The 57671-nt window shown below is 71.5% G+C and carries 35 protein-coding genes (2 of these 35 cut by a window edge); 17 read left to right on the top strand and 18 right to left on the bottom strand.

Features of this window, described 5'->3' with window-relative positions; all coding sequences use genetic code 11:
• From WMF39_RS42395 to WMF39_RS42370, 6 genes are all read right to left on the bottom strand, one after another.
• A protein-coding gene (locus WMF39_RS42395; RefSeq protein WP_437742132.1) for a hypothetical protein crosses the window boundary here: on the bottom strand, positions 1 to 85 show its beginning. It extends 1529 nt beyond the left edge of the window; 85 of the gene's 1614 nt are visible here — the first part of the coding sequence; the start codon lies at positions 83 to 85; its stop codon lies off the left edge, out of view.
• A complete protein-coding gene (locus WMF39_RS42390; protein ID WP_437742131.1) occupies positions 75 to 3509 on the bottom strand; it encodes a hypothetical protein in 3435 nt (1144 codons plus the stop codon). The genes WMF39_RS42395 and WMF39_RS42390 overlap by 11 nt, the downstream gene beginning before the upstream one ends.
• Entirely contained in the window at positions 3506 to 5173 is a 1668-nt protein-coding gene (locus WMF39_RS42385; protein WP_437742130.1) for a VPA1262 family N-terminal domain-containing protein, read from the bottom strand. The genes WMF39_RS42390 and WMF39_RS42385 overlap by 4 nt, the downstream gene beginning before the upstream one ends.
• 79 nt (positions 5174 to 5252) lie before the next feature.
• Entirely contained in the window at positions 5253 to 7751 is a 2499-nt protein-coding gene (locus tag WMF39_RS42380; RefSeq protein ID WP_437742129.1) for a DUF5682 family protein, read from the bottom strand.
• Between the two features lie 9 nt (positions 7752 to 7760).
• Positions 7761 to 8846 carry an ATP-binding protein gene (locus WMF39_RS42375; RefSeq protein ID WP_437742128.1) on the bottom strand — a complete coding sequence of 362 codons (1086 nt, stop codon included), beginning with the start codon at positions 8844 to 8846 and terminating at the stop codon, positions 7761 to 7763.
• Between the two features lie 14 nt (positions 8847 to 8860).
• Positions 8861 to 9271, bottom strand: coding sequence for a hypothetical protein (locus WMF39_RS42370; protein ID WP_437742127.1), 411 nt, complete (start codon positions 9269 to 9271; stop codon positions 8861 to 8863).
• Between the two features lie 792 nt (positions 9272 to 10063).
• Here WMF39_RS42370 and WMF39_RS42365 point away from each other — a divergent pair.
• The 3 genes from WMF39_RS42365 (at position 10064) to WMF39_RS42355 (ending at position 16915) form a co-directional block, all read left to right on the top strand.
• The gene (locus tag WMF39_RS42365) at positions 10064 to 16129 is read left to right on the top strand and encodes an AAA family ATPase (RefSeq protein ID WP_437742126.1); all 6066 of its coding nucleotides are present in this window, start codon (positions 10064 to 10066) and stop codon (positions 16127 to 16129) included.
• A gap of 54 nt (positions 16130 to 16183) precedes the next feature.
• Positions 16184 to 16315, top strand: a complete 132-nt coding sequence (locus tag WMF39_RS42360) for a hypothetical protein (RefSeq protein ID WP_437742125.1) — start codon at positions 16184 to 16186, stop codon at positions 16313 to 16315.
• 174 nt (positions 16316 to 16489) lie between these two features.
• Positions 16490 to 16915 (top strand): ester cyclase, encoded by a 426-nt coding sequence (locus WMF39_RS42355; protein ID WP_437742124.1) that lies wholly within the window; start codon positions 16490 to 16492, stop codon positions 16913 to 16915.
• 99 nt (positions 16916 to 17014) lie between these two features.
• Here WMF39_RS42355 and WMF39_RS42350 read toward each other — a convergent pair whose 3' ends face one another.
• The 5 genes from WMF39_RS42350 to WMF39_RS42330 all read right to left on the bottom strand — a co-directional run bounded on the left by WMF39_RS42350 (position 17015) and on the right by WMF39_RS42330 (position 23783).
• Positions 17015 to 18562 (bottom strand): Eco57I restriction-modification methylase domain-containing protein, encoded by a 1548-nt coding sequence (locus tag WMF39_RS42350; protein ID WP_437742123.1) that lies wholly within the window; start codon positions 18560 to 18562, stop codon positions 17015 to 17017.
• A gap of 167 nt (positions 18563 to 18729) precedes the next feature.
• Complete coding sequence (locus WMF39_RS42345) at positions 18730 to 19713, bottom strand: hypothetical protein (RefSeq protein ID WP_437742122.1); 984 nt, start codon at positions 19711 to 19713, stop codon at positions 18730 to 18732.
• 66 nt (positions 19714 to 19779) lie between these two features.
• Entirely contained in the window at positions 19780 to 20235 is a 456-nt protein-coding gene (locus WMF39_RS42340; RefSeq protein ID WP_437742121.1) for a MarR family winged helix-turn-helix transcriptional regulator, read from the bottom strand.
• Between the two features lie 162 nt (positions 20236 to 20397).
• A complete protein-coding gene (locus WMF39_RS42335) occupies positions 20398 to 22710 on the bottom strand; it encodes a sulfatase-like hydrolase/transferase (RefSeq protein WP_437742120.1) in 2313 nt (770 codons plus the stop codon).
• Positions 22707 to 23783 carry a tyrosine recombinase XerC gene (locus WMF39_RS42330; protein ID WP_437748106.1) on the bottom strand — a complete coding sequence of 359 codons (1077 nt, stop codon included), beginning with the start codon at positions 23781 to 23783 and terminating at the stop codon, positions 22707 to 22709. The genes WMF39_RS42335 and WMF39_RS42330 overlap by 4 nt, the downstream gene beginning before the upstream one ends.
• A 513-nt stretch (positions 23784 to 24296) precedes the next feature.
• Here WMF39_RS42330 and WMF39_RS42325 point away from each other — a divergent pair.
• Complete coding sequence (locus tag WMF39_RS42325) at positions 24297 to 25820, top strand: MFS transporter (RefSeq protein WP_437742119.1); 1524 nt, start codon at positions 24297 to 24299, stop codon at positions 25818 to 25820.
• A 75-nt stretch (positions 25821 to 25895) separates the two neighbouring features.
• On the opposite strand, the gene WMF39_RS42320 is transcribed toward WMF39_RS42325, so the two are convergent.
• The 4 genes from WMF39_RS42320 to WMF39_RS42305 form a co-directional block, all read right to left on the bottom strand.
• Positions 25896 to 26510 carry a hypothetical protein gene (locus tag WMF39_RS42320; RefSeq protein ID WP_437742118.1) on the bottom strand — a complete coding sequence of 205 codons (615 nt, stop codon included), beginning with the start codon at positions 26508 to 26510 and terminating at the stop codon, positions 25896 to 25898.
• Positions 26510 to 29791, bottom strand: coding sequence for a hypothetical protein (locus WMF39_RS42315; RefSeq protein ID WP_437742117.1), 3282 nt, complete (start codon positions 29789 to 29791; stop codon positions 26510 to 26512). The genes WMF39_RS42320 and WMF39_RS42315 overlap by 1 nt, the downstream gene beginning before the upstream one ends.
• The gene (locus tag WMF39_RS42310) at positions 29788 to 33522 is read right to left on the bottom strand and encodes a protein kinase domain-containing protein (protein ID WP_437742116.1); all 3735 of its coding nucleotides are present in this window, start codon (positions 33520 to 33522) and stop codon (positions 29788 to 29790) included. Before WMF39_RS42310 ends, WMF39_RS42315 begins: the two co-directional genes overlap by 4 nt.
• A gap of 308 nt (positions 33523 to 33830) precedes the next feature.
• Positions 33831 to 37391 carry an AAA-like domain-containing protein gene (locus tag WMF39_RS42305; RefSeq protein ID WP_437742115.1) on the bottom strand — a complete coding sequence of 1187 codons (3561 nt, stop codon included), beginning with the start codon at positions 37389 to 37391 and terminating at the stop codon, positions 33831 to 33833.
• Positions 37392 to 37961: 570 nt separating this feature from the next.
• On the opposite strand from WMF39_RS42305, the gene WMF39_RS42300 reads away from it, so the two are divergent.
• From WMF39_RS42300 to WMF39_RS42275, 6 genes are all read left to right on the top strand, one after another.
• A complete protein-coding gene (locus tag WMF39_RS42300) occupies positions 37962 to 39923 on the top strand; it encodes an alpha-amylase family glycosyl hydrolase (protein ID WP_437742114.1) in 1962 nt (653 codons plus the stop codon).
• A gap of 39 nt (positions 39924 to 39962) precedes the next feature.
• Positions 39963 to 41042: an ABC transporter ATP-binding protein gene (locus WMF39_RS42295; RefSeq protein WP_437742113.1), complete on the top strand. Its 1080-nt coding sequence runs from the start codon at positions 39963 to 39965 to the stop codon at positions 41040 to 41042.
• A gap of 7 nt (positions 41043 to 41049) precedes the next feature.
• The gene (locus WMF39_RS42290) at positions 41050 to 43341 is read left to right on the top strand and encodes an extracellular solute-binding protein (protein WP_437742112.1); all 2292 of its coding nucleotides are present in this window, start codon (positions 41050 to 41052) and stop codon (positions 43339 to 43341) included.
• Complete coding sequence (locus tag WMF39_RS42285) at positions 43338 to 44198, top strand: sugar ABC transporter permease (RefSeq protein ID WP_437742111.1); 861 nt, start codon at positions 43338 to 43340, stop codon at positions 44196 to 44198. Before WMF39_RS42290 ends, WMF39_RS42285 begins: the two co-directional genes overlap by 4 nt.
• Before the next feature lie 238 nt (positions 44199 to 44436).
• Entirely contained in the window at positions 44437 to 47412 is a 2976-nt protein-coding gene (locus WMF39_RS42280) for a response regulator (protein ID WP_437742110.1), read from the top strand.
• Positions 47406 to 48329 (top strand): response regulator, encoded by a 924-nt coding sequence (locus WMF39_RS42275; RefSeq protein ID WP_437742109.1) that lies wholly within the window; start codon positions 47406 to 47408, stop codon positions 48327 to 48329. The genes WMF39_RS42280 and WMF39_RS42275 overlap by 7 nt, the downstream gene beginning before the upstream one ends.
• A 28-nt stretch (positions 48330 to 48357) precedes the next feature.
• Here WMF39_RS42275 and WMF39_RS42270 read toward each other — a convergent pair whose 3' ends face one another.
• A complete protein-coding gene (locus WMF39_RS42270; protein ID WP_437742108.1) occupies positions 48358 to 49098 on the bottom strand; it encodes a 3-oxoacyl-ACP reductase family protein in 741 nt (246 codons plus the stop codon).
• 93 nt (positions 49099 to 49191) lie between these two features.
• Here WMF39_RS42270 and WMF39_RS42265 point away from each other — a divergent pair, with 93 nt between their 5' ends.
• Complete coding sequence (locus WMF39_RS42265; protein ID WP_437742107.1) at positions 49192 to 49830, top strand: TetR/AcrR family transcriptional regulator; 639 nt, start codon at positions 49192 to 49194, stop codon at positions 49828 to 49830.
• A 530-nt stretch (positions 49831 to 50360) separates the two neighbouring features.
• Positions 50361 to 52460 carry a substrate-binding domain-containing protein gene (locus WMF39_RS42260; protein WP_437748105.1) on the top strand — a complete coding sequence of 700 codons (2100 nt, stop codon included), beginning with the start codon at positions 50361 to 50363 and terminating at the stop codon, positions 52458 to 52460.
• A 158-nt stretch (positions 52461 to 52618) separates the two neighbouring features.
• On the opposite strand, the gene WMF39_RS42255 is transcribed toward WMF39_RS42260, so the two are convergent.
• Entirely contained in the window at positions 52619 to 52828 is a 210-nt protein-coding gene (locus WMF39_RS42255) for a hypothetical protein (protein ID WP_437742106.1), read from the bottom strand.
• A gap of 289 nt (positions 52829 to 53117) precedes the next feature.
• Here WMF39_RS42255 and WMF39_RS42250 point away from each other — a divergent pair, with 289 nt between their 5' ends.
• From WMF39_RS42250 to WMF39_RS42240, 3 genes are all read left to right on the top strand, one after another.
• Entirely contained in the window at positions 53118 to 53801 is a 684-nt protein-coding gene (locus WMF39_RS42250) for a hypothetical protein (RefSeq protein ID WP_437742105.1), read from the top strand.
• Between the two features lie 35 nt (positions 53802 to 53836).
• The gene (locus WMF39_RS42245) at positions 53837 to 54025 is read left to right on the top strand and encodes a hypothetical protein (RefSeq protein WP_437742104.1); all 189 of its coding nucleotides are present in this window, start codon (positions 53837 to 53839) and stop codon (positions 54023 to 54025) included.
• Between the two features lie 393 nt (positions 54026 to 54418).
• Positions 54419 to 54898, top strand: coding sequence for a DUF4382 domain-containing protein (locus WMF39_RS42240; protein WP_437742103.1), 480 nt, complete (start codon positions 54419 to 54421; stop codon positions 54896 to 54898).
• 129 nt (positions 54899 to 55027) lie between these two features.
• On the opposite strand, the gene WMF39_RS42235 is transcribed toward WMF39_RS42240, so the two are convergent.
• Positions 55028 to 56194: a serine hydrolase domain-containing protein gene (locus tag WMF39_RS42235; RefSeq protein WP_437742102.1), complete on the bottom strand. Its 1167-nt coding sequence runs from the start codon at positions 56192 to 56194 to the stop codon at positions 55028 to 55030.
• Positions 56195 to 56312: 118 nt separating this feature from the next.
• On the opposite strand from WMF39_RS42235, the gene WMF39_RS42230 reads away from it, so the two are divergent.
• Both WMF39_RS42230 and WMF39_RS42225 read left to right on the top strand, forming a co-directional pair.
• Complete coding sequence (locus WMF39_RS42230) at positions 56313 to 56858, top strand: MarR family winged helix-turn-helix transcriptional regulator (RefSeq protein ID WP_437742101.1); 546 nt, start codon at positions 56313 to 56315, stop codon at positions 56856 to 56858.
• Positions 56859 to 57149: 291 nt separating this feature from the next.
• A protein-coding gene (locus WMF39_RS42225) for a hypothetical protein (RefSeq protein WP_437742100.1) crosses the window boundary here: on the top strand, positions 57150 to 57671 show its 5' portion. The gene runs 141 nt beyond the window's last position; only the first 522 of its 663 coding nucleotides appear in the window; its start codon is at positions 57150 to 57152; its stop codon lies off the right edge, out of view.

The raw sequence follows: 57671 nt of genomic DNA, 5'->3' as shown, positions 1-57671 counted from the left end.
GCTGTACCTCGCGCAGCAGGTCGGTGCGCGGCACGACGACTTCGATGTCCTCACCCAAGCGATAGGGGTTGTGCTCATGCGCCATGGCGCGCCCTCCGCCGCTGCACCGCACGCGTGCGCACTGGCGGCGCATGTGCGCCACGCGGTCGGAGCGCTTCCGGGATCCGAGGCATCTCTGCGCTGCCGGTCAGCAGGCCATAGCGCTGGAGATGCTTCGCCGCGCTTCCCTCCCAGCCGTCGTGCGCCGCGACGACCTTACCCGGGTCCTTGGTGCTCGGTGCGGTGAGCTCCTGAAAGAGCCCCAGCGCCGGCGGCGAAGATCTCGCCAGCAAGGCGCGAACCTCGCGTCCGGCCTCGAGCACCAGAGCGCGCTGCCGGACCAACATCGCGGCTTCCGCGCAGAGAACATCCGTGTGCACGACGTGCTGGCTATCAGGCTGATCGCGCTTCACCACTTCGAGCAGGGCCGAGCCGTACTGCCGCAGTAGCACCGGGAATCCGCCGGTTGACGCCCAAGCGGCTTCCTTCGTCATCGACCCGACGGTGAGACCTACTCGGAGGCAGAGGCGCGTGAGGAGATCGTCGCTCTCGTCGCGTCGAAGCGGGCCCAGCCAGGAGATCTCGCAGTAGGAGCGCAAGGGGTTGTCTGCCGCTCCGCGGTCGGAGCGCAGGAGCGGTCCTGGGTCTCGCCCGACCAAGGCAAGCGAGACGCGCTGAGTGTGCTGCGCGATTCGACGTAGCCGCTCGAAGAACTTCTCGATGCGCCATATGCCGTGCTCGCCGAGGTGGTCCTCGAAGAGCAGATCGCATTCATCGAGAATGAAGCAGATAGGCAGAGGCTGGATGGCGAGCGCGAGTTGGAGCAGGCGCTCGAAGTCGTCCAGCAGATCGGCTTGACGCTCGGGCAAGACGGCGTGGGGGGCTGCCCGAAGGAGCCGATCGCGCAACTGTTCGACCATGACGAAGAGCAGCTTGTCGAGCCCTTGTCCTGCGGGATGCTGCACATCGGCGATGTTCTGCACGTCCAGCGCGACCACCAGCGCCTGAACCAGCGCACCCTCCTCGGGCGCGGGCGTGAAGTGAATGAGCGCCTGCGGGGCACCGACGGGATCGAAGCGCTCCGCCACGGCCTGAAGGAGCGAGGATTTGCCGACCTTGCTCAGCCCGAAGAGGCCCACGGCGTCACCGCGGAGGAGGTGGGACGAGAGGCGCGAGATCTCATCCTCACGGCCCATCAAGGCGCGTCCGTGGACGGGATCGACGCGGCTAAAAAGGTCGAAGTCGCGCGCATGTAGGCGGATCGACTCGATGAGTGGTGGAAGCACATTCTCCACGGGAACCCAGGGGATCCGCTGCCCCCAAGGACCGGGCAGAAACGGGAGGCGCTCGGTGAGGTCCCTGCGCTCGGTTGCGATGAGCAGCAGATCGGGATCGATCTCGCCGGCACCCGCAGGATACTCCGCCGCCCGGAGGATGTCTCGACCGTCGAAGCCCCCGGTGGCTGCCAGGATCCGTAGCTCGGGCGCTAGTGCGAACGTCTCGCGGAGCTGTTCCGACGCGCGTGCCTGGATGAGCCATGTGGTGCTGAGCTCGTTCAAAGGCTCAATCTTGACCGGTGTGCAGCCGTCTCTCTGCAGGCGGTTGAGCATGTCCTTGCCCCAAGGGACTCGCTGGACGAACAGTGCTTCGTGGCGGGCGAGCCGTTGCTCGGCGGTCTCGGACACCTCGTCGGGCAGTGTCAGATCGATAGCGCCCGCGAGCGTCTTGAATGCCGGGAGGAAATCGTCCTTCACCCCGGTAAGGGAGGCCCACGTGAAGACGTCCTGGAGGCCGCACGCCAAATCCGCTCCCGCAGCAGCGAGGAACTCGGCGACCCGACGTGGCTCAACGCCGTTCTGCGTGAGGTGGTGCGCTGCCAAGCAGACGAGCCACGGCTCGGTGGCGATCGGGAGAGCGGCGCGCTTCAACGCATCTTTCAAGGCATTCCCGAAGACGGTGGGCATGAATGCGAAGCACGTCGCCACGAGCTTTTTTCTTGAGTCGGAAGGATCGGCTGCCGCGGTCAACCACAGGCGTCGAACTGCATCGTAGATAGTCCAGAAGAACGCGTTGAGGCCTGCTCCTGGTTGTGCGGCGTCCTCCGCGGCCCCGAGGAACGCGCAGGCGAACAGACCGATGCGCACGAGGATGAGACTCGGCTCGTCGCTGTCATGGTCCTCGTAACGGACGAGGAACTGGCTCCGGCGTCGTTGTGGTTCGAGGCGCGCATAGGCCACGCGCCACGCAGTGGCCGGGGCGGGGAGGCGCGCGAGGAGCCGAGCAAGCGGTTGCACGGCCTCATCCCCATGCGACCAGATCGCCGCGCTCGAGAGGCCGGGGGCGCGACCGTCGAGGATCTCGACGAGCCACGCCCAGTATCCTTCCAGCTCCTCATGGGGAGCATCGGCAGCGTCGAGCACGCGGGCAGAGCCGTAGAGCAGGGGAAAGGCATTGTAGCTGAGCTGCCGACGGCCCTCGCCGACGTGCGCAGGCTTCTGGAAGGAGCGGGCATGCACGGAACGTCGGGCCGAGCCATCACGGACTTCGCGCTGCGTCAGCGCCTCGCGTTCTTTCCAGAAGCGATGAAGGAAAGCCACCCGGACGCCACTGTGTGCTAAGCTTTCCACCAGCGTCTTCAACGCGACGTTCGAGGTGGACTCATCGCCTTGGCGTTGTCTCGCGACGTTGCTCAGATGCTGCGCCGACAAATCGGCGAGCAGCCCGCACGCGATCGTCGCGCCATCTGGGCGGGTGAGGAGCAGGCCATACGCCTCGCGCAACCATTGGGTTCGCGTGCCCTGATCGTCGAGGAGATCGGCGTGCATTCGGAGGAGCTCCGCCACGAGCAGCAGGGCAACGCTGCGGGTCCATCGACCCTCCTCATCGAACACGGGCGGAGCGGCTCGGATGAGCTCTATGAGGAGCTCCCTATTTGAAGCGATGTCCGACAGCCAGACGGTGTTCCACATCAAGCTGGGCCATGGCAGCGCGTCGAGCGCCTCGAGCCACGCCGTTCGATCAAGCCGTAAGAGGACATCGAACTCGAACCCCCCCGCATCCTTGAGGGGGCCGTCGTACCTTCGAGCTTCCCACACGAGGAACGGATCACGCAAATTCTGCCAGTGCCGAGCCTCAGCTTCGAGCGCCTCTCGGTCGCGTGAATCCAGGCGTTCATCTGCGAGCGTGTGCGCGGTGGCAGTACACGTCGTGATGGCGGACCGCAGGGCGTCAATCCATGCGCGGTGTCGAGCGGGCTGGGCCAGTACGGCGTCGACGAACGCGTCCTCGAACGCCATGAGCGCATTACGGGGTAGGCCTTCGCTGCCATGGTACACGTGCATCAACGCCGTGACGTCGACGGGGCCTGACGAGAGATCCATTGCGGCGCGCCTGAGCACAGCAGTGCGTTCATCGCCTTCGGTCGGCGCTCGCTGCTTCTCTGTCGCCTTGCCGAGCCACGGCGCGCTCATGAGCCCTTCTCCTGCGGCGTCGAGCTGATCGGTGATTTTATAATTCGAGATGCGTGCCGCTCGTGGAGCCACGAAGCGAGTTCCTCTGCGTCGTTCCAGGCTTGGCGGAGCTTGTCACGCACGAGCTCCGGGTGCGAGAGCGAGATGATCATGGTGCCGCGCGATGCGAACTCATTGAAGGATGAACCCAGGAGCCAAATGCGGTCGTCCACCACTAGAAAGCGATCGTGGATGACCGGGCGTTCGCCTGGCATGACGCGGATCTTGAACGTGTTGATATCCTTTTGCGTCGCCAAGTTCTCGATTTCTGCGTGGAGTACGTCCCCCTTCTCCATGTTATTGGAGGAAGGGTCCATCGCTTTGAGCACTTCGGCGGATGTGAGGATCGAGATTGGTGCGTCGATCTGCCCTACGGCCAGGGCAAATCTGACCAGCTCTGGGCGGGCGAAGTAGGGGTCGATGATGAGGACCTCTCTCGTCGCCTCATTGAGGAGGCTCCGGAGGATGTCAGTCGCCTCCTGGACGTCATCGTCGAACAATCGCTCGCTCAGGCTCCGGACTGCATCCTGCGCCTTACGGGCGCGCTGGGCCGCCCAAATGCGGGATTCGGCTCCGGGGACATGCGGCCCCCGCGCCGAGCCGATCTTGATGGTGAAGCCTTCAGTCCTGAGTGTCGGAACCTCATACTCCTCGGCGGCTCGTCGGGGCGTCGCTGGAACCGGGACAACACGCTTGCGGTTTTCGCCTATAGAGAGGTTTCCGGTTACGCCAGCCAGGACGACGGTGTGGCGCGTGTGGAGTAGGCCGCGAAGCGGATCGCGAATCGTCTCTCGGAATCTTCCGATTCTATGTCTGAACGTCATGCGGACGAGAGGCGCTTCGAGGGCGACTCTCGCCGTGGAGCACTCACCCGAAGCCCGCTGCTCGTCGACGGCGAGCTCCAGGCCGGTAAGGTCCTTTCCCGCTCGTGGGTGTAGGCGGTAGAGCATCCGGCCGATGTGCTCCGTGCTCGCCGACAGCCGTCTTCCCTCCATCTTCCGGAAGCGTGGGTTGGGTGCCATGAGGTGTACCGAGCCCCAGAGTTCCGGGTAGTCGTCCAAATCGAAGTGAAGCCGCTCCGACAGGAACTCGACCGCGTTGCGGCACTCGTTTTCACGTGGCCAGAGCGTCTTTAAGTCGAAGTCGATCAAGGGAATCATATGGTGCATACGTGGCTGTCCGTGCCACGTGGGGACGAAAGGCGCTTCCTGTTGTTGCTCCACTGCAAGCGCAAGGCTCGGCCATGGGGGCTCTTCCCCGAGATCGAGCAGCCGCAGTCGTCGTGCTTGCTCGTCGCCTGGAGCCGGAAGCGTTCCATCGTCCGTCGGTAGCACCGCGTCCCCGCCTCGGCAGCGAAGATACCACTCCAGTGCTCGTCCGGCGGGCATCACGGTGTGGCGCACGTACACGCGGCGTTCGCTCCTTCTGAGCTCACGGACCTGCTCGCCGTCGTCGGTGGGCGGCGGCACTTCCGCAGGGAGGAGCTCGACCAGCCCGAATAGCAGCACCCGTTCCTTGGTTCGTTTATGCAGGTCCCACGCGAGGTGGACGACCGCGTGGCCGTAGTCGCTCTCGAGCGTTGCGAGCGGATGGGACGGCTGGGCGGTCACTTCCTGGATTGCCATATCCGCTTGCATCATGAGCCGGCGGCGGCCGGCCGCGCAACCAGGGCGGCGCGGGGCGCGCCGCGGTCACAGCCCCGCGTCAGAGCAGGTCGTCCAGGTCGTCCATGGCCTGCGACAGGTCCTCGCTCATCTCCTTCAGCTTCTCGCGGTCTTTCTCCAGGAGCACCGCCTGCGCCGCGCGGGCCTTGTCCCCGAGCTTCCGCGAGGCGAGCACGTTCTCGAGCAGGTACCGCCGCTCGGTCGCGCCGAGCGCCGCGAACGCGCGCCGCAGGACCGGGAGCGTGTCCTTGAAGCGCTCGGGAAGGATGCCCCCGAGGAATGCGTCGAGCGCCTCGACCACGGGGCGGCTCTTCACGAGCACGAGCGCGTTCACCTCGAGGAAGCCGGCCAGGAACGACGCCGCCGCCTCGGGCGGGGCCGCGCTCCCGAGCCGCAGGCCGACGATCCGCGCCACCGCGTCATCGTGGTTCGGGGATCCGCCTTCGCGGTCCCCTCGGTCATCGATGACCTGCGCCAGGTAGAGCAGCCCGCACGCGAGGCCCGACGCCGTGGGGTTCACCGCGTCGCTGTCCACGAGCGCCCGCGCCGCCTCGAACCACGCGGCGCGGTCGACGATCGGCTGCGACAGGGCCACGTCGTGCAGCGTGCGCAGCGCCTCCTTGGCCGGGGCGACCGCCTCGTCGCTGCCCGTGCAGCCGCCGTGGACGCGCAGGACAGCGCGCGCGAACGTCTTCTCCAGCATCGTCGCGATCACCCCGTCGCCGAGCGACGACAGCGAGCGCGACGACCCGAACGACGCGAGCCCCGCGAAGGCGCGGCACGCCCGGGCGAGCGACGGCAGATCGCTGTCGCCCGCGGCGAACCTGTCGCACGCGTCGAGCGCCGAGGCCGCCGCGCGGGCGCTCGACGCGAGCACGGCGTTCAGCAGCACGTCGGCGGCCTCGCCGGTCGTGTGGCACGCCGCGAGGTCCTCCTCGAGCAGCCGCGTCGCCACCTGCTCCAGCGTGTCGCCGAGGACGATCTTCTCGACGAGCGCCACGTCGGTCGCCGGCGTCCACTGCGCCTCCCACGTCTCGCTCAGCTGCCGGAGCAGCTCGTCCGGCGGCACCTCACTCGCCGTGGTCGACGAGGGCCCGCGCCGCTGCCCGCGAGCGCCCGCGCCGCCCCGCCCGGCCGCCCGGGTGCCGGCGTACGCCGCGTAAGGGATCTTCGCGATGCGGAGCCGGTGCAGGAGCACGCTCGTCCCGACCTCGACCTCGTTCGTGAGCGACAGCCGGAACGACTCGGGCGCGTCGGTGGCGGGGAGCCTGCGCTCGCGCACCTCGCGCCAGAACTCCTCCTGGAGCGAGTTCTTCCCGATGCCGCCCCCGACGCGGCCCACGTTGCGCCCGATGACGGCCGGCCAGAGGAAGCCGTCGACGTGCGTGGCGTCGCCGCGGCACATCGTGGCGATCGTCGCCTCGCGCACCTCGTCGAGGCCGGGCTCCGCCTTGCCGCGGAGCTCGGCGAGCGAGACCGCGAGGCGGAAGGCCTCGATGGTGTCGGCGAGCGAGGCCATGAAGCCGCGGAGGCGGAGGTGCTCGGTGAAGTCGATCAGCACCTCGAGGGTGGCGCGCCGGAAGTCGCCGCCCGCGTCGTGCGCGCGCTGGTAATACTGCGGCGCCCGGTTGCCCGCGCCGTACCCGAGCTGCTCGGAGAGCCGCGGAAAGCTGAACGGGATGAGCGTCACGGCGCACGGGATCGGCGCCGGCAGCCGCGCCTCCAGCGCCGGATCGACGTCGCGCGCCGCGAACGCCGCCGCGTGCGCTGCGCCGAGCACGGCCGCGACCTCGTTCGGGGCGAGGTCCGGCCCCATGCGCTCGAGGATGCTCCGCGCCATGTAGGCGTCGCGCGCCCGGTGGATCAGCCGGTCCCCGTCGCTGCGCACGAGGTCCGCGTACGCGAGCAGGGCCTCGCGGAACGGCCCGGGATCGTAGCGGGGCGCCTCGAACGAGGCCTCCCAGAACTCCTCGAACGAGCGGAAGCCCCGGGCGCGCGCGCACGCCGCATAGATGCTCTCCTGCTCCCCCTCCGCGCTGGCGGGCTCGCCGTCGCCGCCGTCCCTTGCGCCGCCGTCGTCCGCGTGCTCGCCGTGCTCGCCGGGCTCGCCGTGTTCACCGTGCTCGCCTCGGTCCTCGTCGATCTCGCGCTCGTGGCCGCCCGGATCGTCGGCGTCGTCGTGGCCGACCAGGGCGCCGTCGAAGGGGGCGAGCGTCGTGCCGACGGGGATGTCGATGAGCTCGACGCGCACGCCGTGCTCGAAGGCCCATTTCACCGCGACGTACTCGGGCGAGTAGGCGGCGAACGGCCACAGGGACGACGCGGGCTCCCCGTCGGTGCGGTAGCCGAGGATCGCCACGGGCGGGACGGTCTTCGGGTCGACGAGCGCCTCGAGGAGCGGGGTGGCGTCGCTCGGGCCCTCGACGAAGATCGCCTTCGGGCGCACCTCGTCGAGGTAGGCGCGCAGCGTCGCGCTGGAGCGCGGCGAGTGGTGGCGCACCGGGAAGAGGTGCACGGCGGCGAGCCGGTCGAGGTCCATCGGGTCCCTTCAGATCGCGAGGCGCTTCTTGGCGGAGGCGTAGAACTCCTTCCAGAGCCCTGCGCGCCCCTTGGCCACGGTCTCGCAATACTCGCGGACGGCCTTGAGGTCGTCGCCGCCCTCCTTGCTCACGGCGCCGAGCAGCGAGCGGGAGAGGTCGTCGGCGGTCACCTTCCCGGTGCCGAAGTGCTGCGCGAGGATGCCGCTGTTGAAGAGCACGCTGATGGCCTCCGCGGTCGACAGGACGGAGCCCGGGGTCTTCACCTTGGTCTTGCCGTCCTTGGTGACACCGGCGCGGAGCTCCTGGAAGAGCGTGACGAGCAGCTTGGCGAGCTCGGCGGGCGGCTCGACGCCGACCTGGTAGTCGCCGCGGAGCTCGGCCTCGCGCTTCTGCACGATGCGGATCTCCTGCTCGAGGTCGTCGACGACGGGGACGGTGATGAAGTTGAAGCGGCGCTTGAGCGCGGCGCTCATCTCGTTGACGCCGCGGTCGCGGGTGTTGGCGGTGGCGATGAGGTTGAAGCCGCGCTGCGCGGGGACCACCTGGTCGAGCTCGGGGACGGCGATCTGCTTCTCGGACAGGATGGAGATGAGCGCGTCCTGGATCTCCGACGAGGTGCGGGTGATCTCCTCGAAGCGCGCGAAGCGCCCGTCGCGCATGGCGCGGAGGATGGGCGAGGGCACGAGCGCCTTCTGCGAGGGCCCTTCGGCGAGGAGCAGGGCGTAGTTCCAGCCGTATTTGACGTGCTCCTCGCTGGTGCCCGCGGTGCCCTGGACGACGAGGGCGCTCGTGCCGCTGATGGCGGCGGAGAGGTGCTCGGAGAGCCAGCTCTTGGCGGTGCCCGGCTCGCCGACGAGCATGAGGGCGCGGTCGGAGGCGAGGGTCGCGAGCGCGACCTGCACGAGGGCGCGATCGCCGATGTACTTGGGGGTGATCGCGACGCCGCCGACGGGTTTGTCGCTGCCGAGGATGTAGGTCTCGACGGCCCTCGGCGAGAGGCGCCACCCGGGCGGCCTGGGCGCCGTGTCGTTGGCGGCGAGTGCCGCGAGCTCGTGTTCGTATTTGGTCTCGGCGGGCTGGCGGAGGTCGCTCATAGGGCCGGGAGAGGCTACCGCAGAACGGGGCGGGGCGTCGCCGGGGGGACGTCAGGGGTCGATCGGCTGCGCGGTCGGCGCGGGCGCGGGCGGCGGCGCGCCCGGCGGCGGGGCGGCGGGCTCTGCCTCGCCGCTCGCGGCGCCTGTTCCAGGAGCTCGTCGAACCGGAGCAGCGGGAGCGCCTCGCGGAGGCGGGCCTCGTGGGGTCTCAGCGCGTCGACGCCGCGGGTCGCGTTGAGCCGGACGATCAGCGCATCGCCGGTCCAGGGGTCGAGATCGTCCTCCGGGGTTTGCGCCACGATGGATCGGAAGTGGTGAAACGCGACCTCGGCGTCCTCGGTCAGGAAGGGTTGCCTGACGCTGGTTCCGGGCTTCTTCGCCTGAGTCTCCGGCTTCTGGTTGGGTTGTCTTCGAGTCGAGGGCATTCTGGCAACATCGCACGTGGTATTGGCGAGGCGCCAGCGCGCGCTGGGTCGGTTTCTTGCCCGAGGCGCGGCAGGCGCCTCGGGCGGCGGGAGATCGGCGGGAGGGCCGGAGATGAAGACACGATGTTTCTGCGTCGGCTGGCTGTCGACTGTCGAGGCCGATCGGGGAGGGGATGGGGTCTCCGCCGCCGGGTGAGGAGGCAACGGGCAGCACGATGGAGACTCTCGGCGGTGGGTGGAGCGGCGGTCGCAAAGACGCCTGGAACCTGCGGCGCGGGGCGGGGAGGCAACGGCGGGGAAGCCGGGAGCTCTCAGGGGCTGAGTGAGGAGGCGACCGCCGGGAGGTCGCGTGCCCTCGGGGGCTGGGTGGAGAGGCGACGGCTGGGAGGGCGGGGACTCTGGTCTCGACTTGGGCACTTATGCATCATCAAGGTCCCCACTTCGTGTTCCGAATGGGTGGATTGAGGGGGCCGCTGCCCGCGTTTTCGACCTTGTCGTCGATCCTCCGGGCGATGAAGTGGGCACCGTCCACGAAGACGACGATCGAGCGCTTCTGCGCGCTGCTGCACGAGAGATCGGTCGAGCGGCGGACGGCGACGGCGTTCGCGAGCCAGCGTGTGGCGCAGGTCCTGCCACGATGTCCTCGACAGGGTGGCGCCGGCGTGGGGCGTAGCGCGCGCTGGGGGTTCGCGGAGGAGGACGGATGATGTTCCGGCGCCTCGTCCGCTCAAAGCGATGGCGATGCACGCCGGTCGTGGCAGCATGCTTCGCATTACCCGTTGTGGGGGTCCTGTGGGCACCAATCCCGTCTGGTCCGATCACGGGGCGTCGTCCCGTTACGCCATCATTGAGGTCCTCTGCGAGGGTTCTGACACCCTTCTTTACCGGGGTGTACGCGAGGGCGACGGCCTTCCCGTGGTGCTCAAGGTCCTCCGGCGCGATCACGCGAGCCCCCGTGCCCGCGAGCGGCTGCGTCACGAGTACGAGGTCGCCCGGGCGCTAGAGACCACGGCCATCGTCAAGCCCTATGCGCTCGAGATGCTCGGCGATCAGCCGGCGCTGGTCCTGGAGGATTTCGGCGGTGTGTCGCTCGATCGGCTCCTGGAAGGGCCGATGCCGCTCGAGCGCTTCTTCCCCCTCGCCGTCCGCCTGGTGGAGGCGCTCGCCGAGGTGCACCTCCATGGCGTCGTCCACAAGGACATCAAGCCGCAGAACGTGCTCCTCAACCCCACCACCGGCGAGGTGAAGATCACCGACCTGGGGATTGCGTCCCAGATACCCCGCGAGCTCCAGCACCTCGAGCACGTCGGGCTCATCGAGGGGACCCTGGCGTACATGGCCCCGGAGCAGACGGGCCGGATGAACCGCTGGATCGACGAGCGGACCGATCTCTACTCCCTCGGCGTCGTCTTCTACGAGATGCTGACGGGCACCCTGCCGTTCCGGGCCAGCGATCCCGTCGAGTGGGTCCATTGCCACATCGCGCAGACGCCGGTCGCCCCGCACGCGCTCGTCCCGTCGATTCCCCCGCTCCTGTCGGAGGTCGTCCTCAAACTGCTCTCCAAGGCCGCCGAGGAGCGTTACCAGAGCGCGGCCGGCCTGCGGCACGATCTGGACGAGTGCTTCGCCCGGTGGCGGACGAGCGGCGCCATTCCGCCCTTCGCGCTCGGGGAGCGCGACGTCTCCGACCGGTTCCAGGTGCCGCAGCGGCTGTACGGGCGCGAGCGCGAAGTGGCGGCGTTGCTCGCCGTGTTCGAGCGGGTGGTGGCGCAAGGCCGGCCAGAGCTCGTGCTCGTGTCGGGGTACTCGGGCATCGGGAAATCGTCGCTCGTCGCCGAGCTGCACCGGCCGATCGTGAGGGAGCGGGGGTTCTTCCTCTCCGGCAAGTTCGATCAAACCGCGAGGGACGTCCCCTACCGCGCTTTCCTTCAGGCGTTCCGGACGCTGGTGCAGGAGATCCTCTGCGCGAGCGAGGAGCAGGTCGAGCGCTGGAGACAGCGTTTCCGGGAGGCCCTCGGCCCCAATGGGAGGCTGCTCGCCGACGTGCTCCCCGAGATCGAGCTGCTCCTCGGCCCGCAGCCGCCCGTGCCCGAGCTGCCGCCCGCCGAGGCCCAGGGCCGGCTGCTCGCGACGCTCCAGCGCTTCGTCGCGGCGACTGCCCAGAAGGAGCACCCGCTGGCGCTCTTCCTCGACGATCTGCAGTGGGCCGACGCGGGAAGCCTCCAGTTGCTCGAGCAGCTCGCCACCTACGCCGGGTCCGAGCATCTCTTGCTGATCGGCGCGTACCGCGACAACGAGGTTGGCCCCGCGCACCCGCTGCGGCTCACGCTGGCCGAGGCGCGGAAGCGCGGCGCCGCCGTCTCCGAGCTCGTCCTCGCGCCGCTCTCGGCCGCCCACGTCGGGGCGCTCGTCGCCGAGACGGTCCACGCGCCGCACACGCCCGCGGAGCAGGTCGAGCCGCTCTCGCAGCTGGTCTACGAGAAGACCGGCGGAAACCCGTTCTTCGTGCTGCAGTTCCTGATCGCGCTGCACCAGGAGGGGCTCATCGCCTTCGACGCGGAGGAGGCCAGGTGGCGGTGGGACATCGCCGCGATCCGCGACAAGGGGTTCACCGACAACGTCGGCGAGCTGATGGCGGGCAAGCTCAAGCGGCTCTCGGTCCCGGCGCGGGACGCGCTCAAGCTCGCTGCGTGCCTCGGCAGCAGCCTGGACCTCGACACCCTCGCGGTGGTCGCGGGCCGTCCGGCGGCGGAGCTCCGCGACGCGCTCGAGGAGGCCGTGCGGGAGGGGCTGCTCCTCCGCCAGAGCGGCGCCTATCGATTCCTCCATGACCGGGTACAGCAAGCCGCTTACTCGCTCATCCCGGCGGGACAGCTCGCCGAGATGCACCTCGGGATCGGGCGGCTGCTCCTCAGGGCGCAGCGCGCGGACGAGCGCGACGAGGCGCTCTTCGACGTCGTCGGCCACCTCAACCGCGGCGCCGCGCTCCTGCGTTCCCGGGCGGAGCGGGACGAGGTCGCGGCGCTGAACCTGCGCGCCGGCAGGAAGGCCAAGGCCGCCGCGGCCTTCCAGACCGCCGCCGCGCTCTTCGCCGCGGGCCTCGCCCTGCTCGCGTCGGACTCTTGGGAGGCGCGGCGCGAGCTGACCTACGCCCTGACCTTCGAGCGCGCGCACGTCGCGTACATCACCGGCGGCTTCGACGAGGCCGAGCGGCTCCTGGAAGAGCTCATGGAGCGCGCGAGGACCCGGCGCGAGACGTCCGCCGTCGTCGAGCTCGCCGTCGCCTTCTACCTGACCCGCGGGCAAGGCAAGCGCGCGGTGGAGATCGGGCTCGCGTGGCTCCGCGCCTGCGACATCGATCTGCCGCTGCATCCCTCAGGCGCACAGATTGACGAGGAGACCGAGAGGGTCTGGCAGGCCCTGGGCGATCGGGCCATCGAGGACCTGATCCATCTGCCCCCCATGACGGACCCGGAGATCAAGCTCACGATGGGCGTGCTGCAGGCCATGGACGCTCCTGCGTTCTTCGTGGACCCGGACCTGCTCTATCTCATCGTCCTGCGCATGGTCCAGCTCAGCCTGCGCCACGGCAACGCCGAGCCCTCCGCGCTCGCGTACGCCGCCTTCGCGAGGCTGATCGGCCCGAGGTTCGGGCGCTACAAGGAGGGGTATCTGTTCGGCAAGCTCGGCTGCGACCTGGCGGACAGGAGCGGGCTCCTCACCACGAAATCGGCGGTGTTCAGCTACCTCGGACAGACCGTCGTCTTCTGGACACGCCACTACAGAGAGGCGTCTTGGTACACGCGCGCCGGCTTCAGCGCCGGCGTCGAGTCCGGGGATCTGAACAGAGCATGCTTCAACTGCATGTGGGACGCGCTGTTCCCGCTGCTCTCTGGCGAGCCGCTGGAGGACGTGCTTCACGAGGTCGAAGAGCGCCTCGGCTTCATGCGCAGCGCCGGTTACGCGTTCGCGCACGGTGTCCTCCTCGGCGGCCACGCCATGATCCAGACGCTGCGCGGGAGGCCGGTCCGCTTCTCGATGCTGGATGGATCCGAGCTGGATCCGCCGGCCTTCGAGGCGCAGCTGGAGGAGGGGGATCTGCAGCGCGTTCACGCTTTCTATTACGGCTTGAAGGCCCAGGCGCTCTTCGTGCTCGGCTCTCCCCGAGACGCGTTCGCGGCGGCGACCCGCGCGATCACCGAGCACTCCTTTAAGAGCGAGCCGCACGCCCTCAGCGCCGAGAACCTCTATTATCTCGCGCTCGCGCTCGCGGCCCTCTGCGACGAGGCGCACGAGGCGGGGCCCTCCCCGCAGCGGGAGCTCCCCGAGCGGCTGCTCGAGTGCGAGCGGCAGCTCGGCGAGTGGGCCAGGAGCGGCCCCGACAACTTCCTGCACAAGCACACCCTGGTCCGCGCCGAGATCGCCCGGCTCCGTGGGCAGGACCTGGAGGCCATCGGGCTTTACGAGCAGGCCATCGCGGCGGCGCGCGAGGGCGGCTTCGTCCAGCACGAGGCCATCGCCTGCGAGCTCGCCGCGGCGTTCTACCGCGCGCGCGGCCTCTCCACGTCCGAAGGCGCCCACCTGCAGAAGGCACGCGCCGGCTACTTCACGTGGGGCGCCCACGCCAAGGTGGAGCAGCTCGACCAGCGCTATTCCCACCTCGCCCCGCGCAAGCCGATGGCCCCCACCGTCACCTTCGCCGTACGGGCCGAGCAGTTCGACGTCCTGCCGGTGGTCAAGGCCTCGCAGAGCATCTCCGGCGAGCTCAAGCTCCCGCGGCTGCTCGAGATGCTGCTTCGCGTCGTGGTCGAGCACGCGGGCGCCGAGGAGGGATGCGTCGTGCTGGTCCGGGAAGATCGCCTGTGGGCCGCGGCGATCGAGACGCCAGGGGGCGCGGTGCGGCTGCTCGATGCGGGCGAGGCGCAGTCGGCCGCGCTGCCGCAGTCCGTCCTCAACTACGTTCGCCGGAGCCACGAGCGCGTGCTGCTCGACGACGCCGCCGCCCGGCACCCCTTCCTGGAGGACGAGTATTTCCGGCGCAAGCGCCCGAAATCGGTGCTGTGCCTTCCGATCCTGCGCGAGGCCCGGCTCATCGGCCTGCTCTACCTGGAGAACAACCTCGTCACCGGCGCCTTCACCCCCGGCCGGCTCAGCGTCATCGAGCTGCTCGCCTCGCAGTCGGCCATCTCGCTGGAGAACGCCCTGCTCTATGCCGAGGTGGAGCAGGAGAACGCCGAGCGGCGGCGCGCGGAACAGGCGCTCAAGGCCAACCAGGAGATGCTCCAGGCCGTCGTCGACAACTCGGCGGCGGCCATCTACGTCAAGGATCGCGACGGCCGACATCTGCTCGCCAACCGGCACGTGGGCGACCTCCTGGGCGTGCCGAGCGAGAAGATCCTCGGAAGGACTGTCGCCGCTTTCTTCCCTGCTCCGATGGCCGAGGCCATCCAAGACCACGACCGGAAGGTGATCGAGGCGGGCGCGCCGATGGAGTGGGAGGAGACGGTGCCGCTGGAGGACGGGCCGCACACGTTCCTGTCGGTCAAATTCCCGCTCGGCGAGGGGCCAGCGCCCCGCGCGCTCGGCGGCATCTCCACCGACATCACCGAGCGCAAGCGGACCGAGCAGGCCGTGCGCTTCCTGGCCGAGGCGAGCTGCAAGCTGGTGACGCTGGGTTACGGCGCGACGTTCGAGAGCGTGGCGCAACTCCCGGTGCCGGAGCTCTCGGACCAGTGCGTCATCGAGGTGCTCTGCGAGGGCAGGACGCCGGGCTGGACGGTCGCGGCAGGGGTGCCCAGCGAGCAGCTCGACGCGCTGAAGGACGCGCTGCGCGTTCTGGCGGAGGCGTCGCCGGCCGGCTCCGAGGGCGAAGATGGCCGCGTCACGCCGCTGCTCCAGCAGGTGGGTTCGCTCGACCCGCGGGTCAGGCATCCCTGGGAGCAGCTCGGCGTTCATGCGTTCCTGCGGGTTCCGCTGGCCGCGCGCGACCGGTACCTCGGCGTCATGACCCTGCTGGCGACCGCGCCCGAGCGCCGTTATGGCCCCGCCGAGCTGCGGCTGGCCGAGGAGCTGGGGTGCCGCGCGGCGCTCGTGCTCGACAACGCCCGACTGTATACCGAGGCCCAGGAGGCGATCCAGCGGCGGGACGAGTTCCTCGTCGTCGCGTCTCACGAGCTCAAGACCCCGCTGACGTCGCTGCAGATGCAGGTGCAGGCGGTCGAGCGCCTGCTGCGCCGCCGCTCGCTCGCGGAGCTCCCCGCGGAGCGGATCGAGGCGATGCTCCAGATCCTCGGCCGCCAGACGTCGCGGCTCGGGCGCCTGGTCGACGAGCTGCTCGACGTCACGCGGCTGAACGCCGGGCAGCTGGCGCTCGCGCGCGCGGAGGTCGATCTGGCGGCGCTGGCGCGCGAGGTCGTCGAGCGGATGCGGCCGCAGCTCGCGGCGTCCCACTGCCGGACGCAGCTCGAGCTGGACGAGCCCGTGGTCGGGCAGTGGGATCCGGATCGCCTGGAGCAGGTCGTCATCAACCTGCTGTCGAACGCGATGAAGTACGGCGCAGGCAGACCTATTCTCGTCGGCTTGCGGCGGCAGGCCGATCGCGCGCTGCTGGTCGTCCGGGATCAGGGAATCGGGATCGCGGAGGCCGATCAGGGCAGGATCTTCGAGCGCTTCGAGCGCGCGGTGTCGGTGCGCAACTTCGGCGGCCTCGGGCTCGGGCTCTACATCGCACGCTCGATCGTGGCGTCGCACGGCGGCTCCATCCGGGTGGAGAGCAAGCCGGGCGCGGGCGCGATGTTCGTGGTGGAGCTCCCGCTGAACCCGCCGGAGGCGGGGGAGCGCGGCGCCGCGCCGGCCTAGCCCTACTTTCGCCATGGGGACGCCCTGGAGCCGCCGCGCTCGCCCGAATTCCTCGTGGCCCTGGACACCGCAGCCGCTACGAGCAAGGAGCAGGACCGCCTCTACAAGGTGCTCGACGGGCAGCTCGCCGGGTCCGAGCACCTCGCCAGCGATTACTCGATAGCGGACATCGCCACCTTCCCGTGAGTCTCGATGGCAGCGCGCATGGGGGTGTCGCTGGAGCCCAACCCCCACCTCGCGCGCTGGGAACAGGCGATCAAGGCGAGGCCGGCGGTCACCCGCGCGTTCGAGACGAAAATCAAGCCCTGAGGCTGGCCGCGCCTCGGCGCGGGCTCCAGGTACAACCCGAGGAGCGGCAGCATGAAGGGCATTCACACGTTGGTGGAGAGGTGGGCGAACGCGTGGAGCTCGGGATCCCCGGACGAGCTCCTGTCCCTCCTCTCGGACGATTGCATCTACGAGGACGTACCGACGCAGCACGTGACCCGCGGCAAGCAGGAGATCGCGGCGTTCGCCAGGGTCGCCATGAGAGCGTTTCCGGACCTTCGCATGGAGGTGACCTGCAGCTTCGCCACGGAGGAGGCGGCCGCCGCCGAGTGGATCGGCACGGGCACGCACGCCGGCGATTTCGCGGGGTTGCCCGCCACGAGCAGGCGGTTCCGGATGCGGGGCGCCTCGATCCTGGTCTTCCGGGGCGACAAGCTGCAGCGGGTCAGCGACTACTGGGATCTCGCGTCGAGCGGGCTTTTGCCCGGGGCCCCGTCCGGCCAGACCGGCTCGGGCTGACCTCCCGCGGCGCGCGCGGCGCGGAGGTGGGGCCGGAAAACGCGCTCCGTCAGTTCACCTTTTCTCTTCGGTTCACGGGCCCGTGGCTCGTGACCGCCTCTATGAGGATAGGTCGAGTACATCCTCGACAATGTGATCAAGTTCATCCTGTGGAAGGCAGGGATCAAGCACCCGTCGCCCGAGCTGTTCGATCTGCTCGACTGTCGGATACCTGAGGTTCCTCAAGTCGGTCGCGTTTACCTGGGTGTGGCCGTTGAACTGCCGAAAGTGCGTATCCACGAGGGTCGAGTTCAAGAAGGCAGCCAGGCCACGCGCCAGCAGGGCCGGCAGCCCTTTGCCATTGCGGTGGATCACGTTGAGATGGTTCTCGAACCCGATCCTGGCTCCCGGAGCGCTCTCAGGCGTGAAGAGGGCGGCGACGACCCGCCGCCGCTCCTCCTTCGACGAGAAGCGCTTGACGAGCACGTAGTTCCCGCTGGGCATCCAGAGAGCGGCCGTCTCAGGCGCGTCTACGAGGGCGTTCGGCTTCTTGCAGCGTTTGGGCCAGCGAACGACGCCCGACGCAAGGTGCGTCGGGTAGATCAGCGGACCGGTGCCCCTGTCGGGCTCCTGCCGCAAGAACTCGCGCGCTCGGAAGTCGACGACCTTGCCCGTCGAGACGTCCACATTCAAGTCCGTCACGCGTGATGGCATGCGGGCGAACGTGGCAGCGACGCTCTCCCCGGCATCGTCCGGCACCACATGGACGAACAGCTCGGGATCTCCAGGCCGGACGACGTCCTCGAAGGGCACGGAACGGACGGACAGCAGCCTGTCCTCGGGACCGCGCGACGACGAGATGGTGACGGACGTGCACCGGCCGTTCTTGACGGCATGTACAACGATGTTCTCTTGAAGGACCTCGTCCTCCGCGAACGCCGCTTTGCGCGACGCGAAGACGTGCACCCTTCGCAGCGACATCTCTCGGAAGAACAGCTCTCGGAACGGCCGAAAGTAGGGGCCGTTGCAGAAGCTCCGGGGGGTGATCGCGACGAGCTCCCCGCCCGGCTCCAGAAGAAGGATCGCAAGACCAAGAAAGGCCGTGTACAGGTTGCTGGTCTCGATGCCCACGCGCCGCAGCGCTGACCTGGCCTCGGAGTCCGAGCTGAGCTTCTTGTACGGCGGATTCAGGATCGCGTGCGTGAACGAGCGTGGCATGCTCGGGCGAGACCGGCCGCCGTCGAGCCGCTCGACGGCCGACCGGATGAAGTCGGCCTCGATGATGCGGGCAGTGAAGTCGATCCCGGCGCCGGCGCACTCGTCGCGACACTCGCGCGCAGTCCGACGCAGGTGCGCTGCGAGTCGCGGGTCGATCTCGAAGCCCGTCGCGCGGATCGCGCTCGGGCGTACCCTGCGGGCACAGGCCTCGGCCGTGAATGCCGCGAGGAGGCTGCCCACACCGGCGCCGGCGTCCAGAACGCGAATTTCCTCGCAGGACCGCTCGAACAGCGACGTCATGAAGGACGCCACCGGCGGCGGCGTGAGGAACTGACCCAGCGCGGACCGCGTGAGAGGGTCCAGCGCTCGCGCGGCTTCGATGCGGCGGAGGTTGACGCGGTCGAGGAGCGGCGGCTGGGCGACTGCCTCGAGTCTCGCGGGCCGACGCATCGGCGATGTGGCTACCGCAGTTGGGGCGTCGAGCCAACCGTGGCCGGGCGGCAAACGCCCCGGGGGCGCCTCGCCGACGAGGCCACGTTCGTCGCGGTCGAGCTCGACGCGCGCCGGGAGGCCCCCTGCTGTCGCGCGGAGGCCTCGGACGCCGCGCAGGCGCGCCTTCAGGCTGCCTGTTGCCGCGGCTCCCTCGCGGCGAGCGGCGGGATCCCGAACCGCTCGCGCACCTCGTCGAGCGGCAAGTGGACGACATCCCAGAAGTTCCAGCGATCGCTCAGGTCGACCTTGCAGGCCGCGCCGCGCGCCACCGCGCGCAGCACCCTGTGCGCGTCGAAGAAGCCCACCTCCGGCGCGGCGATGGGCGTGATCTGGATCCCGAGGTGGAACTGCAGGAGCACGAAGATCAGGTAGGAAAACCCGTCGCGCCGGATGAACCCGGCCTGGAAGGAGCCGGCCTGGATCTCGCCCGCCGGATCCGTGTCGTACGCCGCCAGCACGTGGCCGAGATCGTGAAACACCATGCGCTCGGCGATCGCGTCCCTGCTCTCGCCGGGGAACAGGAAGCCGCGCGCGGTGCAGTGCTCCCAGAACACCCGGCCGAACGTGCCCTCGGGCAGGAGCCCGAGCTGCTTGTAGCGGAAGGCCCGCGCGCGATCCTCGACGCCCGCGCCGAACAAGGGCCCGATGAGCCTGCGCACGCCGGAGAGGCCCGCTTCGTCCATGGCTTCGCGGATGAACGAGCCGAGGAGCCGGCGCCTCACGGCGGTCTGGGCGAGCCGCCTGTGGCCGCGCGCCACGAGGCGGAGCACGCCCACGCCCGGCTCGCGCACGCCGAGCGCCCGGTCGAGCGCCTCCACGGTGTCCACCTTGGCCGCCGTCACCTCGCCGTCCGCCATGGCGGTCACGAGCGCGAGCTGCACCAGGCGCTTGCGCCGGTGCCGATCCGGGATGGCGCGGGCCACCGCCTCGGGCGCGACGCGCGGCAGCGCGTCAACGTCGACGACGTCGATGCGGGCCCCGTGCAGGGCCGCGATCTCCTCGAGGACCCCGCGCTCCGCGGGCGCGAGCATGCCGTCGGCCAGGGCCACCTCCCGGAGCGCGGCGAGCGCGGCCGGGATCTCATGAGACTCAAGCACGACGATATCCATGTTGACCTCCTCTTCCCACAAGGGGTTTCACACACCACACCTCACGCGAGATTCGATGAAAGACACTCACTCTCGCCGGAACGCGCGGACCGCGACCAGCATCGCCGCCGAGATCTCCTCCGGCAGCGACCTGGCCGTTTCCATGATCACCCGCACCCGCTCCACGCTCGCCCGGTCGACAAAGCGGCGGCCGAGCGGCGTGAGCGCGAGCGTCTTCGCGCGCCGGTCCTCGGGATCCTCCTCCCGCGCCAGGAGCCCACGCTGCACCAGGCCATCGGCGAGCCGGCTCCCGGCCGAGGCCGAGAGCCCGAGCGACGTGGCGAGGGCGGTGACGCGCATCGCGCCCTCCTGATCGACGAGGTGCAGCGCGGCCACCTGCGCCACGCTGAAGTCCTCCTCGTGCAGCGTCCGCGCGAGCCCCGCGATGATGCGCGAGAACATCATCCGCGCGAACTGCTCGATCGGCGAGCCCAGGACCTTTTGCTTGCTCACAATATTATTGTCTACGCATTGGTTGCGCATGTGCAAGTAATTTTCGGCGTGATCGCGCGCGGGTCCGTCCGCCGCGGAGATCGGACGAGGCCGCCGCGCGTCAGGCCACCGACCGGCGCGGCCGGTCAGCCGCACAGGCCGGCCGCTTCACGGGGCGGTCGAATCCGGGCGGCGGTTACTTGCGGGCGGCGGTCACTTGCGGGCGCCGGTCACGTGGACCTCGCGGAGGCGCGCCCGCGCCGCCGCGTAGTACGGCTCGATCTCCTTCGCCGCCGGCGTGCCCCAGAGGTTCTTCCGCTCCTCCGGGTCGCTCGCCAGGTCGTAGAGCTCGAACCGGGCGCCGCCCGAGATCGTCAGCTTCATGTCGCCGCGGAGGAACGACCGCCGCGCGTCGTTGTACGGCCCTGCCGGCATGTCGATCAGCACGTCGCGCGCCTGGGCCTGCTCGCCCGGGGCGAGGAACACGTCGGGCAAGAGCGACGCGCCCGACAGGAAGTCGCTCGCGGCCGCGCCCTCGGCAGGCCCGGGCACCCGCATCAGATCGAGCAGCGTCGGCGCGAGATCGATCAGGCTGCGCCGCGCCGAGACCCGGGACGGCGCCGCGCCCGGCACATGGACGACCAGCGGCACCCGCACGAGCTCCTCCCAGAGCTCGAAGCCGTGGCGGAACATCTTGTGCTCGCCGAACGCCTCGCCGTGATCGCTCGTCACGACGATCGCCGTGCGCCCGCCGAAGGGCGCCGCCGCGATCGCGTCGAGCAGCCGGCCGATGTGCCGGTCCGTGAAGGCCACTTCGCCGTCGTAGAGATCCCGCTGCGAGGCCGCGCCGAAGCCCGCCGCGTCGTCGTGCCGGAGGTAGTCGGCGTGCGGGTCGAGGTAGTGGACCCACAGGAAGAAGCGCCCGCCCGTGTTGTCGGCCGACCCGAGCAGCCGCAGCGCGGCGTCGGTCAGCGCGGCGCTCGTCGCCTTGTTGTCGACGTCCCAGGGCGCGCCCTCCGGCGGCGCCGCGGACATGTCCACCACGTCGAAGCCGCGGTCGAGCCCGCCGAAGCTGCCGAAGTAGCGGTGCCCGTGCACGCTCATCGTGCGCACCCCGGCGCGCTTCAGGCGCTCGGCGACGAACGTGTCCTCCTCGCTGAACTTGTTGAAATGCCCCCAGTTCCTGTGGGTCTCGCTCCCGTACTTGCCGATGAGCATCGGGCCGACGCTCTTGCCCGTGTAGGACGCGAGCGAGTACGCGCGCTCGAACACCGTGGAGCGGGCCGCGAGGCCGTCGAGGTTCGGCGACACGGGCCGGGGGTTGCCCGCGTAGCCGAGGTCCCAGCGGAGCGTGTCGACGGTGACGAGGACGACGTTCAGGTCCGCCGGCAGGCGCGCGGCGGGCGACCCGCGCGAGTCGGCGCGCGGGTCCGCCTTCGGGGCGGGGGCGAGCGCGGCGAGCGCCGCGGCCGTCAGATCGCCGCCGGAGCAGTCGTCGTCGACGCCGTTGTCGAGGATCTCCTCGGCCAGCGGGTGGACGCGCGCGTCGCGGTCGTCGCAGTCCCCGCCGCCGAAGAGGGCGGCCGCGCGGTCGCCGTCGCGATCGGCGAGGCGGCGCAGGACCGCGAGGCTCTTGCCTCCGACGGGCGCGCCGCGCTCGATCGCCTGCGCCACCGCGGGCTCCGCGTTGAGCGCCGAGGCGGCGCGCGCGGTGAGCGCGAGCGGCAGGAGCGCGGCGAGGAGCGCGACGGGCGCGCGCGCCGTCCGGACCGCGACCGGCGCGAGGGAGGCGGCGAGCGCGACGACCAGGAGGAGCGCCGGGGCGCGCAGGTCGAGCTCGGGGCGCTTGAAGATGCCGTAGATACCGAGGAAGCCGCCCTCGCCCGAGACGCCGCCCGTGGCGACCCCGAACGCGAACAGGGCCGCGGCGATCGCGAGCGCGACGCCGCCCGTGACCGCCGGATCGACGCAGGCGGGGCGGCCGTCGCTGGCCTTGGCGAGCGCGCGCCTGAGCGGCGGCGTGAGGGCGAGGACGGCGAGGCCCGCGATGAGGCCGAGGCCGAGCGCGCCCGCGGCGACGGCGGTGCCGACCAGGAGGGGCGCGGCCTCGAGGCCGAGCAGGGCGCGGGCGAGGTGGGCGCACAGGGTCATCCAGAGGAAGGCCGCGAGCACCGCGAGCGGCACGAACGCCGCGATGTCGGCGGGCCGGCCGATCGCCCGCACCCGCAGCGCGCCCACGAGCGTGGCCGGCGACGGCGGGCTCGACGGGTCGACCACGATCGCGGAGGCGCCCGCGAGCAGGCCGACGACGAGCGCGACGGGCGCGAACACCCCGATGTCGGCGAGGTAGGTGGCGAGCTGGAAGGCGGCGTCGTCGCCGGCGCCCGCCGTGGCCCACCCGGCGTCGAGCGACGCGGCCACGACGCCGAAGACGCTGGCGCCGAGCGCGCTCCTGGCGAGCCGCCCCGCCCACGCGCGGGCCAGCGTCGGGACCGCGGGGCCCGGCGAGCTCGAGGCTCGCTTCACGCCGGGCCCCGCTTCCGCGCCATGGGGTGAGCGGCGTCGTAGACCTTGAGCAGGTGGTCGATCGAGACGTGCGTGTACCGCTGCGTTGTGGCGAGCGAGGCGTGCCCGAGCAGCTTCTGGATGGCCCGGAGGTCGGCGCCGCCGTCGAGCAGGTGGGTCGCGCAGGTGTGCCGGAGCGCGTGCGGGTGCAGGTCGGCCCGGCCGGCGCCGAGCGCGCCGTAGCGCTGCACCAGCGCCTGGACGCGGCGCACGCCGATGCGCGCGCCGCGGCGGGACAGGAAGAGGGCGCGGGGGTCGCGGGCGCCGGTCGTCGGGTCGGCGAGCTCGTCGCGCCGCTCGAGGTAGCGCTCGATGGCGGCGAGGGCGTGGGAGCCGAGCGGGACGATCCGCTCCTTGTCGCCCTTGCCGACGACGCGCACCGCGGCCCTGTCGGCCGGGCGCCGGTCGACGTGGGTGAGGTCGAGCCCGCAGAGCTCGGAGACGCGCAGGCCCGCGCCGTAGAGGGTCTCCAGCATGGCGCGGTCGCGGAGCCCCTCGGCCGTCTCGGCGCCGGGGATCTCCATGACCTCGGCGGCGGCGTCGACGTCCAGGAAGGTGGGCAGCGGGCGCCGGACCTTGGGCAGGGCGAGCTGGGCCGCCGCGTTCTTGTCGACCTCGCCGCGCCGCTCCAGGTAGCGGAGCAGGGCGCGGGCGGCGCCCACCTTGCGCGCGATCGAGGCGGGCGCGTGGGTGCGCGCGAGCGAGCCCAGCCAGCTGCGCAGGAGGAGCACGTCGAGGCCATCCACGGCCGTGGCCTCGTCCGGAGAGGGAGCCTCGCCGGTGGCCGAGGCCTTGCCGGGGGCCGGGGCCTTGCCGGGGGCCGGGGCCTTGCTGCGCGCTCGCGCAGGGCGGTGATCGGCGTTCGCGGCCGCCTTCTCGCGGGCGAAGCGCGCGAGCTGCTCGAGGTCGCGCCGGTACGCAGCCACGGTGTGGCGCGAGGCCCGCCGCTCGGCCGTAAGGTAGGTCAGGAAACGCGCGATCGCCTGCTCCAGCGTGGTCCCGCCGGATCGATCGTCGCTCCGCCGCGCGTGCATCACGGGGTTTGCCCTACCACCAGGACGGCGCCGCAGGCAAAGACTCGCCGGCGGCCGAGCTGCAGCGCCGCTCGGCCGGCGCCGCTGCGCGGCGCGGCAGGGGAGGCGGGCGCTGGCCGGACGGGACCGCGGTCGCCAGGTGCCGGGCAGGCAGGTGGCGGTCGCAGGGCGCGTCGCGCCATGCCCTGACAAGAAACGCCCCTCACGGATCACGAGCGAACCACCCGCCCGGTGGGCGACATGGCGCGAACTCCGCTCGCTCCCGGCTCTGCTGTCCAGGATGATCCATGATCCGCGCTGTCGAGGCGTGAATCGGACTGCAGAGCGCGGCGGTGGAGATCGGCTGTTTCGACGCGCATGAGACCGGCGCCCGCTCGCTCGCTGCGAAGGAGCTGCTCAATCGTAGTTGCCCCTGACGGACCGCGGCGGGACACGCTTGTGATCCAGGTGTGTACGCTCCTCTCGGTGTGGTACGAGGGCTTGCCCGGGGCCCGGGCGCACGAGGAGCATGAAATGACCAACGCCGCCGTGAGCGAGCCGGCCGTCGAGGCGCCGCAGAAGCTTTCCTTTGCTCAGACCCTGAAAAGCCTGCCGCGCTCCTTCTGGATGGGCTGCACCATGGAAATGTGGGAACGGCTGGCTTACTACGGCGTGCGCGTCGTCATGCCCATCTACATCGCCCAGGCCGACGAGCCTGGAGGGCTCCACTTCAGCCAGCAGGACAAGGGCACCATTTACATGGTCTGGGCCCTCATCCAGTCGCTGCTCCCGATGGTCACCGGCGGTTACGCCGACCGGTACGGCTACAAGCGCACGATCTTCATCACGGTGTGGCTGAAGATCATCGGTTATCTGCTGATGGCGACGCAGCGGAGCTTCACCGGCTTCCTGCTCGGCGTGGTCATCCTCGCGACGGGCACGGCCCTCTTCAAGCCCGGGATCCAGGGCACCCTGGCCCAGTCGATGGACAAGTCGAACTCGTCGGTCGGGTGGGGCCTCTTCTACTGGCTCGTGAACGTGGGCGCGGCGATCGGCCCGCCGCTCGCCGGCTACCTCCACGGCAAGAGCTGGTCGTGGGTCTTCTACGGCTGCGCCGCCATCATCTCCCTGAACTTCCTGATGCTGTTCACGTACAAGGAGGTCGACTCCGGCGCTGACAAGACCTCCGGGGCGTGGAAGGTCTTCAAGGACACGATCAAGAACATCTGGGACGCGCGGCTCATCACCGTGATCCTGCTGCTCTCGGGGTTCTGGCTGATGATGTACCAGCTCTGGGACCTGATGCCGAACTTCTACACGGACTGGATCAGCAGCACCTCCTTCGTGCAGAACAACCCCTGGCTCCCGGCGTCGTGGCTCGATATCAAGGATCCGCGCGGGGTCCAGCTCAAGCAGGAGAACGTGCTCAACGTGAATTCGGTGAGCATCGTCCTGCTCCTCGTGCCCTTCTCGTACCTGGTGGCGAGGATGAAGGTGCTCTCGGCGATGACGCTGGGCATCCTCGTCGCCATTTTCGGCATCCTCGTCTCAGGGACCACGAGGTCGCTCTACGTCCTCTTCCTGGGCATCCTGCTCTTCTCCATCGGAGAGATGCTGACCGGCCCGAAGAAGAGCGAGTATTTCTCGCTCATCGCGCCGAAGGGAAAGAAGGCGCTCTACCTCGGCTACATCAACATCCCGGCGGCGATCGGCCCCGCGATCGGCGCGCAGATGGCGGGGATCCTTTATGGGACCCGGGGCGAGAAGGCCACGCTGGCCCTGCGCTACCTCGCCGAGAAGACCGATCTCGCCAAGGGGAAGGCCTGGAACGGCGATGTGGCGTCGCTCTCGGAGCTCCTCGGGGTGTCGCGCCAGCAGGCCTTCAGGACGCTGCAGGAGACGCTGCACATCGACGCCGCCGAGGCGACGCGCCTGCTCTGGGACACCTACCGGCCTTACGAGATCTGGTATTCGTTCGCGGCGATCGGGGTCGCTTCGCTCGTGGGGATGCTGATCTTCTCCCGGCGCTCGAGGCGGTGGAAGGACCTCGACGTGTAGGGCGCGCGGCCGCGCCGGCGCGAGCGACATCGCCTCGGATCATCCACTCCGCTGCTGGACTCGCAGCGCTCCGGCCTACTTGCACGCCTCGCCGAGGACGTACCCGTGCTTGCAGATGCAGCGGCACTCGACCTCGAACTCGGGCTCGTTGCACGCCGGCCGGACCTGCCGCACCTGCTTCGCCGTCCGGCCCTCCCTGTCCTTCACCTGCACCTCGATCTCGTAGTCGTGATCGAAGATGTCGCTGCCCGACCAGTTGTTCGGGCAGACTCCCACGTTCGCGAAGGTCGAGATGTCGGCGTCGACGCTCGCTCCCCAGCCGTCGCCGGTCGGCCTGAGGTTGACCGTCCTCGACTCGGACATCACACGCCCGGACACGGGATCGCGGAGCGAGCCGGACAGCTGGACGCCGCAGGCGCTCAGGTTCGTCGCGCGGACGCCCAGGAAGAGCACCCGCCCGCCCTGCGGCGGCATGATGATGTCGATCCCGTCGCCGTCGCTCACCGGGCGCGCCGCGTCGCTCGAGTCGAGCGCGATGACCTCCATGCGGATGTCGGCGCCCTCCTCGCCCAGGTACTCGAGCTTGCAGGCGTGCTCGACCGGCGGGGGATCCCTGCCGTCGTCGGCGCACGCCGGCGCGGCGAGCAGCAGCGCAGCGAGCCCACGGCTCGCCGCAGCGGGCCAGGCCATCAGCGGTCCCGTCCCTCCGGCGCCGGAGGATCACCCCCGTCGTCCTCGGGCTCCTCCCGCGGGATGGGCGCGCGCGGGCGCCTCGTGGCGCCGAAGGAGCTGGAGCTGGTCGGCGCGATGGTGATCGGCGCCATCGCCCGCGAGTCGGGCGCCGGCCGCTGGGACAGCGCGTCGCCGCGCCACCTGCCGTCGACGTCCGCCTCGGCGCGCCCCGGCGCCTCGCTGGGCGCCGAGCTCCATTCATGAAGACCAGCCTGCGGGAACGGCGTGCGCTCGGCCAGGTACGCCGCGAGCAGCCGATCGCGCTCGAGCTCTTCCGTGCTCGGCGGCGGGGGAGGATCGAGCGTCGGCAGCTCGTCGGTCCACGTCAGGTCCGCGTCGTCCAGGCTCGCGCCGGACCCGGCGCTGGAGAACGCGCGCGGCGCGTTCCGCTCCGTCGGGACAGGCTCCGGGGCGTAGCTTGGGGCACCGCCCGGCGCATGGCTGGAGGCACGGGCCGGCGCCGGGCTGGGGATGCGGGGCGGCGCGTGGCTGGAAGCACGGGCCGGCGTCGGGCTGGGGATGCGGGGCGGCGCGTGGCCAGGGGCGCGGTCCGACGCGTGGCTGGAAGGATGGGGCGGCGGATAGCCAGGAGCGCGGTCCGACGCGTGGCTGGAAGGACGGGGCGGCGCGTAGCCAGGGGCACGGTCCGACGCGTGGCTGGAAGGACGGGGCGATGGATAGCGAGGGGCAGGGGCGCGGTCGGACGCGTGGCTGGACGGATGGGGCGATGGATAGCGAGGGGCAGGGGCACGGTCGGACGTGTGGCTGGAAGGACGGGGCGATGGATAGCGAGGGGCAGGGGCACGGTCCGACGCGTGGCTGGAAGGATGGGGCGATGGATAGCGAGGGGCAGGGGCACGGTCCGACGCGTGGCTGGAAGGATGGGGCGGCGGATAGCCCGGGGCGCGGTCCGACGCGTGGCTGGAAGGACGGGGCGATGGATGGCGAGGGGCAGGGGCGCGGTCCGACGCGTGGCTCGAAGGACGGGGCGGGGTGTACGTGGGCGCGTGATCGAGCGCGCTGGCGGGCGGAGGCTCGGACGCGAAGGAAGGGCTCCGCGAGGTCGGCGGCGGCCCCGGCGGCGGCGGATCGATGGTCGGGAGCTCGTCGTCCCAGTCCCAATCCTCCGGATCAACTCGGGAATCCGACCGGCGCGCCGACGCGCCGAGCCGGAGATCACCCGACCTCCGCGACGCCGGGAACCCCGCCGGAGGGCCGATCGTCGGCAGCTGGCCCACGCCCGGGTCCCGCGCCGGCGCGTCGTCCCGGCGCTCGAACTGCCGCGACGGGCGCGTCGGCTCGGGCGCCGGCACGGAGTACCTCGTCGACGCGACCTGCCCGAAGGGCCGCGAGTCCCGCGGCAACCGCGGCGGAGGAGGGACGGCCATCGCCGCGCGCGCCGCCGCCGTCGAGGGAGGCGGCTGCGTCGAGATGAGGTTCTCGTCGCGACCCCGCTCGGCCGGCGCCGGGCGATCCGCCGGCGCGGGCTGCCGGGGTTGCACGCTGGTCGGCGACGGCCCGGCCTGCGCGGAGCCCGCGAGCGGCCTGCCGAGCCACGCGGCCTCCTTGCGCGCCTGGGCGGAGCGCGCGCCTTCCTCCGAGCGGACCGCGCGCGGCGCGAGCGTGTCGCCCGGCTCCGTCGGCGGGACCTCGTCGCCGAAGAGCACCGGCGCGGCGGCCGTCACGCGCGACTCCACCCCCGCGGCGCCCCTCCCGGAACGGAAGCCGAACGCGGCGCGGATCGCCCGCTCGTGGTGAGGCTCGACCTCGACGGGCCGGACGATGAAGCACGGCTCCGCGCCCGGCGCCCGCTGCGAGAGGTCGACGTCGAACGGCGCGCCGAGGAGGTGGCCCTGCTCGTCGAACAGGACGCGCACCGGCGGCTGCGCGAAGTGCGCGGGCGACAGCGGCGTCGAGAGGACGACCCCGAGCTCGCCGGTGCTCAGCTGCACGAACGTCCCCGTCGGGATGATGCCGAGCGCGCCGACGAGCAGCTTGCCGATCGCCCGGTCGGTCGCGCTCTCGGCGCCCGAGATCATGCGCTGGAGCACGGCGTCGAGCGACGAGGCGCCGCCCGACGCGGTCTCGATCGTCGGGAACGGCGCCGTCCGGAGCTCCGTGAACTGGCGGGCGGCCGCCAGGATCCGCGCGAGCACCGTGGGGCTGCGCCGGCCGCCGTAGAGCGGGCCCTGCCGGCCGCCTTGCCGGAGCGCGAGCGCCTCGTAGGCGATCACCGTGCGCGTGATCGAGGGCGCGTGCAGCTTGCCGAGCGCCGTCAACATGACGGCCGCGCTCGCGGGCAGCCGCTCCTTCTCGTCGTCGCTCAGGCCGCGCTCGAGGAGAGAGCGCGCGACCGGCTCCTCGCCGTCGCCCGAGCCGGCGAGCACCCCCGTGAGCCGCAGCCGGCTCACGTCGTAGAGCAGCGCCGCGGTGACGAGGCTCCCGAGCATCCTCCTGTCGGTCGTGAGCTGCCGGGCGATGCCCAGCGCGACGATCGCCGTGGACACGCTGATGCCCCCCTCGTCCGGGTCGGCGATCTTGCCCGCGGCGACCGAGAGCAGGAGGCGCGCGTCCTCCTCGGCCGCGGCGACGAGCTTCTGCGCGACGCGCTTCACCCGCTGCGGCAAGATCGCCGGGGACGAGCGCAGGGCCGCGTAGAACGATCGCATCACGAGGATCGCCGCCGCGTAGGTGCGGCTGATCCGGCCGATGCGGGTGCCGTCGCCGTCGATGGCCCCGCCAGGGAACGGGTTCGTGAGCTTGCGGACGCGGACGCCCCGCAGGCTCGACTGGAGGAGCCGCGCGGCGATGCTGCGGTCGCGCTGGGCGTCGGCGAGGAGGCGGGCGAAGGCGGCGAGCTCGGCGCGACGGACCGCCTTGTCGAGCACGAGCTCGGAGACGTCGCAGGCCTCGAAGAAGCTGCCGAGCTCCAGGGCGACCTCGTACGTCTCGCGCGAGGCGCGGAGCATCTGGCCGTTGATGAAGAGGGTGTTGCCCGCGAACACGATCGTCGCGGCCTCGCTCCCCGACAGCTCGCAGAACTGGACGATGCTGTCGATCGCGGACGGAACGAGCGACAGCACCGCCTGGTTCGAGTCGCTGTGCAGGAGGCACGCCTTCGCGAGCCGGTAGATCATCTGCACCAGGCCGAGCGCCGCGCGGCGCCGCCCGTCGGCCTTCACGCCCGAGATCGCCGTGTCGCCGGTGCTCTCGTGGAGGTTGGCTTTCTCCTCGCTCACGGCTTCCTCCCGCCGCGGGGCGACGGAGACGGCGCCGGCTTCGTCGAGGGCACCGCGCTGCCGGGCGCAGGCTCGATGGCCGTGCGGGACGGCGCGCCGAAGGGCAACGAGGCGGGGCCCTGCCGCACGCTGTACGGCGCGGCGCTGGCGCTCGAGGGCGGGGCGGGGGACCTCGGCGGCGCGGCCGGGCGCGGCATCGACGGCGGCATCGGCGGCGGCGCGGCCGTCGGGGTGGACGACGACGTGGAGGAAGGCGGCGGCCCACGCCGGCTGAACGGCACGGAGGTGGGAGGCGCCGAGGCGGCGCTCGTCGAGGCGGGCACCGGCGACACGAGCGGCGCCCTGTAGGCGGATCGGCCGCCGTCGCCGCCGTTCGGGGTCATGGATCCGGGGCGCGGGGTGCTCCACGGCTCGAGCTGGTCGGGCAGGCTGAGCGGCCCGCCCGGGCTCACGCGCCGGACCGAGACGGGCGAGTACGAGCGCTTTGCGCGCGAGGGCGGCGCGCTCGCGTCCGGGTGCGCCTGCGCCGGCGGGCGCTCGCTCGGGCGGGTCGGCGCGACGAGGCGCGCGGCGATCGCGACCGCGGCGCGCGCGGCGGCGTCGCGCACTGGCGGGGTGTTCCACCAGCGCGGCTTGGTCGCCTCCTTGACCGCGCGGAGCGCCTCGTAGCTCCGCGCCTGGCAGAGGAAGTGCGCGGCCAGCTCGCGGGTCTGCTCGATCGCCTCGGACGGGATGAGCTGGCGCTTCTCGAGCAGCTCGATCGCGAGCTTCTCGGCGCGCGCGGGGTTCAGGTGCGCGACGGTCTCGAGCCACTGCCGCCGCTCTGCCCCCGAGAGGTCGTGGAACGACGGCGCGACGATCCGCCGCACGAGCGTCGGGCCCGCGGCGAGCACGCCGAGCTTGCCGATGAGGCGCAGGGCCTCGCAGCGCACCGGCGGCGCGGGGTCGTCGAGGAGCTTCTGGAGCTCCTCCCGGACGCGCTCGGCGGCGGAGCTCGCGGAGCCGCCCTCGCCCGCGGCGGCGTCGGGGAGCTCGGCGAGCGCGTTGATGCGCACCTCGACGTGCGGGCTCGCGAAGCCGGCCTCCAGCGCGGCGAGGGCGCCGGGCGTCTTGAGCTGCGCGAGCAGCTGGAGGAGCGTCAGGGCGAGGGGGGCCGGGGCGCGAGAGAGCAGGTCCCCGAGCTCGGCCTCCCGGCCCGGCGCCCACCGCCGCATGTAGGCGAACAGGACCTCGCGCAGGCGCTCGGACTGCACCGCGCCGTGGCACTGGCATGCGGCGCTGAAGAGCGAGCCGTCCTCGAGCACGTCGAGCGCGTGGGCCAGCCCCTCGACGATCGCCGGGTCGAGCGGCGCCACGCTCCGGCTCGCGCCGGCTTGCGCCGCGCTCCGGCTTGCGCCGGCCTGCAACGTGTTCCGGCTTGTGCCGGCCTGCAACGTGTTCCGGCTTGCGCCGGCCTGCAACGTGTTCCGGCTTGCGCCGGCCTGCGCCGCGCTGCGCCCTGGATCGGCGTGCGCCGTGCTCCGACCTGCGTCGACCTGTGTCGCGCTCCGGCTTGCGCCGGCCTGCGCCGCGCTCCGGCCCACGCCGGCCTGCGCCGCCACGCCTGCGGCCGCCGCGCCGCCGAGGGCAGCGCCTGCGGCCGCCGCGCCGTGGCCCACCGCGCCGGTGGCCGACGCTCCCGTGGCCGCCGCGCCGGTGGCCGCCGCGCCGGTGGCCTCCTCCGGGTGAGCCGTCGCGAGATCGCTGAGGATCGCCCTGAGCGCCTCGACCGGGAACATCGCCTGCGCGAGCGCCCGGTCGACGGCGCGCGGCGAGAGCTGCGGCAGCGCGGCGCTCGATCGACTTGCCGCACTTGCCGCGCCTGCCGCACCTGCCGCGCCGCGCTGCATGCCGTCGAGCCGCGCGAAGAACGCGCGCCGGAGCATCGTCTGCACCTCGAACGCGAGCTCGTAGCTGTGCAGGACGATCTGGTCGGCGGTCCACGCGGTGAGCGCCCCCGTCATGCGGTCCTCGTCGCCGTGCCGGACGGCATCCACGTAGCCGTCGACGAACGCGTCCATGTAGCGCTCGTTCCACTGCTCCGACGGCAGCGCGATCTGGGCGCCGAGGGTGCTCCGGGTCAGCGGGTCGATGGCGAGCGCCGAGGCGGCCGCGCCCGTCTCCGCGAGCGCGGCCTCGACGTTCCGCTGCAGCGCCCTGCCCGCGAGCGAGCTCTCGTCCCACAGGCTCTCGATCTGCGCGAGGGCGCGCGCCCCCACCGCGACCTCCCGGCACTGCTCCTCGAAATCCTCCAGGTCCGCGTCGCCCTCGGCGAACTGGTCGATCGCCATGTACGCGATGTGCTCGAAGCGCCGGTCCCAGAGCGCGGTCACGGCGTCGTCGTCCTCGCCCATGCCGAAGCTCTGGTCGCGGAGCAGGATGGCGGCGAAATCGCGGAGCTCGGCCTCGGTGATGCCGGCCTTGATCTGGATCTTCCGGACGCCGTCGGCGAAGAGCTGGTAGGGGATGCGATCGAACGGGGGCCTGTCGGGCTGCCAGATCGGCTGGCCGCCCGAGGTGAACGCGCTCGGGGTGACCTCCCAGCGGACGCCGAGGGGGTTCTGCGAGAGCGTCCGCGTGATCTCGTCGAACGCGAAGTGGATGCCCTTGTTCACGTGGGGGTGGTTCCACCCGTACTGGCGGATGTTGCTGAGCACGAGCGCGAGCTGCCTCCAGACGCCGACGAGCCGCTGGCAGGTCTGCTCGACGATCGACGGCGGATCCTGGTCCTCGTCGATGGTGTCGTTGCCGCGGACGAGCACGCGCGGCGCCTTCTTCTCGCGCGAGGGCGTCAGCTGGCCGGCGGCGTGCGCGGCCGTCAGCCGGCGGAGCTCGCCGCGCATCGCGGCGGCGCTCTGGAAGCGGCCCCCGCGCTCGAAGGCGAGCGCCTTGTCGACGAACGCCACGATCTCGACCGGCAGGTCGGGGACCTCGGTCGCGATCGACGGCGCTGTCTGCGTCGCGGCGAGGAAATACGACTCGGACTCGCTCCGGCCGCGGTTGAGCCGCTTGCCTGACAGGAGGGTGAACAGGCTCGCGCCGACCGACCAGAGGTCGGACCGGCCGTCGATGCCGGACACGCCCATCGCCTGCTCGGGCGACATGAAGGCCGGCGTGCCGAACGTGAGCCCCGCGCGCGTGGCCTGCCGCTCGGGGTCGCGCATCCGGGCGATGCCGAAGTCGAGGACCTTCACGTGGCCGGCGCTCGTGACGAAGATGTTGGCCGGCTTGATGTCGCGGTGGACGATGCCGATCGAGTGGCACTTCTCGAGCAGATCGAGCACGACGTCGAAGACGGGCAGCACCTGGGCGAGGGGGAGGGTGCCGCCTGCGCTGCTCGCGAGCCGCTGGAGCGTGGTGCCGGAGAGCAGCTCCATGACGAGGAACGGCTCGCCGCGGTCGCTGAGGTCGTCCTCGACCACGGCGACGCGCGCCGGGTGATCGACCCGGTTCGCGATCTTGCCCTCGCGCAGGAAGCGGTCCCGCAGCTCGGCGTTGCGCGCGAACTCGATGTGGAGGACCTTGACCGCCGCCCGCGTCCCCCTGCGGTGGGTCGCCGCGAACACCGCGCCCATGCCGCCGACGCCGAGCAGATCGTCGAGCCGCCACTTGGCGTTCAGGGCTGTCCCGATCCGCGAAGCGGCGGTGTCCACGAGGTTCGGCTCCTCGGCGTACGGGTCGAGCGGGGCCATAGACCGGGCAGCGATCAGGGGCCGCGCAGTGCGCGGCAGAGGGCGAGCAAGCCTGGCCGAGCATACATGGTTCCCGCTGAAGCGCGAACCATGACAAGAAGGTCCGCCCCCACGGAATAAAGGTGGGAGAGGCATCCTGTGGGGCTGCTGCCAGGCGCCTCGCAGCGCGCAGCGCGCGGTTCACGTGGGTTCACGTGGGTTCACGTGGCTTCGCGTGAGTTCAGCTTTCGCGTGCAACCGATAGAGAAGATCACGGCCCGCCGCGGAGCGCGCCGACACGCCCGGACACTCACCGACGATTCCCCGCTTCAGCGCACGTCCAGCCGCGGCGCTGCGCCGGCGTCCTGCTCGGGGGCGCCTGGCCACTCGGGGCACGTGGCGCGGTAGTCGATGCCGGGCATGAGCTGCGCCCATTCCTCGCGCGTGAAGTTGCGCCCGGCGTAGGCGCATGCGCGCGCCATCAGGGACTCGGCCGCGATCGAGAAGACGCGCGCCGCGCCGTCGTTCGCGGCGGTCACGACGCGGGTGGCGTCGGGGCTGAACACGGCGTCCGTCAGCGTGACGCCCTCGGCGCGGAGGGTGATCGCCTCGCCCTGCCCGTCGACGGGGAGCACCCGCGCGATGCCGTCGCTCGACACCGCGACGAGGCGCGCGCTGTCGCTGCTGAACGCGACGGTCCGGACCGCCGCGCCGAGGCCGTTCAGGAGGAGGGGCTGGCCCTGGCCGTCGACGCGGAGCAGCCGCACGCCGCCGTCGAGCGCGGCGATCGCGACGTGGCTCCCGTCCGGGCTCACCGCGATCGCGGCGATCGCCCGGTCCTCGTACCCCGACGGGAGGACGCGCGGGGCGCCGCGGCCGTCCGCGGGCCAGACCTTCACGTTGGGCCCCGACGTCGCCACGATGTGCTGGCCATCCGGGCTGAACGCCGCCCGGAGCAGCCCCGCGCGCTCGTCGCGCAGCACGACGGGCTCGCCCGGGACGCCGTCCTCGAACACGCGCAGGATGCCGTTCCACGAGGTGGTGACGATCCGGGTGCCCTCCGGGCTGAAGGCGACGCCCACCACCCGGTCGTCGTGGACCCCGAGCACGATCGGCTGGCCCCGCCCATCGGCGCGCCAGATCCGCGCCGTCTTGTCGGCCGAGCCGGTGACGAGGCGGCTCCCATCGGGGCTGAGGTCGACGCTGAGCAGGTGCTCCGCGTGCCCGCGGAAGACGACGGGCTCACCCGAGCCGTCGGCCCGGAAGACGCGCGCGGTCTTGTCGGTCCCGGCGGTGGCGATCCTGCTGCCGTCGTGGCTGATGGCGATGCCGGTCAGCGGCCCCTCATGGCCGCGCAGGAGCAGCGGCTCGCCCGGCCCGCCGAGCCGCCACACCCGCGCGGTCCCGTCCTCCGACGCGGTGACGACGCTCGCGCCGTCGCGGCTGAAGGCGGCGCTGTTCACGACCCCCTCGTGGCCCTCGAGGACCATCGGCGCGCCCTTGCCGTCCGCGCGGAAGACGCGCGCGGTCCCGTCCGCGGAGGCCGTGACCACTGCGCCGCCGTCGGCGCTGAAGGCGGCGCTGCGCACCGCGCCCTCGTGCCCGCGGAGGACGACGGGCTCACGCCGGTCCGCGCCGGGGATGCGCGCCGTCCCGTCGCCCGTCGCGAGGACGATGCGGTCGTCCACCGGGCTCGTGTCCGCGCTCTCGACGCCCGGCCCGTGCCCCTTCAGCGCCGCGGGGGCGCCCTGCCCGTCGGCGCGGACGACGTAGACCGTCCCGCTGATGGCCGTGGCGAGGATCCGGGCCCCGTCGTGGCTGAACACCGCGCGCCGGATGAGCCGCTCGCCCAGGGGCACGACGAGCGGCGGCTCGCCCTCCATGCCGGGGCGCCACACGTAGATCGCGCCGCCCGTCGTCCCCGCGACGACGCGGCTGCCATCCGGGCTGAACGCCACGCTGGTCGGCGCGGCGTCCCTCGTCCCGAGCGCGCGAACCTCGTGGCCGTCGGGGCGCCACAGGCGCACCGCGCCGTCGGTCGACGCGGTCGCCAGGAGGCTCCCGTCGTGGCTGAAGGCGACGGCGACGACGCCGGCGGAGGTGGGGGCGCGCAGCACGAGCGGCTCGCCGCGCCCGCCGAGGCGGAAGATCCTCGCGGCCCCGTCGGCCGAGGCGGTGGCGACGAGGCGGCTGTCGGGGCTGAAGGCCGCGTGGTGGACCGCGCCGCCGCGCCCGACGAGCACCTCCTGGTCGACGGCGGGGCCCCAGACCGCGTCGCCGAGCGCCTGCACCACGGCGGGGCCCGCGGGGCGGCCGCTCGCCCTGGCGGCGAGGGCCGCCTCCACGGCGAGCAGGCGCGCGCGGGGCAGCAGGCCCTCGGCGCGCTCCTTCGCCGACTGGGCCGCGAGCCGCCGGGCGCCGTTCTCGCGCGACTCCTGCTGCGCGCGGAGGAGCGCCCGCTCCTCCTTCCCCATCTGCCAGAGGAGCACGAGGGTCAGGCCGCCGAGCAGCGTGACGGCGACGGCGAGCACGGTGACGAGCCGCCGCGCCGACCGCTTCTGGCCCTCCGCCCGCGCGCAGGCGGAGAGGAACGCCCTCTCCTCCGCCGAGAGGTCCGCCCGCCCATCGCACCACGACGTGAGCTCCGCGAGCGCCGCGCCGCCCACGACGTAGTCGTCCCTCCGCCCGTGCGACAGCCAGCGCGCGAGCGGCTCCCTTGTGGCTCGGTCCGCCTCCCGCGACAGCACCCACGCCCGGTCGAAGACCTGGCGGACGACGCGATTGCGCACGTCGAGGTACGGCGCGCCCGAGGCCTCCGTCCGCTCCACGGAGAGCCCCGAGAGCAGCAGCGTCCGCTGGACCGGGTCCCCGGCGTCGACGCCCACCCGGTGGCCGTCGAGCAGCTGCTTGTACAGCCGGAGGAGCGCCGGCGTCCGCCCGCAGCGGGGCCCCTGCGCCTCCAGGCACCGCTCCGCGTGGCGCAGGTTCGGGTCCTCGGTCCGGCCCTGGTCCAGGAACCGCCGCGCCACGGCCTCGTCGACGTCGAGATCGCGCCGCTCTCCGGCGAGATCGGCGCAGAGCCGCTGCGTCATGTAGGGGTGCCCCGAGGTCCACGCGAAGACCGCGTCGAGCAGCGCGTCGGGGTCTGCCACGAGCCCCTCCAGGCCCGCGCGGAAGCCGCGCGCCTCGGCGCGGGTGAAGTCGCCGAGCCGGATCGGGCGGCCGATGTTGAACGGCGCGCGCGCCGGATCCGCGACGAGCTCCGAGGGCGCCGCCGCCCCGAGCAGGCAGAAGGTCAGCCGGGCGTTGGCGGGGCGCTCCGCGCGCCGGTTCACGACGGCCCGGAGGACGGCGAAGAAATCGTCCCGCGAGAACGGGAGGGCCAGCGTGGCGTCGACCTCGTCGATGAACAGGACGATCGCGGAGGAGATCTCCACGAGCACGACGTCCTCGAGCCAGCGCAACCAGCAGTGCACCGGCCCGAGGTGCCAGTGGGCATCCCAGAACTCGTCCGGCGGCTCCAGCCCGAGCTGCTCGGCGAACTCCGACGCGATCCCGAGGTACCAGCTCACCGGCGAGGTGGTGTCGGTGCCGAGCGCCCCGAGATCGACGCTCGCGCACTCCACCTGCTCGGCGCGGAGCCGCGTCGAGACCTGGAGTCGCAGGCTGGATTTCCCGATGTGCCGGGTCGACAGCACATAGCAGAGCTCTCCGCGCAGGAGCGCCTCGAAGAGCTCTCTGTCGGCGGGGCGCTCGATATAGATCACGCCGTCGCCCACGGTCCCGCCCGCCTGGAACCGGCGCCTGTGATCTCCGGCACTGGCCTTCGCCTGAACGAGGTCGGGAGGCGCCGAGAAGGTCACGAATCTGACGGTGCCATGCGACGCCATGACCGTCAACGGAACGACAGCCCGTGTCGCTGGCGTCCGCGGTGAAACAACAGGGCTCGCGACGGCGCGGTGAATGTCCCGCGAATGTCGCGTCGACCGGATGGGCTGGCGCTCACACGATCGGGATTCGCCGGCGACGCGCGTCCCGGCCCCGGCTGTGCGCCTGCGCGCCTGTGTCGCGCGCGGCGCGATTGCGTGTGCGTCGATCGTGTCGCGCCGCGAAAACCCGCTTTTTACGTCCAGAAATCGTGGACCGGGCCACCGCTGCCGGTGTAGCGTTCGCGCCGTGCGAGGGGCGTTGAGGGCGGGGCAGAATCGCGTCGTGGCCGCGCCGGCCGCCGTGCCGCTGCTCGTCTGCGCATTGCGCTCCGCGGCTCGGAAGGCTCCTGCGGACACTACGGTTTTGCCTGACACTCCAGAAGCTCCTGCCGGAGCGCGCGGGCGGCCTGGCCCGGACGCGGTCGCGCCGCTGCCCATCGGGCTCATCCGTCGAGATGGGCTCTCGTCCGGCGCGTGTGTCGGCTCGCGTGGATGCGTGATGGCTCGACACGCCGAGCTAAGGTGATCGCGATGGACCGGCGGCGATCGAGACTCTCCCTCTGGCGAACGGCGCGCGCGGCCGCCCTCGCGCGGGCGGCCGGGGCCGCCTCGCTCGCGCTCCTCGCGGCGGCGTGCGCCGAGCTCGACGAGGAGCCCGCGCGGTCGGCCTCGCTCGGGGCCCACGCGAGCGACTGGCGGGAGGAGATCATCTATCAGGTGCTGATAGACCGCTTCGCCGACGGCGACGCGGGGAACAACCATCGGGTGTCCTCGGCGCCAAGCAGGTGGCACGGCGGCGACTGGAAGGGGCTCGAGGAGGGTCTGCCCTACCTCGAGGCGCTCGGCGTCACCGCGCTCTGGATCTCGCCGATCGTCAAGAACGTCGACACCGACGCCGGCGTCGACGGATACCACGGTTACTGGACGCAGGATTTCACCGAGCTGAACCCCCATTTCGGCGACCTCGCGTCGCTGCGCCGGCTCGTCGCGTCGGCCCACGGCCGCGGTATGAAGGTCATCCTCGATATCGTGACGAACCACGTCGGCCAGCTGTTCTATTATGATATCAACGAGAATGGGCAGCCCGACGAGGACGCCCACGGCAGCGGCGAGGACGGGCGCCTCCAGGTCGAGGCAGTGAACGAGTACGATCCGGAGTTCGACCCCCGCGGCGTCCAGGCGCGGACGTCGCCCGGCAAGTCGGGTCCGGCGCCGATCGTCTTCCGCCACGACCCCGCGACCAACCACCTACCGCCGCAGCCCGTGCTCTTCCAAAACCCCGAGGTCTACAGCCGCAAGGGGCGCATCCTCGATTTCGAGGATGTCGACCAGCTCGTGCACGGCGATCTCCCGGGCGGCCTCAAGGACATCGACACCTCCCGCTGCGACGTGAAGCGGGCGATGGTCGACGTGTTCGTGCGCTGGGTCGAGCTCACCGACGTCGACGGGTTCCGCATCGACACGCTGAAGCACGTCGAGCACGAGTTCTGGCGCTATTTCACGCAGAACGTCCGGCTGCAGCTGGCGACGATGGGCAAGGCCGATTTCTTCATGTTCGGCGAGGCCTTCGACGGCAAGGACGACCTCGTCGGCAGCTTCACGAAGCACGAGGTCCCGGCCCACCCGCACGACGAAGCGCTCGGCGGCGATCTCGAGCGCGAGAACGGCGACGAGGCGGAGGGGGGCTGTCCGGGCGCCGCGCCGATCACGGGGGACTCGGTCGACTCCGTGCTTTATTTCCCCCAGCATTATCGGGTCTTCCGCGACGTCTTCCGGGACGCTCGGGCCACGCGGCGGATCGAGGCGCTCTGGGACGCGCGGGCGCTCAACTACGGCGCTGAGCCGAACGCGAACGGCATTGGCGTTCCGCCGCTGAAGGCGCTGGTCAACTTCATCGACAACCACGACGTCCCGCGCTTCCTCCATGTCGGCCCGGGCGCCTCGCCCTTCAAGGCCGATCCCGAGGCGGCGCTCAAGAATGCGCTCCTGTTCCTCTTCACGGAGGACGGCATCCCTTGCCTGTACTACGGCACGGAGCAGGGCTTCAGCGGCGGCGACGATCCGGCGAACCGCGAAGATCTCCGGGAGAGCGGCTATGACACGGAGCACCCGCTCTTCCGGTGGGTCCAGCGGCTCACGGCGCTGCGCAGGGGCTACCCGGCGCTCACCGTCGGCGAGCAGCGGGTGCGCTGGTCGACGGAGCGGACGGGCGAAGGGGACGAGGACGCGGGGATCTTCGCGTTCGAGCGGGGGGAGCCGGACGGCGACTATGCGCTCGTGGTGCTCAACACGCACCCCCGGAAGCAGAGCGCCACGAGCTTCGACGGGGCGGCGATGACCACGGGGCTGACGCGGGGGACCGTGCTCGTCGACGTGCTCTCGCCCGAAAAAAAGACATATAGGGCGGGCGCGAACGGCGCTGTCACCGTCAAGCTGCCTCCGGTGAGCGGGGCGCTGCTCATCCCGGAAGACCAGATCATCCATGGTCTCTGATCCTGCCTGGCACTCCTCCCTTCCAAGAGAGTCTCCAACATGGCGTCTGTCAAAGTGCGCGGACTCAACAAGCGATTCGGCCAAACCCACGTGCTGCGCGGCGTCTCGGTCGACGTGCCCGACGGCTCGTTCGCCGTCCTCGTGGGACCGAGCGGCTGTGGCAAGTCGACGCTGCTCAGGCTGCTCGCCGGGCTCGAGGAGGCAGACGACGGCACGATCGCGCTCGGCGACCGCGACGTCACGCGGCTCGAGCCGCGCGATCGCGACATCGCGATGGTGTTCCAGTCGTACGCCCTCTACCCGCACCTCACGGTGCGCGAGAACCTCGCCTTCGGCCTGAAGCTCCGGAAGACGCCGCCGGCCGAGATCGAGGCGCGCGTGAAGGAGGCGTCGGAGATGCTCGGGCTCGGCCCGCTCCTCGACCGGCACCCCCGGGCGCTCTCCGGCGGCCAGCGGCAGCGCGTGGCCATGGGCAGGGCCATCGTGCGGCGGGCGCAGCTCTTCCTGTTCGACGAGCCGCTCTCGAACCTCGACGCCGCCCTGCGCGCGCAGGTGCGGGTCGACATCCGCAAGCTGCACGATCGGCTCGGCGCGACCAGCGTCTACGTCACCCACGATCAGGTCGAGGCCATGACGCTCGCCGACGAGATCTTCGTGCTCAACAAGGGCGTCGTCGAGCAGTCGGGGCCGCCCCTCGAGGTCTTCGCCCGGCCTCGCACCCGGTTCGTGGCGAGCTTCCTCGGCAGCCCGGCCATGAACTTCGTCGAGGCGCGCCTGGAGAGCCGGGGCGGCCGGTGGGTCGCGGCCCAGGGCGACCTCGCCATCGACATCGACGCGGCCGACTTCCCGGGCGCGCTCTCGTCCGGGCGGCAGGTGACGGTCGGCGTGCGCCCGCACGAGGTGGACCTCGCCCCGGGCGACGGCGGCGCCCCGTTCGAGGTGGCGATCGTCGAGGCCCTCGGGGCCGAGTCGTACGCGCACGGCACCGTCGCGGGGGCGCCGTTCGTGGCGCGCCTCGACCCGGCGGCGCGCGTCGCGAAGGGGGACACCGTGCACGTCGCGCTCCGCCAGGTGCACCTGTTCGACGCGGACTCCGGGCTGAGCCTGCGAGGAGCGTGAGGCGACCGTGCCGAGCCGTCGCTGCCGTCTCGCGCTCACGCTCGCTGCGTTCGCTGCGCCCGCGCTGATCCTCCTCTTGCCCGCGCTCGCGGCCGCGGCGCCGATCCGGCTGTGGCACGCCTACCGCGACGACGAGGCCAGGGCGCTCGACGCCATCGTCGCGGCCTTCGAGGGCGAGGAGGTCGAGGTTCTCGCCGTCCCGTTCGACGCCTACGCCTCGAAGCTCCAGGCCGCGATCCCGATGGGGGAGGGGCCCGACCTGTTCATCGACGCCCACGAGCGGCTCGGCGACTTCCGCGCGCGCGACCTCGTCGCGCCCGTGGGCGACGCGCTCGATCCGGGCGGCGAGGCCGTGTTCCAGGGGCCGGCGCTCGCCGCGGTCCGGCAGGGGGGCGAGATCCTCGGCCTGCCGATCAGCCAGAAGTGCGTGGCGCTCTACATGAACACCGCGCTCGTGAAGGAGGCCCCGGCGGCCCTCGAGGACATCGCGGCGCTGGCCGGCTCGCTCCCCGAGGGCGTGTACCCGCTCGCGTACGAGGCGTCGAACGCCTACGCGCACATGCCGATCCTCGCGGCGTTCGGCGGCGCGATGCTGGGCGAGGACGACCAGTTCGGCTTCGTCGGCCCGGGGCCCGAGCGCTCGATCGAGCTCGTCCGTTCGCTGATCGAGCGGCGGGTCGTCCCGGAGGACGCGAACGGCGCGCTGGTGACCGACCTGTTCAACGCGGGCCGCGCCGCGTTCGTGATCAGCGGGCCGTGGTTCGCGGGCGGCCTCGGCGAAGAGGCGCGGCGGCGCGCCCGCGTCGTCCCGCTCCCGAAGGTGCGCGAGACCGGCCTCCCGATGCGGCCGTTCCTGACCGTCGAGGCGGTGATGCTCTCGCCCCAGGGCGCGCGGCGCGCCGGGGCGCGGGCGCTCGCGCGCCACCTCGCGGGCGCCGCGGCCGCGGCCACGCGGCTCGAGCTCGCGCGCACGCCGCCGGTGCGGAGCGACGTGGCGGTCCCGGCCGGCGACGCCTTCATCGCGGCGTTCACCGAGCAGGCCAAGGCGGCCATCCCGATGCCGACCTCGCCGGCGATGCGCTCGACCTGGGAGCCGTCCACGCGCGCGATCCGCAAGGTGCTCCGGGGCGACGCGCCCCCCGACGTCGCGCTCTCCGAGGCCAAGCGCCGCTTCGACGACGTCCGCCGGCCGCTCCCGCCCCCCGCCTCGCCGGCGCCGCTCCTCGTCGCGCTCGGCGCGCTCGCGCTGGCGCTCGCTCTCCGGTGGGTCCGCGCCGCGAGGGGCGCGGCGCCCGGCACCGCGCACTGGCGCTCGTTCCGGCGGTCGCTCGGGCGATCGATTCCTGCCTACAAGTACGTCGCGCACGCGGTCGTCGCGATCGGCGTGCTCGTGGTGATCCCGCTCGTCATCGGCGCGGCGACGTCGCTCTTCGCCGGCAGGGGCGAGGGCCTCCGGTACGTCGGCCTCGCCAACTTCATCAGCATCCTCACGGCCCGCGGCGGGCCGCTCTTCGCGAGCGGCTCGTTCTACCTCGTGCTCGCGGTGACCGTGCTCTGGACCGCGGTGAACCTCTGCCTCCACGTCCTCCTCGGCGTCTCGCTGGCGCTGCTCCTGCACCGCCCGACGCTGCGCCTCCGGGCGCTCTACCGGGTGCTCCTCATCGTGCCCTGGGCCGTGCCGAGCTACGTGACCGCGCTGTCCTGGAAGGGCATGTTCCACCGGCAGTTCGGGGCCGTCACCGGCCTCATCGAGGCGGTGAACTCCGCGCTCGGGACGAGCATCGAGCCCATCTCCTGGTTCTCGAGCTTCACGACGGCGTTCACGGCCAACGTGGCGACCAACGTCTGGCTCGGGTTCCCGTTCATGATGGTGGTCACGCTGGGCGCGCTCACCGCCGTGCCGGAGGACGTGCTCGAGGCCGCCGAGGTCGACGGCGCCACGCGGTGGCAGCGTCTGCGGAAAATTACGCTGCCTCTGATCAGGCCGGTGCTCGCGCCCGCGGTGACGCTGGGCGCGATCTGGACGTTCAACATGTTCAACGTCGTGTTCCTCGTGTCCGGCGGCGACCCGGACGGCACCACGGACATCCTCGTCTCCGAGGCGTACCGGTGGGCGTTCACCCGCGAGGCCCAGTACGGCTACGCGGCGGCGTACTCGGTGCTCATCTTCCTGCTCTTGACGCTCGCGACGCGGGCCTTTCGCTTCCGGCGGCGGCGGACGCCCGTCTCCGCCATTCCGCAGGGCGGGGCCGAGGCTGGATCGGCGCCCGTGCCGGCGGCGGCGACGGAGGTCGCGTGACGCGGAGGCCCTCTCCTGTCGAGTCGATCGCGGTGCACGCCGCGCTGGTCGCGGCGGTCGCGTTCGCGCTGTACCCGGTGCTCTGGGTCGCCTCGATCGCCTTCTCCGCGGCGCGTCCGCCGGTGCCGGAGGTGCTGCCCATCCCGAACCAGCCGACGCTCGAGCACATCGTGGCGGTGGTCACGACGTCGAAGAAGGTCGGCGGCGAGCCGATCTGGCTCTTCCCCCGCCAGCTCGCCAACTCGATCGTCGTCGCGCTCGCGACGGCGGCCGCCGGCGTCTCCGTCGCGGTCCCGGCGGCGTACGCGCTCGCGCGCTTCCGGTTCCTCGGCAAGGACCGCGGCCTGCGCGCGCTGCTCGCGACGCAGATGTTCCCCACGGTGGCGAGCGCGATCCCGCTGTACCTCCTGCTCGACGCGCTCGGCCTGCTCAACTCGCGGACCGGGCTCGTGCTCTGCTACGCGTCGACGGCGGTGCCGTTCTCGATCTTCCAGCTCCGGGCGGCGTTCGAGGCGATCCCGGTCGACCTGGAGGAGGCGGCGATGGTCGACGGGGCGACGCGCTTCCAGGCTTTCCTCCGGGTCGTGCTCCCGGCGGCGCGGCCGGCGATCGCCGTGACGGCGCTGTTCGCGATCATGACGGCGTACAACGAGTTCATCCTCGCGGCGACGCTGCTCGGCAAGGAGGAGATGTTCACGCTGCCGGTGGTGCTGCAGCGGTACATCGGCGAGTACGACGCGCAGTGGGAGCGGTTCGCGGCGGGGGCGCTCCTCGTGTCGCTGCCGGTCATGGCGGCGTTCTATGTGGTGCAGCGCCACCTGATCGCGGGGCTGACGACGGGCGGCGTGAAGGGGTGAGCGCGCCGCGGTGAGCGTGGCTGCGGGCGCCCCGGCGCGCGACGGCCGGGGCGCCGGCGGCGCGGGCCGCCAGCGCCGCGTCCGCCGGCGGCGCGACCCGCGCTTCCCGGCCTCGTGCTGCTCGGGGCCGAGGGGCGTCCCTCCTACTTGCCCGCTGTGCCCCGGCGCCGCCCGTCCATGGGACCCGGCCCTCGCGGCCGTGGACGCCCGATCGCGACCCCGCTATCTCCATGAGGCCATGCCCAAGGCCGAGGATCCCCCGCCCGCCGCCGCGCCGGGGACCGCTCACGCGGACCCCCGCCCGTCGGTGAGCGGTGAGCCTCGCCCGTCAGTGGGCGGCGAGCCCCGCCCGTCGCTTGGGGGCGAGCCCCGCCTTTCGCTGGGCGGCGAGCTCCGCCCTTCGCTGGGCGGCGAGCCCCGCCCGTCGCTGGGCGGCGAGCCCCGCGCATCCATGGGCGTGGGCGGCGACGCCGACGGCCGCGGCACGTTCCTGCCGCTCCCCTCCGCGCTGCACCGGCGCCTCGGCCGGCCCTCGTGGGAGAAGTTCGTGCTCCCGCTGCTCGGCCCCGTGCTCGCGCTGCTCGTCATCGGCGCGGTCACCACGCTGGAGGCCGCGCTCGACTGGACCATCCCGAACCCGCCCGCGATCCTCTCGATGATCATCGTCTTCGCGGCGTTCAGCGGCGGCCTCTGGGGCGGCATCGTCACGGCGCTCATCTCGTGCGTCTTCTTCGCGCTCTACTTCTCGAAGGATGGCGTCCTGTTATCGTACGAGGAAGACAACCTCCTCCGGGTCATCGTCTACGCCGTCACCACCCCCGCCATGGCGGTGATGGCGAGCATCGCCAAGCGCCGCGCGGACGCCATGGGCGAGGCCTCGCTCGAGAACGAGCGCGAGCACTCCGCGAGCCTGCGCGCCCTGCTCATGCAGCGCCAGGCGGTCGAGGAGGAGCTCCAGCAGGCCAAGGAGGCCGCCGAGGCGGCGAGCCGCGCGAAGAGCGAGTTCCTCGCCAGCGTGAGCCACGAGATCCGCACCCCGATGAACGGCATCATCGGCATGACGTCGCTCGCGCTCCAGACCGAGCTCACCCAGGAGCAGCGCGAGTACCTCGAGATGGTCAAGATCTCGGCCGACGCGCTGCTCTCCATCATCAACGACGTCCTCGACTTCTCGAAGATCGAGGCCGGCAAGCTCGAGATCGAGCCCGTCGTCTTCGACCCGAGCGAGATCATCGGCGACGCCGTGAAGACGCTCGCGCTCCGCGCCCACGAGAAGCGGCTCGAGCTCGCCTACGACGTCGGCCCCGGCGTGCCCGAGGCCCTGGTCGGCGATCCGCTGCGCCTGCGCCAGGTCCTCGTCAACCTCGTGAGCAACGCGGTGAAGTTCACCGACGCCGGCGAGGTCGTCGTCCGCGCCGAGGTCGACGCGCGCGCGCCCCTCACCGCCGAGGAGGAGGCCAGCGCGGACAGCCAGGGCACGCCGAGCCTCTACGCGGGCGAGGCGCTCGGCGACGCCGTGGTGCTCCGCGTGAGCGTGATCGACACGGGCATCGGGATCGCCCCGGAGAAGCAGCGGGTCGTCTTCGACGCGTTCGCCCAGGCGGACGGCTCGACCACCCGCAAGTACGGAGGCACGGGGCTCGGCCTCACGATCTGCGCCCGCCTTGTCGAGATGATGGGCGGCAAGATCTGGATCGAGAGCGAGGTGGGCAAGGGCAGCACGTTCCACTTCACCCTCCAGCTCCGGGCGCTCGAGGGCGCCGCCCGGTCGCGCCGCCTGGAGATCCCGAAGGACCTCCTCGGCACGAAGGTCCTCATCGCCGACGACAACGCGACCGCGCGGCGCATCCTCGCGGACACCATCGAGGGCTGGGGGATGAAGGCGGTCCCCGTCGACTCGGGGGCAGCGGCGATCGCGGCGCTCTCGGAGGACTCGGGCGTGTGGGCGCTGCCCTGGGGCAAGCCGGGGGGCAACGCGGTCGGGCCGAGCAGCTCGTTCGGCCTCGCCATCGTCGACGCCCGCATGCCGAAGGTCGACGGCTTCGCCGTGGTCGAGCATTGCCGGAAGCGCGAGATCTTGAAGGGGCGCGTCCTCATGCTGCTCAGCTCGACGTCCGCGCAGGCGGACGTCGCGCGCTGCCGCGATCTCGGCGTCTTCGCCATGGTCACGAAGCCCGTGAAGACGTCCCACCTCCAGGAGGCCGTGTTCCACGCCTTCGGCGTCCCGACGCGGACCTCGCTCCGGTCGGCCGACCCGCGCCGCGCCGCGCCCGGGACGCGCGCGCGCGGCCTGCGCGTGCTCGTCGCCGAGGACAACGCGATCAACCAGAAGCTGATGCGCCGCTGGCTGGAGCGGCAGGGCCACCACGTGCACATCGTCGAGAACGGCCGCCTCGCCGTCGAGAAGATCGCGGGCGGGCAGTACGACGTGGCCCTGCTCGACGTGGAGATGCCCGAGATGGACGGCCTCCAGGTCGCGCGGGCCGTCCGCGCCCGCGAGCGGCGCGAGGGCGGGCACATGCCGCTCATCGTCGTGACCGCGTACGCGATGAAGGGCGACCGCGAGCGCTGCCTCCGGGCCGGCTTCGACGGCTACCTGTCGAAGCCGGTGCAGGTCGACGAGCTCCACGACATGATCGACCGGCTGGCCGCCGGGCCCTCCGCCCTGGAGATCGAGGACCCGGCGCGCATGTCGCTCGGCGCGCCGAGCTCGTACGCGTCGGCGCCCTCGTCGACGTCCGACAGCGGGCCGCCGAGCACCCGATCGGAGGAGCGGCTGCAGCCCTCGCCCTCCTCGATCACGGCCCGGCCGATGTTCGATCGCACCAGGGCGCTGGAGCGGACGGGCGGCGACGCCGACCTCCTGCGCGAGCTCGCCGAGGTCTTCCTGGAGGAGTGCCCGCGCTGGATGGGCGACATCGACGACGCGGTGGCCGCCGGCGACGCCCGCAAGCTCCAGCGGGCCGCGCACAGCCTGAAGGGCGGGGTCGACAGCTTCGGCGCGCGGGGCGCGTTCGAGGCCTCCTTCGCGCTGGAGAGGATGGCGCGCGCGAACGAGCTCGGCGGCATGGCCGAGGCGCAGTTCGCGCTGCGGGCGCAGATCGAGCGCCTGCTCCCCGAGCTCGCCGCGTTCGTGCGCGAGGGCGCGCCGGCGGACCCGGCGCCGCCGGTGCAGGGCGACCGGCGCTCTGATAGCGAGGTGACGCGATGGTGAGGGTGCTCGTGGTGGACGACTCCCCGATGGATCGGCGCCTCTCCGGGAGCTTGCTCAAGAAGCGCGCCGGGATGGAGCCCGTGTACGCCGAGAACGGCGTCGAGGCGCTCGAGACGATCGCCAGGTCGATGCCCGAGATCGTGCTGACCGATCTCCAGATGCCGGAGATGGACGGCCTGGAGCTGGTCGAGGCGATCCGCCGCGAGCACCCCTACCTCCCGGTGATCCTGATGACGGCGCACGGCAGCGAGGAGATCGCGGTGCAGGCGCTGCGGCGCGGCGCCGCGAGCTACGTCGCGAAGCGGAACCTCGCGGCGGAGCTCGTGAACACGGTCGAGAACGTCCTCGCGGTGGCGCGGCTCGATCGGCGGGAGCAGCTGCTCCTCTCGTGCCTGACGGCGACCGAGTCCCATTTCGAGCTCGATAACGACGTGGCGAAGGTCCCCGCGCTGGTGGGCCACGTCGAGCAGAGCCTGGGACGGATGCGGCTGTGCGACGAGACGGGCCGGATCCAGGTCGCGGTGGCGCTGCGCGAGGCGCTCGTGAACGCCATCGTGCACGGCAACCTCGAGGTCAGCTCGACGCTGCTCGACGAGCAGCCGAGCGCCTTCTCCGCGCTCGTCGAGCGCCGCCGGGCGGAGAGCCCGTACCGGGATCGGCGCGTGATCGTCGTGGCGCGCGAGACGCGCACCGAGGCGACGTACGTGGTGCGCGACGAGGGGCCCGGCTTCGACCCGCGCAACCTGCCGGATCCGACCGACCTCGCCAACCTGGACAAGCCGAGCGGCCGCGGCCTGATGCTGATCCGCACGTTCATGGACGAGGTGCGGCACAACGAGAAGGGCAACGAGATCCGCATGGTGATGAAGTGCCGCTCGCCGGGGACCGGCGGCGAGCCGGGCGAGGACGGCGGCTGACGCGGTCTCCGGTCGCGGCTCGGGAAGATCAGGCGGTGAAGCCGCCGTCGATCTTGAGGTTGGCGCCCGTGACGAAGGCGCCCTCGGGGCCGGCCAGGTAGGCCACCATGCCGGCGACCTCGTCGCCTTGTCCGTAGCGCTGCACGGCGATCTGGCCTTTGAACCCGGAGGCGAGCGGGCCGTCGGCCGGGTTCATGTCGGTGTCCACCGGGCCCGGCTGGACGTTGTTGACCGTGATGCCGCGCGGACCGAGATCCCGGGCCCAGCCGCGGGTCAGGCCGGCGACCGCTCCCTTGGTCGCGGCATAGACGGCCATCCCGGGGATGAGCGCTCCGTCGCTGCTGATGCTCCCGATGTTGATGATGCGCCCACCCTCGCCCATGTGGCGGACGGCCTCGTGCGTGGCGGCGAAGAGGCCCCTGACGTTCACCGCCATGAGACGATCGAACTCCTCCAGCGAGGACTGATCGAGGGGGGCGATGGCGGCGACGCCGGCGTTGTTCACCAGCACGTCGAGCCGGCCGAAGGCCTTCACCGTCTGGGCAACGGCGCTCCGCACCGCCTCTGCGTCGGCGCTGTCCGCCCGGACGGCGATCGCCCTGCCGCCTGCCGCCTCGATGGCGTGCACCACCTCGGCTGCCCTCGCGGGCGACGCGGCATAGGTGATGGCCACGGTGGCGCCCTCGTGCGCCAGCCGCCTCGCGATCGCCGCCCCGATACCCCGCGAACCCCCGGTGACCAGCGCAACCTTGCCCTTCAACGTACCCATCGAGACGTTCTCCTTTTTTTTGGAACGATCGTTCCTTATAAAGAAGCTACGTAGGCTGATGCTGTCCGTCAAGCGATTTATGGAACGATCGTTATGAAAAATTCGGCGGGGCGGGTCCAGCGAGGGCGAGGGAGGCCGCGCGCCTTCGATCAGGAGGTGGCGCTGGAGCGGGCCATGCTCCTGTTCTGGGACCGGGGCTATGAGGCGACGTCGCTCGACGAGCTGAGCGCGGCGATGGGCATCAGCCCGTCGAGCCTCTACGCGACCTTCGGGGGCAAGGAGCAGCTCTTTCGGACGGCGGTGGATCGGTATCTCGCCAGGGGGGGCGAGCGCATGGGCTGCATCTTTGCCGAGGAGCCGACGGCCCGCGGCGCGGTGCAGCGGCTGCTCGAGACGGCGGCCGACGAGTTCACCCGGCCCGATCGGCCGTCCGGCTGCATGATCGCGCTGGCCGGGACCCAGTGCTCCCCCGGCGCGCGGCCCGTACAGGACCTGATGCGAGGGTGCCGCGAGGCCTGGCATGCCTCGCTCCAGGCGCGGATCCAGCGGAGCACCGAGGACGGCGAGCTCGCGTCCGACACGGACGCCGCCGCGCTGGCCACGTTCTACGTGACCGTCTTGCTGGGGATGTCGGTCCAGGCGCGGGACGGCGCGTCACGGGAGAGCCTCCGCGCGGCCGTGGAGGCCGCGATGCGGGCATGGCCTGGGCCCGACGCCCCGCGCCGTCCGTAGGGCTCCCGCGTCGTCCCGTGGAGAGCTCGTGGGTCGACGCGGTGTTGAGTCGCCGAGGACGATTGCCAGGACGGTTGTGTGGCCGGCTGGCGCGCTCAACCGATGTTGGTGCGGGTTGTCGAGGACGAGCAGGCCGCGTGGCACGAGCATGGCGACCGGCGCATGGGTGTCGATGGGAAGATTGGTAAGCGTTAGCGTTCAGCACGAATGGACCGAAGTGGTTTGCGAGCGAGCAATTCGACATCGCCCCGTCGCAGAGAGATACGTCCGGACCGTGGTATATAGGTGGGCACGCGAGCGCAGCCGTGGGACGGGGGAGCAGGGAGACCGGGGCGATGGTTCAGGGTAGCCGGGGCAGTGAAGTCGAGTTGCCGGAGCAGCGGGGCGGCCGATCTGACGGCTCGGCCCAGGAAGATGGCGCGGACGGGCAGCCGGCCACAGGAGGAGATGCCGGCCGCTCGACGCGTGACGTGAATCGCCTTGCGGAGCCGCCCCGCCGCGGTACAGGCGCCCATGGGATGTCACGTGGGATGACCGTGGGCGTCATCACACCCTATCTGGACGGCTCGTTCTGGAACCCGGTCCTGACGGGTATCCACGAGGCGGCGCGGCAGCACGGCTGTCGCATGCTGGTGATGCGCGGCACGGCCGGCTCGCTCCAGGCCCCTTCGCTCGCCAGAGAACAGGTGGATGGGTGGATCGTCGTGATCGGGGTGGACGGCATCGAGCAGCTCGCCGCCGAGCGGGTCCCGCTCGTCGTCGTCGGCACCCATGTCCACAAGGGCGACTGCCCGTCCGTGATCCCGGACAACCACAGCGGGATCCGGGGCGCGGTGCGCCATCTGATCGGACACGGGCACCGGCGCATCGCGTTCGTCGGCTGCTTCCACGAGTCCGATGTGCGCGAGCGCTTCGACGCCTACCGAGAGACGCTCGCCGAAGCGGGGATACCGCTCGACCCGGAGCTGGTCGTCCGGACCGACGACAACTGGTATACAGGCGGCGAGAACGCCGCCCCGCGGCTCATCGCGCTGCGGAATGCGTGTACGGCGGCGGTCTTCGGGACGGACAAGAACGCGATCGGGATGATGCCGTCGCTGAAGGCGGCGGGCGTCCGCATCCCCGAGGAGCTGGCGATCGTCGGCTTCGACGATGTGCCGGAGGCGCAAACCGCCGACCCACCGCTGACCACCGTGCGCCAGCAGTTCGAGATGCTGGGGAGCGCCGCGTGTGAGCTCGTCGTCTCGATGCTCGCCGGCGAGACGGCCCCGCCAGAGCTCGTGCTCACGCCGAACACGTTGATCCAGCGGATCTCGTGCGGATGCGACGTGGTCCAGAGCTTCCTCGACGAGGACGCGGCGCCGGGGGAGCGCGGCGGCGGCGACCTGGAGCGACGGATGGTCGAGCTGCTCCTCGCGCCCCGGCCCCTGGCGCCCGATACGTCGCCTGCCGCGGTATGGCCGGGGGTCGCCCTGGTGCTCGAAGCGTATGAGGCGGCGATCGAGGGAGCCGCGCCCCCTCCGGCGAAGGCGCTGGAGCGCGCCTACAAACAGGCCGTCGACATCTCCTCCGATATGGGCACCTTGATGGCGATCGTGCGCCTGCTCCGCCGGTCCCACGAGCGGCGCCGCGAGCGGCTGGGCGGGGACGCGGCGTCGGCGCAGCGGGTCGAGGCGTTCCTGGACGGCGCGCACCTCTCGATCGCTCGGGCTCGGCTCAGCGTCGAGGCCGAGTTCGTGGCGCAGCTCGGGATGCTCGTGCGGTCCAATCACGACGTGGGCCTCGCGCTGGTCAGCGGCTCCCAGGAGGAATCCATGTCGCTCTCGTGGCTCGCGAAGACCAGCGCGATCTGGGCCTGCCTTGCGCTCCGGGAGGACGCGAAGACGCTCGTCGTCGCCGGCGCCTACAGCCGTGACGGCAGCGCGACGCCCCCGATCGGCAGCCGCCATCGGCTGGAGGCGTTTCCGCCGGAGCATCTGCTGCCGCCCGCGGCCGCGAGCGGCGCGCTCATGATGATGCTGCTGCCGATCCGCACCGAGCGGCGCGACTGGGGGTTCGTGGCGCTCATGGGGCCGACCCTCCGCGAGCTGGCCGGCGACGAGGGCACCGTCGGGGTCTGGGCGTCGCTGCTCGCCGCGGCCCTCGAGCGCGGCGAGCTCGTCCAGTCGCTCTCGACGAAGAACGCGGAGCTGCAGATGGCCTATGCGAGCGAGCGGACGCTCTCGGAGACGGTGCGCGAGCTCGGCTGCCCGCTCATCCCGCTCCTGCCCGGCGTGCTGCTCGTGCCGCTGATCGGCGCGATCGACCGGGACCGCGCCCTCCAGGTGCTCACGGCCGTGGTCGAGGGGGTGGGCCGGCATGAGGCGCGCTTCGTGCTGCTCGATATCACCGGCGTGCCGGCGGTGGACGCCCAGGTCGCCCACGCGCTGGGCCAGACCAGCCGCGCGGTCGCCCTGCTCGGCGCGCGCCTCTTCCTGGTCGGCGTGCGCCCCGAGCTTGCCAGGAGCCTCGTGGACGTGGAGCTAGGCAGTCTGGCCACGTACTCGTCGCTGGCGGGCGCCCTTCACGAGCTGACGACAGGAGGGCTCCGCCCTGGCGGCGCGAGGCGCGGCGCAGCGCGCATCGCCTGATGGCCGTCCGCGACGGTGTCGCGCCTGACGAACCGCTGAAGCTGACACCGGGGGGTTGTTTCGACTGTCGTGCCTGGCGGCACATCGGTGTGCCGGCGCCTGTCCTCCGCGAGCAGTGCGCAAAAGGCCTGCGTGGGGCCCGGAGCCTTGCGCCACCGTCAGCGATCGTCGCAGCTGCTATCCCAGGTTGTGCAGCTGTGTATTTCACGGGTCTTGGAGCCGCCGTCGAGGCAGTCGGCGTTCATTTCGCACATGTAGCGATCGGTTTGCTTGCTGGCCGCCTGTCCCGCACAGACCATCTCCGACGGATCGACCGTGGTGCCGTTGACCTTGGCGGCGCAGAAGGCTTTGAAGGAGTCGGTCGACACGACGCCTGTTGTTGTGAATCTTTCAATGTTCCCGTGTCTGACGATTCGCATGGGTCCGACACGCGACCACGAATCGGCTCATTTCCGTTCTTTATCCGTGGTCCCAGGCAATCCTCGTGCCCAGTATCGACGATGCCTGTGTTCAAGGCGTGTGCCAGATGCAAGTTGTCGAAATGTTTAGTCAATCGTGCCTGTCTGAACAACTGTAATTCATCGTCGAACCGTTCGAAAATCGCTTGAGGCCATCGGGCGATTGATGCACGATGGGCACTCCAAGGAGACGACCGCTATGAGACGAACCCTATGTGTGCTCGTGACGGCAGCAGCGGCGATGCTCTTGAGTGGGGCCGCTCTGGCCCAGTCTCCCCAAGCAGCGGCGCCCGCCAAGGCGGCCGACGCGAAGAAGCCAGAGGGAAAGGCTGGCAACGTGGCGAAAGCTGAAGCGCGAGGGCTGGCCAGCAAGAGCGAGCATGGCGCCGGCGACGCCGATCTGGCACCTGGCAAGAGCGAGCATGGCGCCGGCAAGGCCGATCTGGCACCTGGCAAGAGCGAGCATGCCGCCGGCAAGGCCGATCTGGCACCTGGCAAGAGCGAGCATGCCGCTGGCAAGGCCGATCTGGCGCCCGGCCAAGCGGACAAGGCAGCCGGCAACGCGGAGGTGGAGGGCAGCGCTGCGGCCACGGAAAAAGAAAAGGCGCGAGAGATCCGCAAGAAGAGCCAGCGTGAGGCGGCGCGCACGAAAGTTGTCGCCGCACTCGAGAACCAGCCGATGACGGAAGCGATGAAGCAGGAGCTCCGCCGTCATGCCCGGCGGATTGCGCGCCTCGAGCGCGTCAACCAGCTCGCCAGGGATGAAAAGGATCAAGCTTCGTCCGAACGCGTGTCCAAGCTGATCGATAAGGAGAACGCGCGTCACGAGACGTGGATGGCGAATTTTAACGCGAAGGCCGTCGCGAAGGCAGGTGCAAAATGAGGCACGCTCTGAGCGCCGTTGGGATAGCGGCATCGATGCTGCTGACGGTTGGCTGCAAGCAGGACTCGACGACCGAGCAGCAGGATCCGGCGCCCAGCGCGCAGCCGACGATTGCAGACACGGATCTCGCCGTTCCGGCGGACTTCGAGGAAGAGGCCGCGAGCTCGATCACGGTCGCGAATTACAAGACGGAGCTCGACGCGATCGAATCCGAAATCAACTGATCCATCTGCGGCGAGCGGTTGGCTCGGGTGAAGTTGGTGCTCGCGCGTCACGAAAGACGCTTTGAGCGGTGCGGCACCGAAGTTCCAGCAGTGAGCGTCGCTGCGATGCGCTTTTTATGTGAGCCGTCGGAAGAGCGCTCGAGCACTGTACGAAACAGGTGACGGAGGCCCAGGCAATGGGCTTCTCTGCCAAGGGGGCGCGATGCATGGGCGCCGCCTTCAGCCTGAACGAAGGAGATTGATATGCACGCTTTCTCATCGCACCTGGTCCGCTTCGGCTTTTTCGCGCTCGTCATCGCTGGCTGTGGCGGCGGTGATGCCACCGTGGAGGTGGGGGTCACGGCCCAACCGCTTCAGGCGTCCGCTCCGTCTGAGGGAGGCACGGAAGAGGCCGTGCAGAGACACCTCGTGGTCATGCTCACCGAGGTGAGCGTCCATGTCGCGAAGGACGCGGAGCAGGATGAAGCCGGCCAGGCGTCGCCCGGCGATGACGACGGGTCGAGCCACGAAGAGAGCGCGAGCGAGAGGGGCTGGAGCACGATCTTCAGCGGCGAGGTCAAGCTGGATCTCCTGGACGCGAGCTCGACCGAAAAGCTCCTCGGCTCGAGCGAGGTCCCCGCGGGCAAGGTCACGCAAGTTCGGCTCGTGCTCACCGACGCCGAGCTTGTGGAGGGATCCACCACAAGCGCGGTCTCCTGTCCCTCCTGCTCGGAGTCGGGGCTCAAGATCGTGACGGAAGGCGCGGTCGAGGTGAGCCCCGGTGGCACACTGCACCTCACGCTCGACTTCGACCAGGCCAGATCCCTGACGCAGGAGCAGAGCGGCTATCGCCTCGATCCTGTCATCAAAATTGCCAAGGCAGAGGAGCTCTGAGCACCAGGAGATCAAGAGGATGACGAGGCGCTCCCGGGGCGTGGTCAACCGGAGCACGTTCAACAGAGCACCACGCGGCCCCTGCTCTCACGAACCCAGTCACGCGCCCCGGCCGCGCGGAACCAGCGCTCATAGACACGAGTACACCGCCTCGATCAGCGCCCGCCACCGCGGGTCGCCGCCCTGGCCGCTCGCGATCGTCTGGTTCGGCGTGTAGCCGAACCCGAGCCCTGCGTCGGGGTCGGCGAAGCCGAGCGCGCCGCCGGCGCCGGGGTGGCCGAAGGTCCGCGGGCCGCGCCCGAAGGGGCGCAGGGCGCTCGGCAGCATGAACCCGAGCGAGAACCGGCTCTCCGCGAGGAGGACGGCGTCGAGCCCGGCCGATCGCTCCGCCAGCGCGGCCTCGACCGCCTCCGGCGACAGCACGCGCGCGGTGCCGGCGAGGGCCCCGCCGTTCGCGAGCGCTCCGTACATCCGCGCGAGCGCGCGCGCGTTCGCGTGGCCGTTCAGCGCGGGGATCTCCGCGCGCCGGGCGCGGGCGGTGTTGACGAGGCCCGGCGACAGGAGGTCGCGCGGCCTGGTGAAGGCCATCGAGGTGAGCGACGCCGGGTCGCGGAAGCTCGCGCCGAACGCGCCGCCCAGGCCGCTCGGGCTCGCGATGGTCGGGGGCACCTCGGCGATCCGCCCGTCGTGCTCGGCGCCGGTGCCGATGTGGAAATCCAGGCCGAGCGGCCCCGCGACGGCCTCCCGGAGGAACGCGCCGACCCGCTGGCCGCTTGCGCGCCGGATCACCTCGCCCACGAGGAAGCCGAACGTCACGGCGTGGTAGCCGTGCCGGGCGCCCGGCTCCCAGAACGGCTCCTGCGCGGCGAGGGCGGCGGTCATGGCCTGCCAGTCGTAGAGCGCGCCCTCCTCCGGCTCGGCGCGGAGCGCCGGCAGGCCGGCGCTGTGGTCGAGCAGCTGGGCCACGAGGACGCGCCCCTTGCCGGCCGCGCCGAACTCCGGCCAGGCGGCGGCGACCGGCGCGTCCACGTCGAGCGCGCGCCGCTCCGCGAGCGCGTGGGCGCACAGCGCCACAGCGCCCTTCGTCGCCGAGAAGACGTTCACGATCGTGTCAAAGCGCCACGGCGCGGTCCTCGCCGCGTCCCGGAAGCCGGCCCAGAGGTCGACGACCACGCGGCCGCGCACGGCGGCGCACACCGCGGCCCCGAGCTCGGGAAACCGCTCGAAATTCGAGGCGAACGCCGCGCGCACGGGCGCGAACGCCGGGTCGCAGGAGCCATGGATCGCGAGGTGCATCGCTCGTCCCTTCGTCCCTTCCTCGGGGCAGTACGGGCCCGGGTGCGCGCGGGCGAGCCGCCCGGCCCTTCGAGCCCGACCCCGATGATACGCAACCCATGTTGCGCAACCTTGGTTGATGAATAGGGCCGCCGCCCGCGGCCGTCAACGTCATTTGCGCAACCTCGGTTGCGGGTTACACGCTCCGGCCGTGAAGCCTGCGCGCCCGGACGAGGACCTCGTGCTGCTCTTCGCCGCCATCGCGGCCGCGAACAGCGACGAGGTGATGCGCCGCGTGGAGCGGGCCGGCCACGGGGATCTCCGGCCGAGCCATGGATACGTGTTCCAGCACCTCATCCCGGGGCCGGTGAAGGTGAGGGAGCTCGCGCAGCGGCTCGGCATCACGGCGCAGGGCGCCTCGAAGGCGGTGGCGGAGCTGGAGGAGCTCGGCTACGTGCGCCGGCGCGTCGCCGAGGACGACCAGCGCAACCGGCTCGTGGAGCTCACCGACCGCGGGTGGGCGGCGGTCGAGGCGGGGCGCGCCGCGCGCGCCGCGGTGAACAGGCGGCTCCGCGCGCTGCTCGGCGAGGAGCAGGCCGGCGCGCTGCTCGCGTCGCTCCAGCGCATCGCGGAGCGCACGGGAGGGCTCGAGCTCCTGTCCTCGCGCCGGCTCCGCCAGCCGTAGCCCGTCGGTGTGCTGCACGACCGCCGCGAAGCGCGGAAACGTCGCTTGTCCGGCGGGCTGCGGCGGCCGAACGGGCTCGTAATCGAGCAGGGAGCTCGCGGAGTCCGGGACGCCAAGGCTCCGCTCCGTGGTGCCGTCGAGCACCGTGAGCTGCCGGACCCCTGGGAGCGCTTCGACGATCCCGAACGCCAGCGGCGCGTCGTCGGGCGCGAGGGCGAAGCGGGCGTAATCGCTGCCGCTCGGCCGGCTCGCCGGCGCGACGTCCCAGGCGTCGCTGGACGTGCGCGTCGCATGCGCGAGGCTGTCGTCGCGCACGTCCGTGTTGATCCAGATGTGGGGCTCGCCCCGGGAGTCCACCGCGATATCGAGGACCGGCACGTGGTTGTCGTCGCGATCGAACACCCTCTGCGTCTCGGTCGCGCTGCCGACCAGCGGCAAGAACACGACACCGCCAGGATAGCCGTCACCGCTGCCCTTCGTCTCATTCACCGCGGCATACGCCCTTCCGTCCGGCGAGAGCGCCACGCTCAGGGTATTGGACTGCACGTCGAAGTCTCGTTGCGTCGCTCCATCGTCGTCGAGCTCGAACAGCCGCGTCGGGTCGTCGCTGCTCGTCACGAGGTATGTCGCGCCCGCCGCCGGCACGGCCCGCACCCCGCCCGCTGCAAACTTGGAATCGGTGCACGTCACCTCCACGTCGAGCGTGATCGCGCAAGGCGCGTCCGCGGGACAGGCGTCGTTGTGGTCGCCTCGCCGCGATTCACACGTCGCCGGGGCGTCGCCAGCGCCGCCCTGACCGCCCGCGCCGCCTTG

The organism is Sorangium sp. So ce1504 (assembly GCF_051521635.1).
Taxonomy (GTDB): Bacteria; Myxococcota_A; Polyangia; order Polyangiales; family Polyangiaceae; genus Sorangium; species Sorangium cellulosum_B.
The sequence above is the reverse complement of the archived record's forward strand: the minus strand, read 5'-3'. Positions and strand labels throughout refer to the sequence as shown.

Coding starts and splice junctions, on each gene's coding strand:
- WMF39_RS42325 (WP_437742119.1), top strand. CDS start 24,297: ATGACCAACGCCGCCGTGAGCGAGCCGGCCGTCGAGGCGCCGCAGAAG.
- WMF39_RS42330 (WP_437748106.1), bottom strand. CDS start 23,783: ATGCACGCGCGGCGGAGCGACGATCGATCCGGCGGGACCACGCTGGAG.
- WMF39_RS42345 (WP_437742122.1), bottom strand. CDS start 19,713: ATGGATATCGTCGTGCTTGAGTCTCATGAGATCCCGGCCGCGCTCGCC.
- WMF39_RS42390 (WP_437742131.1), bottom strand. CDS start 3,509: ATGAGCGCGCCGTGGCTCGGCAAGGCGACAGAGAAGCAGCGAGCGCCG.
- WMF39_RS42235 (WP_437742102.1), bottom strand. CDS start 56,194: ATGCACCTCGCGATCCATGGCTCCTGCGACCCGGCGTTCGCGCCCGTG.
- WMF39_RS42370 (WP_437742127.1), bottom strand. CDS start 9,271: ATGCCCTCGACTCGAAGACAACCCAACCAGAAGCCGGAGACTCAGGCG.
- WMF39_RS42320 (WP_437742118.1), bottom strand. CDS start 26,510: ATGGCCTGGCCCGCTGCGGCGAGCCGTGGGCTCGCTGCGCTGCTGCTC.
- WMF39_RS42265 (WP_437742107.1), top strand. CDS start 49,192: ATGAAAAATTCGGCGGGGCGGGTCCAGCGAGGGCGAGGGAGGCCGCGC.
- WMF39_RS42245 (WP_437742104.1), top strand. CDS start 53,837: ATGCTGCTGACGGTTGGCTGCAAGCAGGACTCGACGACCGAGCAGCAG.
- WMF39_RS42310 (WP_437742116.1), bottom strand. CDS start 33,522: ATGGCCCCGCTCGACCCGTACGCCGAGGAGCCGAACCTCGTGGACACC.
- WMF39_RS42260 (WP_437748105.1), top strand. CDS start 50,361: ATGACCGTGGGCGTCATCACACCCTATCTGGACGGCTCGTTCTGGAAC.
- WMF39_RS42375 (WP_437742128.1), bottom strand. CDS start 8,846: ATGAGCGACCTCCGCCAGCCCGCCGAGACCAAATACGAACACGAGCTC.
- WMF39_RS42250 (WP_437742105.1), top strand. CDS start 53,118: ATGAGACGAACCCTATGTGTGCTCGTGACGGCAGCAGCGGCGATGCTC.
- WMF39_RS42280 (WP_437742110.1), top strand. CDS start 44,437: ATGCCCAAGGCCGAGGATCCCCCGCCCGCCGCCGCGCCGGGGACCGCT.
- WMF39_RS42355 (WP_437742124.1), top strand. CDS start 16,490: ATGAAGGGCATTCACACGTTGGTGGAGAGGTGGGCGAACGCGTGGAGC.
- WMF39_RS42275 (WP_437742109.1), top strand. CDS start 47,406: ATGGTGAGGGTGCTCGTGGTGGACGACTCCCCGATGGATCGGCGCCTC.
- WMF39_RS42300 (WP_437742114.1), top strand. CDS start 37,962: ATGGACCGGCGGCGATCGAGACTCTCCCTCTGGCGAACGGCGCGCGCG.
- WMF39_RS42340 (WP_437742121.1), bottom strand. CDS start 20,235: ATGCGCAACCAATGCGTAGACAATAATATTGTGAGCAAGCAAAAGGTC.
- WMF39_RS42305 (WP_437742115.1), bottom strand. CDS start 37,391: ATGGCGTCGCATGGCACCGTCAGATTCGTGACCTTCTCGGCGCCTCCC.
- WMF39_RS42270 (WP_437742108.1), bottom strand. CDS start 49,098: ATGGGTACGTTGAAGGGCAAGGTTGCGCTGGTCACCGGGGGTTCGCGG.
- WMF39_RS42380 (WP_437742129.1), bottom strand. CDS start 7,751: ATGGACCTCGACCGGCTCGCCGCCGTGCACCTCTTCCCGGTGCGCCAC.
- WMF39_RS42350 (WP_437742123.1), bottom strand. CDS start 18,562: ATGCGTCGGCCCGCGAGACTCGAGGCAGTCGCCCAGCCGCCGCTCCTC.
- WMF39_RS42385 (WP_437742130.1), bottom strand. CDS start 5,173: ATGGCAATCCAGGAAGTGACCGCCCAGCCGTCCCATCCGCTCGCAACG.
- WMF39_RS42295 (WP_437742113.1), top strand. CDS start 39,963: ATGGCGTCTGTCAAAGTGCGCGGACTCAACAAGCGATTCGGCCAAACC.
- WMF39_RS42230 (WP_437742101.1), top strand. CDS start 56,313: ATGAATAGGGCCGCCGCCCGCGGCCGTCAACGTCATTTGCGCAACCTC.